Origin of the sequence: Lysinibacillus sphaericus, from assembly GCF_001629735.1 — a bacterium.
In the GTDB taxonomy this organism is placed as follows: Bacteria; Bacillota; Bacilli; order Bacillales_A; family Planococcaceae; genus Lysinibacillus; species Lysinibacillus pinottii.
This window is the reverse complement of record NZ_CP015224.1, coordinates 2822624-2879755: the sequence shown is the minus strand read 5'-3', so window position 1 is coordinate 2879755 and position 57132 is coordinate 2822624. Positions and strand designations below refer to the sequence as shown.

The following is a 57132-nucleotide window of genomic DNA, read 5'->3' as shown; positions in this document are numbered from 1 at the left end:
TTCAAAAATCGGCAACTGGTTTTTTTGTTATGTGGAGGAAGTATCAAATTTTGTGTTGACAGAATATACTAAATTATTTATTATTCTTATTATATTACTAAGAATTAAATAAGTAGCTGACTAGCAAACTAGAGGCTTTTATTGTCCATAGGCATTTTTGTGCCTAGGGATAATATTGGCCTTTTTTCTTTATCTTGTTTATAGAAAATTTTTCCTCTAATAGGAAGAATCAAAAGCTTTGTTCAAATGTCCACCCAATGGGGACATCGCCTCTTGCAGATGTCAAGGGGTGTGGTGATAACTACTCGTTAACTAAAAAACTGGACCCTATGACGCGGGCACAACGAATAGAAGGAGCGAAATGGAATGGGGAAAGTATATATCGTTGGTGCTGGTCCTGGAGATGTTGATCTCATTACGGTCAAGGGATTACGTTGTATTGAATGTGCAGATGTCATTTTATACGACAGACTCATTAATAAAGAGCTATTAAACTATGCTAAACAAGATGCTCAATTGATATTTTGCGGAAAACTGCCACAACAACATGCCATGATTCAGGAACATATTAACCAAACACTTGTCAGTTATGCACAGCAAGGATTAATCGTTACCAGATTAAAGGGAGGTGACCCATTTGTCTTCGGAAGAGGGGCAGAGGAGGCTGAAGTGCTAGTCAAGCATCATATCCCATTTGAAATTGTACCAGGGATTACTTCAGGTATAGCAGCCCCTGCTTATGCAGGAATTCCTGTGACACATCGGGACCTAGGCTCAAGTTTTGCCATGGTTACTGGACATATGCAGGAAGGAAAAGATGATGCAATACGTTGGGAAAGTCTTGCGAAAGGGATCGATACGATTGCTATTTATATGGGGGTAGGTAATCTGCCGTACATCCGACAGCAACTTCTCCAATATGGGCGTGGAGAAGAAACGCCTGTAGCTGTTATTCATTGGGGAACTTTTACTGCTAAGCAAAAAACGGTTACGGGTACTTTAGCGACAATTGAAGAAATCGTTCAAACAGAAAATATTCAGAACCCGAGTATCATTTTAGTTGGGGAGGTTGTGAGATTAAGAGAAACTATTCAATGGTTCGAGCATAACGGTCCACAACCAATTCAAGTTACGGGATAAGGATGTGACTTTATGCAGGCTATTTTATATATTGCCCATGGTAGTCGTGTTAAGGCAGGCGTAGATCAAGCTGTAGCTTTTTTACAAGGGGTTCAACAAGAGGTTCAGGTTTCTATTCAGGAAATATGCTTTTTGGAGCTTGCAACACCCACCATTGGAGAGGGGATTGCAAACTGTGTTAGACAAGGGGCAACTAGGATTGCTATTGTACCCATTCTACTGCTAGCTGCACAGCATGCAAAGGAGGATATTCCAATAGAAATTGCAAAAGCTCAAAAGCTCTTTCCACATATCCTATTTTCCTATGGTGAGCCATTAGGCATTCATGAACGAATCATCGACTCGTTACAGGCTAGAATTCTTGAAAAGCAGCAGCCTAAGCATGAAGCCAGTGTTTTACTAATAGGACGTGGCAGTAGTGATCCGGCCGTAAAGAGAGATTTAGCTGAAATTGCAGCAAGGTTGCGAATGAAATACAACTATCAAACAGTAGATACTTGCTTCTTATATGGAATGGGTCCGAGTTTTGATGACTGGCTCCAGCAAGAAAAAGAGAGGCAGCATCAAGTTTTTATTGTGCCGTATCTCTTATTTACAGGTATTTTACGGCAAAGCATTGCAAAACGATTACAAGGGTTATCAAACAACAACATGGTGTTATGTGAAAGCTTGGGTTATGACGTCAATGTAAAAAAAGTGTTAGTGGAACGTATTAATGAATTACTACATTTCAAAGAGGAAGGTGTTTCGTAATGGTAGATAAAAGGCTTGAAAATGTAAATCTAGCATTAGATAATGTCCGCCAAATGCTAAATACTGTGAACCATGGTTCGATTACATTGATTGTTCAAAACTCTTATGTGGTTCAAATCGAAAAAAAAGAAAAAATAAGACTCCGATAATTTTTTTAGAGGATGAAATGATGACGATTCGCGAGGTGGCAAAGATTGAAACTGCAAGTTATAAACAGTCCATTTAATGAAGAGCAGGTAAAATTATTAAACGAACTTTTACCTCAATTAACACTGGAGCAAAAAATTTGGTTAAACGGTTATTTAAGTGCAGCACAAGCTACTCAGGAGCCCATAGTTGTAACTGCTCCAGCTACAACTCAATCGATTACGAAAACGATGACGATTTTATATGGGTCGCAAACTGGTAATAGTCAAGGGCTAGCTGAAAAATATGCATCTCTATTAGAGGCTCAAAACGTAGACGTTACTGTCTCATCATTAGGGAAATTTAAAGCAAGTAACTTAAAGAAAATCACAAATCTATTACTTATTGTGAGTACACATGGTGAGGGTGATCCGCCAGATCAGGCGATTCAATTCTATGAATTTTTGCATAGTAAACGAGCACCAAAATTAGAGCATCTTCAATATTCGGTACTGGCATTAGGGGATAGTTCCTATGAATTTTTCTGCAAAACAGGTAAAGACTTTGATGAGCAATTTGCTAAACTAGGTGCAACAAGAATGGTTCCTCGTACAGATTGTGATGTGGATTATGATGACGCGGCTGCACAATGGTTCTCAGCGGTTCAACAAGAATTTCTCAAACAAGCTACTGCAATATCGGTAACTTCAACAGAGAGCGATGAAATCCTAGGAGCTACTACATATTCAAGAAAAAATCCATTTTACGCTGAAGTGTTAGAAAATATTAATCTAAATGGTCGTGGATCCAACAAAGAAACACGACATTTAGAATTATCCATTGAAGGTGCTAATTTTCAATTTGAGCCGGGGGACAGCATTGGTATTCAACCAGAGAATAGTGAATTATTAGTCGATGCATTACTGGGAGCTCTGCAATTTGATCCAGCTACTGAGGTGACTGTTTTTGATGAAATCTTGTCCTTAAAAAATGCTTTACAAAAAAGATTGGAAATTACAGTGTTATCTAAGCCTGTTCTTGAAAAAATTAAGGCTTACACAGAACATAATGAGTTTTCAAGGTTATTGGAAGAACCTAATGCGTGGAAGGATTATGCCAAAGGAAGGGATTTACTTGATGTTGTAGAGGATTTTGCTCCTTTCACATGGAGTGCGCAGCAATTCGTGGACATTTTGCGAAAAATTCCATCACGACTGTATTCTATTGCAAGTAGCCAATTGGCGAATAATGATGAGGTACATTTAACGATTAGCAAGGTAAGCTATGAGACGAACGGTCGACAACGTCTGGGAGTTTGTTCAGGTAGTGTGGCGGACCTTCAAATTGGCGATACATTACCAATCTATGTTCATAAAAATCCAAATTTCAGATTACCAGAGCAGAAGGAAACACCGATAATTATGATTGGTGCTGGCACAGGTATAGCCCCATATCGAGCTTTTCTAGAGGAACGAGAAGAGTTAGGGGTTGTGGGTAAAGCTTGGCTCATTTTTGGGGATCAGCATTTTGTTACAGACTTCCTCTATCAAACAGATTGGCAACGCTGGCTAGCTTCTGGTACTTTAAGCCAAATGCATATAGCCTTCTCACGTGATACCGATAAAAAAATCTATGTTCAACACAAAATAGAAGAGAATGCGGCAAATTTTTATGAATGGCTTGAACAAGGTGCTGTCATTTATGTATGTGGCGATGAGAAATCAATGGCAGCTGATGTGGATGCAACTATTCACCGTATTATAGAACAGCAGGGGCAAAAATCGTCTGAGCAAGCAAAAGCCTTTGTACAAGAACTAAAGCAACAAAAACGATACCAGCGGGATGTTTATTAACTGTATTCGGGAAAAAAACTTCCTTGTAGGAAGATGACTATTTGCTAGCAAGCGGAGCCTCTGGAGAGGTTAAAGGAGCGATAAAGAATGACAGAGAAAATTGTTTTGCCTCCACAATCAGGGAAACCAAGTGATGTAGAGCGCATTAAGACTGAAAGTAACTATCTTCGTGGGACACTTGAACGGACTATGAATGATCCATTAAGTTCTGGTATTCCTGAGGATGACAATCGTTTAATGAAATTCCATGGTAGTTACCTACAGGATGACCGAGACCTTCGCAATGAACGACAACGACAAAAACTAGAGCCTGCCTATCAATTCATGGTACGTGTACGAACACCTGGAGGAGCGGCTACTCCAGCTCAATGGCTGGTCATGGATGAAATGGCTAGAAAGTATGGCAATGGCTCCTTAAAACTAACGACACGTCAAGCGTTTCAGGTACACGGCATTTTAAAATGGAATGTCAAAAAATATATGCAAGAAATTAATGAAGTGTTATTGGATTCTCTTGCTGCCTGCGGGGATGTAAACCGTAATGTCATGTGTAATGTAAATCCAAATCAGTCAGCATTACATGAAGAAGTTTATAACTGGTCTGCTAAACTAAGTGAGCATTTACTACCTCGTACACGTGCATACCATGAATTATGGTTAGACGGAGAAAAGGTCATAGACAGTCAGGATGATGAAATTGAACCGATTTATGGAGCACAATATTTGCCACGTAAATTTAAAATTGCCATTGCGATTCCGCCAAGTAATGATGTCGATGTGTTTTCACAAGATATCGGGCTTATCGCGATCGTAGAAGATGAAAAGCTTATTGGCTTTAATGTAGCTGTTGGTGGAGGAATGGGGATGACGCATGGAGATCATGCTACCTATCCACAGCTTGCGCGAGAAATTGGCTTTATTACACCTGATAAACTATTGGAAACAGCAGAAAAGATTATAACAATTCAGCGGGATTATGGGAATCGCTCTGTCCGTAAAAATGCACGTTTCAAATATACGATTGATGCGAGAGGACTAGAATGGTTTAACGAAGAACTAACTAGACGTTTGGGTTGGAGCATTCAAGAGGCACGTCCTTATACGTTTGAGCGTACAGGAGATGAGTTCGGTTGGATTAAAGGGGCTGAGGGTAAATGGCATTATACGCTATTTATTCAAAATGGTCGCATTAAAGATTTCCAAGATTATAAGCTGTTAACAGGGTTACGTGAAATAGCTAAGGTGCATACAGGTGATTTTCGTTTAACACCTAACCAGAATTTAATGATTAGTAATGTAACACCACAGAAAAAGAAAAAGATTGCTGCTATTATCGAGCAATATAAGCTGACAGATGGTGCACATTATTCCGCACTGCGTCGTAATTCTATTGCCTGTGTCTCCTTACCAACCTGTGGTTTAGCCATGGCAGAGGCGGAGCGTTATTTGCCATCTCTTATTACTAAAATAGAAACAATCATTGATGAAACAGGGTTAAATGATACAGAAATTGTTATCCGGATGTCAGGCTGTCCAAATGGTTGCTCCCGCGCAGCGATGGCTGAAATAGGCTTTATCGGTAAAGGTCCTGGAAAATATAATTTGTATCTTGGGGCAAGTTTTACTGGTAATCGATTGAATAAAATCTATCGTGAAAATATAGGGGAGGAAGAGATACTAGCGGAGCTCCGACCAATTCTTGTACATTATGCGAAGGAACGTTTAGTCGGTGAGCATTTTGGTGATTTTGTCATTCGTGCTGGATATGTGACGGCTGTTTATGATGGTAGAGAATTTCACGTCTAATATAAATGCCATGTAGCAAAGAAATTTGCTACATGGTTTTTTAAATGGAGTAATCTTCGGGGATAAAGACCTTTAATTGCTTCGGCCTAACAAATATATGATCACCCACTTCAAGCTGAAGGTGAAGGAACTGTTCTTTTGATAATTCTGCCTCTAAAAATTCATCTAAATCCTCACGGCGTAGCTCAATTTGGACAATAGGTCCCAACAGATGGATATGATTGATTTTGACGGGTACCGTACCTGGAATATTTACCTTTTCTATTTGTATATCATGGGGGCGAACATAGCCAATCACATTATCCTTGCTATGTGATTGTACATCAGGCACATCCAGTGCGACTTCTCCGTGCATCAGCTTACCGTTATGTAAGCGTCCTTTAAAAAGATTGACGTTCCCTAAAAAATCATAGACAAATGGACTTTTAGGATGCGTATATACTTCATCTGGACTTCCGATTTGCTCAATTTTGCCATTGTTCATGACAACTATGCGATCTGCTACATCCAATGCTTCCTCTTGATCATGCGTAACAAAAATACTTGTAATATGAAATTCATCGTGTAACTTTCGTAGCCAGCGACGCAACTCCTTGCGAACCTTTGCATCGAGTGCTCCAAATGGCTCATCGAGTAGAAGAACTTTTGGCTCTACTGCAAGTGCTCTCGCTAGTGCCACACGCTGTCTCTGACCACCTGAAAGCTGTGTGGGATAGCGGTCAGAGAAATTTTCAAGTTTAACTAATTGTAGCAATTCCATCACTTTGTCTCGTATTTCTTGCTTAGTAGGTCTAGTTTTTCGAGGGCGAACCTTTAGGCCATAAGCGACATTTTCAAAGACGGTCATATGACGAAATAGAGCATAATGCTGAAACACAAAGCCTACATTACGTTCCTTTGGATGTCGATCCGTCATGGAATGTCCATCAAAAAAAATATCACCCGTATCGGTGGTTTCCAACCCTGCAATAACACGTAATAGAGAGGTTTTTCCTGATCCAGAGGGGCCGAGCAATGCAACAAGCTCCCCTGACTGAATATGAATAGAAATATCCTCTAATGCTTGAAAAGATCCGTATATTTTCGAGACATTTTGAATTTGAATACTCATGTTAATTATCTCCTTTTAACTAGATTTGGACTTCCATGCAATGATATCTTTTAAAATTAATGTAAAGATAGCTATGACACTCATTAAGGATGCAACAGCAAAGGCGGCTGAAAATTGATATTCATTATAGAGAATTTCAATATGAAGGGGCATTGTATTCGTCATGCCTCGTATATGGCCAGATACAACTGAAACTGCACCAAATTCTCCTATAGCTCGTGCATTACACAATATGAGACCATAAAATAAACCCCATTTAATATTGGGTAAGGTGACGTACCAAAAGGTCTTAAAGCCACTCGCACCAAGAGAAATCGATGCCTCCTCCTCAGACGTTCCCTGTGCTTGCATTAGAGGTATTAGCTCACGGGCAACAAAGGGCAGTGTGACAAATATCGTCGCAAGGACAATGCCTGGTAGTGCAAAAACAATTTTAATATCTTTGGCGAATAACCAATCACCAAATAATCCCTGCGATCCAAATAGTAAAATAAATACCAAACCTGCGATAACAGGGGAGACCGCAAAAGGTAAATCAACAATGGTTAGTAAAAGATTTTTCCCCTTAAAATTAAATTTTGTAAGGGTCCATGCAGCCATTACGCCAAAGATTGCATTTAGGGGTACAGCAATCGCTACAACTGTTAAAGTGAGCTTAATAGCAGCTAATGCATCTGGATGTGTGATAGCTGCCAAGTAAACATCCACACCTTTTTGAAAGGCTGTAATAAAAATTGAAGCTAATGGCAGGACGATAAAAAAAGCTAAAAAGACTAGTGCAATACATGTAAGTGTATAGCGAATAACACGAGGCTCCTGTAGGGCGACAGACTTAGGTACCTTATTTTTTTCAGGACTAGCCTGTTGAATAAATGCTGATTGTTCCATAAAGCTCCTCCTAATGTACAAACCGACGATTGGCTAGCCATTGTATGACGTTAATGGTTAATAATAAAATAAATGAAGTAACAAGCATGACTACCGCAATTGCAGTGGCACCAGCATAATCGTATTGCTCAAGTTTAGTCATAATAATTAAAGGGGTAATTTCGGTTTTCATAGGCATATTTCCCGCAATGAAAACAACTGAGCCATACTCACCAAGAGCACGAGCAAAGGCTAATGAAAAGCCCGTTAATATGGCTGGTAATAACTCTGGCAAAATGACTTTACGAAAGGTTTGTAAACGATTTGCTCCAAGGCTGGCAGAAGCCTCCTCAACTTCAGCACTAATATTTTGCAATACTGGCTGTACTGTTCGTACAACGAAAGGAAGCCCAATAAAAGTTAAGGCAATAATAATACCAAGGGGCGTAAAGGCAATTTTAAAATCAAAAAACTGGCCAATCCAACCATTGGGGGCGTAGAGAGATGTTAAAGCAATCCCTGCTACAGCAGTAGGTAAAGCAAAAGGCAAATCTACTAATCCATCCATCATTCTTTTAAAAGGGAACTGGTAGCGAACCAGAACCCATGCGATAATTGTGCCGAAAAGTACATTTAATAGACCTGCAATGAGGGCTGTGCTAAAGCTAACTTTATAGGAAGCAACAGCACGAGGATCAGTGATAATATCAAGAAACACTGTCCAGCTTAAGGACATTGTATGGAAAAAGATCATAGAAAGTGGTAATAACACTAGTAAACTAACATATAACATCGTATATCCAAGAGATAGGTGAAATCCTGGAATAATGCGACGTGATTTCTTCGTCAGGGTTAAACTACTCATCAGAACACTCCTTATTGTGGCAAGTAAATTTCATCAAAGGTACCGCCGTCTTTAAAGTGAGTTGCTTGTGCTTTGGTCCAGCCACCAAAATCATCGATTGAAACAAGTTCAAGCTGTGGGAATTGGTCTTTATATTTAGCTAGAACAGCCTCGTTGCGAGGGCGGTAATAATTTTTGGCAGCAATTTCTTGACCCGTATCGCTATATAAATGCTGTAAGTAAGCCTCCGCTACTTCCCGTGTTCCTTTTTTATCGACGATTTTGTCAACAATCGCCACTGGTGGCTCCGCTAAAATACTTAATGATGGAGTAATTATTTCGAATTCGTCCTTCCCTAATTCATGAAGTGATAAGTAAGCTTCATTTTCCCATGCAATTAAGACATCCCCAATATTGCGTTCCACAAAAGTTGTGGTAGCACCTCGGGCACCAGAATCCAGTACTTCAACATTGCTGTATAGTGATTTCATAAATTCTTTGATTTTTGTTTCATCATTGTTATATAACTTTCCAGCATAGCCCCAAGCAGCTAGGTAGTTCCACCTTGCACCACCAGATGTTTTTGGGTTAGGGGTAATGACGGATACATCTTTTTTGATGAGATCATCCCAATCTTGTATATCTTTCGGGTTGCCCTTTCGTACTAAAAAGACAATAGTGGATGTATAGGGAGTAGAGTTATGGTCAAATTCGGTTTGCCAATCTTTATTCAGCAGCTCACGAGTTTGGGCAATTTCATCAATATCATAGGCGAGAGCAAGGGTGACAACGTCTGCTTCAAGACCATCAATCACTGCTCTACCTTGTTTTCCTGAGCCTCCATGAGATTGTTTAATCGTGACATCTTGCCCTGTTTCATCCTTCCACTTTTTTATAAAATCTTGGTTGAACTCATCGTAAAGCTCGCGTGTTGGGTCATAGGATACATTTAATAGCTCAACGGACTTATTACCTTCCTGGCCACTTGTATCTTCATTTGAGTTAGCACTACTACATCCTGTTACAGATAAAGTTAATACAGCAAGCAGTGCCAAAGATTGAAAGACATTCTTTCTTTTCTTCATTCTATGTCGCTCCCTTTCTGGCTGAAGAATGCAAAAAGCCATCCCCCATAACGATAATTCGTCATAGGTAGATGGCCTTCAGATCCTCTGATCAGCATTTTAGTAGTTGTGTCAAAGCTTTAGATAATACATTAAACACATATTTCCTATTAGTCAACAAGGAATTATAAAATGTTGAAAATCATGGTGATTACCTAGCTGTCATTTATCTTATGCAACTAAGAGTGTCAAAAATGGGTTTATTGCATAAGATATTTGAAAAAACCTAGTTGACTGCTTGGTGTACTTTAGTATATATTTGGTAATAAGAAAAACGATTAAAGAACGAGGTAGCAATTACTAGTGAAAAATCGTTGAATAATGAGCTGGCTAGTCAAACTAGAGGCGTTTTAACAAAGGCATGTTTTTTGGGTGTCTTTAGTTAGAACGCCTTTTTTTGCTATGAGGGGGATTCTATGTTAACACATGCAAATTGGCAAGAACCAAACATTAATTTTCAAGTTGATGAAATGTATAGGGGAGCATTAGAGGTTTTACGATGGAGCTATCAAGAGTATGGGAATGAAATAGTTTATGCCTGTAGCTTTGGGATTGAGGGCATAGTCTTAATTGATCTCATTTCGAAGGTAAAGCCAAATGCAACCATTGTCTTTTTAGATACAGATGTCCATTTTAAAGAGACCTATGAAACGATCCGGCGAGTAAAAGAAAAATATCCACAATTAAACATTGTGATGAAAAAGTCTGCACTCACACTTGAACAACAAGCAGCTCAATATGGTGAAGAACTTTGGAAGTCAGATCCAAATCAATGCTGTGCTATACGCAAGATTAAGCCGCTACATGAAGCCCTTTCAGGCACAAAGGCTTGGATATCTGGTTTACGACGTGAACAATCGCCAACACGTCAACAAACAAATTTTCTTAATCGTGATGATAAATTTAAGTCGATTAAAGTTTGCCCACTTATCCATTGGACTTGGAAGGATGTTTGGCGCTATGTCTCGAAAAACAATCTGCCATACAATCCGTTGCATGATCAAGGCTATCCAAGTATCGGTTGTGAGCATTGTACAAAGCCGGCATTTACGATGGATGATTTACGTTCAGGTAGATGGCAAGGCTCTGGGAAGACAGAATGTGGGTTACATGAATAAAGGAGTTATGCCATGCTTGAATATTTTGCCATAGCTATTAGTTTATTTTTTGCCATGAATATAGGTGCAAGTGGGGCAGCAGCTTCAATGGGAGTTGCTTATGGGGCAGGTGCTATTAAAAAGGCTTGGCAAGCATTATTATTATGCGCCATAGGCGTTTATAGCGGAGCGGTGTTGGGCGGAGGAGAAGTAGTCAAAACGATTAGCTCAGGTATTATGCCTCAGGAGTACATTACGGTTAAAATTGTTATCATTATTTTAATTTCTGCAACAAGCAGTTTATTTTTTGCCAACCTTTTAGGCATCCCATTATCTACCAGTGAGGTTACCGTCGGCGCAGTTGTTGGTGTGGGAATAGCTTATAAAGTGTTATTCGTCCAATCTTTGCTGGTCATTATGTCCTTTTGGGTTATTGTCCCACTTATAGCTTTTGTAATGGCCCTTATATTGGGGAAGTTGTTATATAAATTACAACTTAGGGGGCTATTAAAAGATCATCCGATTTTAACGATTCTACTTGTATTAGCAGGATTTTTTGAAGCCTTTTCGGCAGGTATGAATAACGTGGCGAATGCAGTTGGGCCGCTGGTAGGTGCTGGCATGATGGATGTTACTATCGGCATTATGCTTGGGGGTGGATTTGTAGCTGCAGGAGCTATCCTACTTGGTAAACGAGTTCTTGAAACAAACGGTAAAAAAATTATGCGTTTTCAAAAGGCAGAGGGTATTTTAATTTCAAGTACTGGGGCGCTACTCGTAGGCATAAGCTCTATTTTTGGACTTCCAGTACCACTAACGCAAGTAACATCTTCCTCTATTATCGGCATGGGAATGGCGAAAAACGGAAAACAAATTTTTCATAAGCATATTGTGAAAAAGATTATTCGTATATGGGTTGTATCCCCCATCTTTTCATTAGCCATTTCTTATTTTTTAGTACAGTTGTTTTTAGAAAAAGATCTATATGCGGTTATTATAAATGGCAGCATTATCGTTGGAACGCTTGGAGTTATTAGTTTAATGCGTACCATTCGAGAAGAAGAGCAATCCATATATGATGCAGGTGAGGGAATTTAATTTTACTAGTGTTACTACATCATTGATGTTGATCTTACTATTAAACTTAGTATTTAACTAGAATTAGGAGGAGATAATATGAGTTTACAACCACATGGAGGGTTTCTTGTGCAAGCTTTTCATCCCGATAAGGAAATAACATCTATTCATAAGGAGATTGAGCTGGATGCCATTTCTTTGAGCGATTTAGAGTTAATTGCCATAGGAGGCTACAGTCCCATCCAAGGGTTTTTAACACAAGCAGATTATGAATCTGTGGTGGAAAAAAGTCGATTAGTATCAGGTATAGTATGGAGTATTCCAATTACCCTCCCAGTGACGGAAGAGAAAGCAGCAACCTTACAACCTGGTGAAGAGGTAAAACTAGTCTATCAAGGTGAAACTTTTGGTGTTATTCAGGTGGCTGATATTTTTGAGCCGAATAAGCGAAAAGAGGCTTTACTTGTTTATGGCACTGAGGATTTAGCACATCCTGGAGTTCACAAGCTACATGAACGTCCTGCCATATATGTTGGTGGAAAAATTACGTTAATTAAACGTCTAGCACAAAAGTTTCCTACGTATTCATTTGATCCAGTGGAAACCCGACAACTATTTGCTTCAAAGGGTTGGCAAACCATTGTGGGCTTTCAAACGCGTAACCCAGTGCATCGGGCCCATGAATATATCCAAAAGGCAGCACTTGAAACGATAGATGGTTTATTTTTAAACCCTCTTGTTGGTGAAACAAAATCGGATGATGTATCTGCGGCTATCCGTATGGAGAGCTATGAGATTTTATTGAAAAATTACTATCCTGAAAATCGTGTGCAATTAGGTGTATTTCCAGCTGCTATGCGTTACGCAGGACCAAGGGAGGCCATTTTCCATGCGCTTGTAAGGAAAAATTATGGCTGTACACATTTTATCGTGGGTAGAGATCATGCAGGTGTTGGGGATTACTATGGCACGTACGATGCCCAAAAAATCTTTGAACAGTTTAAGGAAGATGAATTAGGGATTATTCCATTGAAGTTTGAGCATAGTTTTTATTGTCAGCAGTGTGAAGGGATGGCTACTACAAAAACTTGTCCCCATGATAGCTCTGCCCATATTATTTTATCAGGTACAAAAGTACGAGAGATGCTTCGCAATGGAGAAGTACCACCAAGTACATTTAGCCGTAAAGAGGTAGTAGACGTACTAATAAAAGGCATGCAGAAGGAGGTAGTCAAATGAGTTCAAATATTGTTTGGCATGAAGCCTCTGTTACAAAAGATGAGCGTCGCTCTCAAAATAAACATCAAAGCTTTATTTTATGGTTTACGGGTTTGTCTGCTTCAGGAAAATCATCTATAGCCAATGCATTTGCCCGTCAATTATATGAAAGGGGTAATCAAGCTTTTGTGTTGGATGGCGATAATGTCCGTCATGGCTTAAATAAGGATTTAGGTTTTGATGAGTCAGGGCGTAAAGAAAACATCCGTCGTATAGGGGAAGTTTCGAAGCTTTTTATAGAAAGCGGTCAAATTGTGCTAACGGCATTTATTTCACCTTATCGAGAAGATCGTCAAGTAGTTCGTGAGCTTGTTGAAGATGGTGAATTTATAGAAGTCTTTGTAAAGTGTTCAGTAGAAACATGTGAAAAAAGGGATCCAAAGGGACTATATAAAAAAGCTAGAAAAGCAGAGATTGCAAATTTTACTGGTATTAGCGCTCCTTATGAGGAACCCGAAAACCCAGAAATTATTTTAGATTCAGAACATCATACTGTAGAAGAATGTGTGGAACAGTTGACTAGTATTTTAACTGCCAAAGGCTATATTTAACTAACCAATAAAAAAATCTGCTCGTTCATAATGATTGAGCAGATTTTTTATATGTTTTATCGAACATCTTGTTCTTTTTTCATTCTGTCAATTTCAGGGCCTAATTCATCACGTACTGTACCTTTCCAAGGCTTTACACCAGCAATATAAGAGGATCGAGTCATAATATGTCCTCCAACAGGGCCAGTGATGAAGAGGAATAGTATACCTAATAATATACGTGGATTAAAATGATCTTCAATTAGCCAAAAGTGAAAGAATACACCAATTAGTACGCACATAACACCAAGTGTAGCACTTTTTGAGGCAGCATGTGCTCGCGTATATAAATCAGGTAGGCGGATAAGCCCAATGGCTGTGACGACAATAAAAAGTACTCCAACAGAAATGAAAAAAATAACTAAACTATTAGCGAGAATTGTCACGTTTAATGATATCTCCTTTCTCTATGAATTTAGAGAAAGCAACTGTCCCAATAAATGATAAAATAGCTAGTAATAAAATAATCTCAAGGAAGAAGCTTGTTTCCACTAGTATTGAAAATAATCCAATCAAGGAAATAAGAGAGACACCCAGTGAATCCAAAGCGACAACACGGTCAGATGCAGAAGGTCCTTTAATCATTCGATAAATGACCGCAATCATCGATAAGCAAATCACTACAATGACTGCAATAATAAATGTTGTCATGATTTACTCACCTCCAAAATCGCTTTCTCAAATGAATCTCGAATGGAAGCAACAGCCTCATCCACATCGTTTATATCAATAGCATGTACATATAATGTTTTAGCATCATCGGATACATGTACGACTACAGTCCCGGGCGTTAAAGTAATAAGGCTGGATAGTAAAGTGATTTCCCAGTCTTCCGTTAATACAGTAGGGTAAGCAAAAAAGGCAGGCTGCATGTCCAATTTAGGCTTTAATACTACCTTCAGGACTTGCACATTCGCTAATACTAACTCTTTAAAGAACAGCGAAGTCAATTTTAAAATGGCCCATAGTCGGTAGACATAAAGACGAGACTTAAAAAATCTTCGCATTATTATGAGCAGAATGATACCCATTAAGAACCCAATTATAAAGCCGGTTGCTGTGTAATTAGAGGATAGGAACATCCATACGAAGGCAAGTACAAAGTTTAAAATCATTTGAAATGCCATAGCGTTAATCCCCCTTCATCACAGCATCTATATAGATAGATGGATCATTTAAAAGTTTTGCTGCATCGTCCATAAATGGCGTCATCCATTCGGAACCCACACCATATACGACAGAAATAAGTACTAATAGGGCTGAAGGCATAAACAGCATCTTGTAGATAGATTTGTCAACGGTACCCTTTGTTTCTTTCTCCTCGCCCCAAAAGGCATAGATGAAGATACGGATGACTGATAGTAGTACGAGCAGCGAGGACGCTAATATGAAAATACTACTCCACATATTTCCCGCTTCAAAACCACCTTGTACAATCAAAAGTTTGCCCACAAATCCGCTAAGTGGTGGAATTCCGGCTAAGCCAAATGCTGCAATTAAATAACACCAACCAAGCACCGGGTATTTCTTCATCAGGCCACCCATCTTACGCAAATCAGATGTACCTGTAATGTAGATGATAATACCGATTAACATAAAGAGTGCAGCCTTTATGAGCATATCGTGTACTAAATAAAACATCGCTCCCTTTAAAGAAGCTTCATTCATTTGTGAGACACCAAATAAAATAACTCCTACAGCAATGACAATATTGTAGATAATAATAAGTTTGACATCAAAGTAGGCGAGTGCCCCAATGCATCCAGCTACAATTGTAGCAATGGCAAGTACCATCAATAAATCATGAGTATATGATAAATCGTGTACAAAGAATAGTGTATAGGTACGTGTAATTGCATAGACACCTACCTTTGTGAGCAATGCACCGAATAGTGTTAATACAGGTATAGGCGCTGCTGCATACGAAGTAGGAAGCCAAAAATACAATGGGAAAATGGCTGCTTTTAATCCGAAAACCATTAAAAAGAGTACAGCTATAACCGTAATGATACCTGGCTGATTGATTTCAGCTATTTTAACGGCAATATCAGCCATGTTCAATGTTCCTACAACCGAGTATAAAAAGGCTACGGTAATGACAAATAAGGCCGACGAAATAACATTAATTAAAATATATTTGATCGATCCTTTCAGTTGCCCTTTCTCGCCACCTAGCACGATCAGTAAATATGAAGCCATTAATAATACTTCGAAGAAAACGAATAAGTTAAAAATATCACCTGTAGTAAAAGCCCCATTAACCCCAGTTAAAATAAACATGATACCAGGGTAATAAAAGAATCTTTCCCGTTCCTTCGTAATAGAACCAAAGCCATACCAAACAACAAAAAAAGCAATTAACAATGTTGTTGTAACGAGCAATGCGGATACCATATCAGAAACCATGGTAATGCCATAAGGGACAGGCCAATCTCCAAAGGTAACCTTTTGGATACCATCATGTTTCACTTTCAATAGAAGTGAAATGGCAGTAATCAAGGATATCCCGATTCCAAGTAATGAAAATGTTCGTTGATACATTAAATTTTTTTGCCCAAACATTAAAATCATACCGAAGAAAAACGGAATGATGATAGGCAGCAGTAGGAAGTTATTCATCCTCATCACTTCCTCTCATTAAGCTAATATCATCAGTTTGTAGCTCCTGATAGGAACGATATGCTAGCACAAGGAAAAACGCTGTGACGCCAAAGCTAATAACAATAGCGGTTAAAATAAGTGCCTGGGGTAATGGATCTGCAAAGGGTTTAGCTCCTTCGTTTAACACGGGTGGAGCCTCACCACCAAGACCACCCATCGTTAATATCAGTAGGTGAGCACCGTGACTTAAAAGTCCCGTACCAATAATAATTCGTAATAAACTTTTTGATAAAATTAAATAGACAGCTGCCATAAAGAGGAAGCCAATGACAAAGGCCATAATTATTTCCATTATTCATCCTCTCCAATCGTTTGAATAATGGTCATCGTAACACCCACAACAACCAGATAGACACCGCTATCAAAAAGCATAGCCGTGTGTAAAGACTGTTTGCCTAGAAGCGGTAAATCGAAATAATTAAAGAAATGCGTAAAAAAAGGTTCGCCAACAAACATAGGAAATGCCGCAGTGGCAAGGGCTAATAATAAACCAATAGCCGTTAAATACGTGTAATTAATAGGTAAAATATGTCGTACAGTACGAATATCAAAGGCTAACACTAATAGCACGATGGCACTGGAGGTTAAAAGTCCTCCAACAAAGCCACCACCAGGCGTGTAATGACCTGCTAAAAAAATATGAATGGAGAAGAAGAAAATAATGAAAAATACAATTTTAGCCGTAAATTGTATTATCACATCATTTGTTTTCATGTGTTTTCTCCTTTCTATTCATGCGCAATTTAATCATAGCCAAAATGGCCATTCCAGCAATACCGAGCACTGTAATTTCAAACAATGTATCAAAGCCACGATAGTCTACTAAAATTACATTAACAATATTTCCTCCGCCCGCTAAGGAGTAAACGGTTTCCTCATAGTATTTAGAAATAGAAGGAATAAGTTTTTGTGAATGAGCAGATAATGCGACAAGTGTTACCATGGCACCTATTGTAATAGATACAACAGCTCGATTTAATTGAAATCTCATACGTTCTTCTCGTTTACCAAGTTTTGGCAGATGGTAGAATGCCATTAAAAAGAGAGCAACAGATATAGTCTCTATAACAAGCTGTGTTAAGGCTAAATCTGGCGCATTAAAAATAACAAAAAATAATGCTACCGTATAACCAACAGAGCCAAGACCTATAATGGCTGTTAAACGCGATTTGGCTAGTATAGTGATAGCTGTTCCAATTAATAAAACCACGACTAAAATAATTTCATAGGGCCTAATTGGAGCTGTCTCTTGGAATGAAAAACTAAAGGCATTTTTCACAAAAAGCGAACCAATGACGATAATAGCAATACCACTAAACATATAAAGTAGATAATGACGCATTGACCCCGTCATGTAGAGTCGAGAAAGGCGATTCAAGCCAACATCTAACCCCTGCATAATTTTGTCATAAGCATTATTCAAGGTGAAAGCCTTTGGGAATCGTTGATACATCCCTTGCCATTTCGGTAGTGATACAAATAGCAGTACTCCTATGATAATAATTCCTATCGTCATTAGAAGCTCTGGATTGATTCCATGCCAGGCAGATACATGAATGTCAATATCTTGTGGTACCTCGTATAAAAATGGCTGAATCGCTAGTACAGCAGGTTTGACAAATGTATCACCAATAAAATTCGGGATAAAGAATATAAGCACAACTAATCCTGCTAAAAGCATTGGAGAAACTAGCATCCCAATAGGTGCTTCATGTGGTTTATGCGGTAATTGTTCTGGTTTGTAGTTGCCATTAAATGTTCGGAAAACAAAATAAAAGCTATAAATAAATGTGAAAATACTAGCAACCCAAGCCACGATTGGGAAGAGCACTCCCCATGTATCGAAGCCAAAAAACTCAAACTTTTGAAGCGCGAGCATGGCTGTTAAAAACATTTCTTTACTTAAGAAGCCATTAAACGGTGGAAGACCAGCCATCGATAAGCTTCCTATTGCCGCAACTGTAAAACTGATAGGCATAATACTCATTAACCCACCCAATTTACGAATATCACGTGTCCCTGTTTCATGATCGATAATCCCAGCAATCATGAATAGGCTACCTTTAAATGTAGCGTGATTGATCAGATGGAAGATGGCAGCAAATGCCGCAAATTTAATTGTATCTACGGATTCGTTGGCATGAAACGCCACTGCGCTTGCCCCAAGTAGTGACATAATAAGTCCAAGTTGACTGACGGTCGAGAAGGCAAGAATCCCTTTCAAGTCCGTTTGTTTGACTGCAAAGAATGAACCCCAGAATAAAGTTAAAATACCTATACCTGTTACAAGCCATACCCAGAGCTCAGAAGCCGCAAAAATTGGGGTAAAGCGTGCTACTAAATAAATACCTGCTTTGACCATTGTGGCAGAGTGAAGGTATGCACTTACTGGTGTAGGTGCTTCCATTGCATCTGGTAGCCAAATGTAAAATGGGAATTGAGCCGATTTTGTAAATGCTCCTAGAAGGAGTAACACAAGCGACCAAGTAAATAAAGGGTGATCAACTAGATTTGGAGCCATAACCATTAGCTCTCGAATGGAATAAGTTCCACCCATTAAGTAGAGAAGAACGAATCCACCTAACATCATTAAGCCACCGCCAACTGTTATCATCATTGACTTCAGTGCTCCAAGGCGTGACGCATCACGGTTATACCAATAACCAATGAGTAGGAATGAGGAAATGGACGTTAATTCCCAAAAGAAATAAAGTGTAATTAAATGATCTGACTGTACTACTCCAAGCATTGCAGACATAAATAACAGTAAGTAAACATAAAAATTATGTAATTTTTCTTTATGTTTATCTAAGTAAAAAATGGAGTAGAGGACAACTAATGATCCGATCCCAGTAATTAGTAGCGAGAATAATAAGCTAAGGCCATCCAAATAGGAGACGAAGGAAATATCAAGCGATGGAATCCAAGGAAGTTTAGCTGTAAACACTCCACCTTTAGCTACTTGTGCAATATAAGATGCATAAATCACCACGAGCGTAGCTGGAACAGCGAGAACAAACCAGCCAGTATGAATATTCTTTATGCTTTTATATAAAAATGGTACGAATATTGCAGCAAGCATGGGAATGAAAATATAAAGTACTTGTAACAAAAAAACCCTCCTTTATGCAGGTAAGTATATCAATTATAACGTACTTTAATCGGGAATGCATACGTACTATTGGGATTTAGCTTGCGGTAGTAGGAGAATTTTCGTTATATTATAAATAGGAAGTTATCAATAAAAATAGAGGAAAAAATTTTTTATGAAGAATCCGTATATCTATGGTTATTTACCATTAATTACAATTTTATTGTTTAGTTTGACATTTGGTATGTATGCAGTTGGAGAATCTTTACAAATTTTTCGAGCAATCGGTGTATATTCAGGTATGCGAGAATTTTTGTCTGATGTTGAATTACGTGTATTTTTACTCATTGTGTTTGCTATTGTTTTTTTTATGCTATTTTCAGCACTCAAACTAGTAGGAGAAACAATCCATGAGTTAGGAATGCTCTTTTTTTCAAAAGACAACGATGGAGCAACTGTTAGTCAAGCACGAGGCGGCTATATTATTTTGTTTATTGGTGCCATGTGTTCAGCATTTGCCATCCAATTTATTTATGTGTTAATAGGAATTTTTGTTCTAACTGTTTTTACATATTTCATTTATCTTATTTACAAAATGAGTCATTTTATGTCAATGGGAGGCACAATCGGTCTATTAATCTTTGAGCTTTTTATGTGGACTATTCTATTAACATTCATCGTTTATGTTGTATTGAAACTATATAATGGAATATTAGCAAGTCTGCCATTTGCTCAATAAATGCATACTGTAGGCAAAAGCCCTCGAGAATCTCAATCTCGAGGGCTTTTGCTATTTCTTAAATGACGGTTTGCATGGGGGTTCTGTTATTTTGCCTGGCACGTCCAAGTAACCCGTTCCTTTTTGTCATACAACCAAACTACTAATTTTACTCAAGTAAAACATTAAATAATTGATGATGAATTTTGTATTCTTCTAATTTTTGCATGGATTGAGGCTTATCATAGCCAATCCATACGGCCGCTGTATAGGTATCATTAAGTCCGGCAAGCCAATAGTCTCGATAGTCATTCGTTGTCCCTGTTTTGGCCCCAACGTAGCTGCTATTACTGTAGACTCCCTGTCCCGTACCGTTCGTCACAACATCGGCAAGTAGCTCACGCATGTATTTTACTGTTTTAGGAGACCAAATTTGATCACGCTGTGTATCCCAACTATAGAGTTCTGTTCCATCTAAAGCTGTCACTTTACGAATGCTATGTGCTAGAACATAAGATCCATCAATAAAGCTTGTATAGGCATCTGCTAGCTCTAAAGCTGTTACACCGTAAGTAAGCCCGCCCAAGGAAGCTGCATAATTATGGTCCTTTTCTACAATGGAGCGAAAATGAAAGCGATCTAAATATTGAAATGCTGTATCAATGCCAACTGTCTGGAAGAGTCGCAGTGCCGATGTATTGTAGCTATGTCGAAATGCAGTGCGCAGCGACACATCCCCATACTTGTAGCCCCCGTAGTTTTGAGGGCAAAATGATCCGACACAATAACTGCCACCATTTACAATCGAATCAGGTGTATGTGTTGTTGTTTCAAAGAAAGGAGCATAGACGGCCAGTGGCTTAAACGCGGAACCTGGTTGCCGTGTTCCTTGAAATGCACGATGATAATCAAACTTTTCATAGCTTTTTCCTGCATATAAGCTAACGATTTCTCTTGATTGGTTTTGAATAACAGCACCTGCTGCTTGCAATGAACCGGCACCTAAGGTAGCTGTCATTTGTTGTTCATCATGCCGCTGTTTTTGTGGATCCAACGCAGTGTTAATAATCAGTCCATTTTGAAATAATGAATCAAGTCGATTGTCTAATTGTGTCTTAATTTTTTTCTTCTCTTCCTCATTATCTGTATGGTTAAGTCGATCCGCATAGCCTTCTTTTTCTGCAACTAACCATTTTAATTCTTGAAGAACGTAAGTACTGTACATAGGATAGCTTTGAATTTTATCCTTAATATGCAATGTAATCGGTTTTGCCTTATAAGTTGTCGCTTCTTCCTTTGTAATGCTACCTTTCACGGCAAGTGTATCTAATAAGCGTTCTTGACGTGCTTTAGTTTGTTCAAAGTTTTTTAAAGGGTTATAAAGTGAAGGGTTATTGGGAATCGCTGCAATAAAAGCAATTTCAGCTATAGATAATTGCTGAAGTGGTCTTTGAAAATAATAGGTTGCTGCTCCACCAATACCGTAAACTTGATTGCTAAAATAGGACTCGTTAAGATACATGGTTAATATTGCTTCTTTATCGAATTCTTTTTCTAATTCATAAGCATAAAAAAGTTCGGTTAATTTTCGTTCATATGTTTTTTCATCAGATAAATAACGCATTCGAACAAGCTGCTGTGTAATCGTACTGCCACCCTGTGAGCTAGTACTTGTACTTGAATTGGCGACTACTGCACGCATAATAGCACTTAAATCAAAGCCAATGTGTTCATAAAAGTCGGCATCCTCACTTGCAATGAATATTTCCTGGGCAATTTGTGGAATTTCTTGCAATGTTAATGGCTGCCGCCATTCGACATATTCTTCACTAAATGTTTGCCCATTTTGATCCTTAAGTGTTATAGGGAGCTGGGGTTGTACTTCAGGTAAATGAATCGCCTGTGAAATTTGTTCTTCATGTGCTTGTGCTGTATTGATTTCTGTTCGTATGTTTGTGCTAATCCACCATAGAACAGGTAGGGAAAGAAGTATAATAAAAAACCCAAAAGCCTTTTTCATGTGTGCCTCCACTCTTTCTATGAATCCTTCAACAGAATAACATATTTTGGATTGATTCCAAATACTCGGTCAGACCTATTTCCATTGTTTTTAGAAAGGAAGTTAAAAGTGCATAAATCGTCAATACTTTGTTGAAGAAAACCAATTGGAATTATGTTAGACTAAAATGAGGTCAAGAAGGATGAATTGTCATCTTTTTCATTGAAACTGAAAATTATCATTAAAGGAGAGACTTCCATGTTTCCACAATTAACAACAGACGTACAAGCAGGCGAAGTGCTTGTAGAAATGAACACAACATTAGGTGCAGTTAAAATTAAGCTGTTCCCAGAGTTTGCACCAAAAACTGTTGAAAACTTTTTGGGTCATGCTAAATCAGGTTATTATAACGGCATCATTTTCCACCGAGTTATTCAAGACTTTATGATTCAAGGTGGTGACCCAACAGGAACAGGTATGGGCGGAGAGTCAATTTGGGGTGATTCTTTTGAAGATGAATTCTCAGATAAATTGTTTAACCTACGTGGTGCGCTATCAATGGCTAACGCTGGTCCAAACACAAATGGTTCTCAATTCTTTATCGTACAAATGAAACATCTTCCAAGCGATATGCTTCGTCAATTACAAGGAGCAGGCTTCCCAGAGGAAATTATCGAAGCTTATGCACAAAATGGTGGTACTCCTTGGTTAGACCATAAACATACTGTATTCGGTCATGTTGTAGAAGGAATGGATATTGTAGATAAAATTGCGGATGTAGAAAAAGATCCTCGTGATAAGCCATTAGAAGATGTGAAAATTGAGTCAATTACAGTCTTTGAATAATAATTATAAGGACGTGTAGAGCATGGAAAACTTAATGTATCAATTTTTATATTTCCCTGAAGATAAATCAGGATATATTCCAGCAGCATTTGAATTTTTAATCATGCTTATTTTATGTGTAATCGTGTTTACGCTTTTCCGAAAAATTTCTAAAAAGCAGGAAATGAAATCAAAGGAAATTGAAGCGCGTATATTAGCAGAAAAGAAAAGCACAAACAACCAACAAAATGTCTAATGAAAAAGAATCTGCCTCCAATGGAGACAGATTCTTTATTTTAAATTTTTCTTTTTGAACGACGAACCATGTTTTGTATTGTTTTGAAGGCATGGAAGCAAACGAGTACAATGGATAGGCCAATTCCACTTAAGGCGGTAATGAAGGCAACCCATTCGAACGGTGTATAGCTCCAAACACTATCTAAATCATTACTGTCCTTCCATTCTTCAATGACTAAATTCATTCCGTAAATACCGGAAATAACCGTAAATACGGTTAAAATAAATAGTAAATTATTGCTTCGATTATCGGATTGATCTTCTTGTGTTCGATATAGGCTGTTCAATGTCGCTTTTGTTCCTACATAATGTTCATTAATACGGAAATGCTTTCGTAGCATTTGAGCTATTTCTCTACCTTCAGTCCGAACAACGACCTCTTCAAAATAATAACGTGCAGAAAACTCTGTGATAAGTTCGATTAATTCATTAACAATTTGTTTATCTTTCCCCCATTTAATTTCACTGTATTCATAGGAAAGCTTTAGAAGCATCATTTTATAAAAATAATGAATGAATAAATTGTAATAGTGAGTCCCCATAAACTCCTGAATGCTATGTGAACAATGTTCAAAAGGCCTATTTGTAAGTGTCATTTGTGACTGTGCTGAAGAGATAATAAAACTATTAGGTGCCCACCGTGTATGGGCGTGTTCCTGCACATAGTTTGAAATATATTGAGAGTTAGTACTCGAAATAAAGGGCTTGCCATCAGGTGTTCTTCCATCTACTTGCCCTAATCGAAAAAGATGCTCAGGTAATAGTTCTGCTTTTTCATCACAAATTAAATAGGCTGAGGAAAACATTCGCTCATCTTCAAAAAAAGGTAACCCTTCATAGGTATGGTCTTGGTGATGCTGAAGGAACGGTTTTAAGAAGGGGATAAAATAGTTGAATAATAGCTCACTTGTTGAATCACAATGACCGAATGAGAAATGATGACTAGCGCCTTTTTCCTCTCGCAGTTTTGCCTCCAGCACCCTAAAGTAATGAATAAAATTTAAAATATCACTAATATCATATTGGCTGTCTATGCTTGTTCGAACGGTGACGATGCCATTGCCGAAAGGGCATAGTGTCACATCGATGCTCATAAGCTCGTAGTTAATACAATTTTCATGATGGTGTAAGGCTCCTTGTGTATAGAATGCTTTTGAGAAGCGAAGAAAGTCTGGGCTATCCATTTTATTTGGAAATAATTTATCCTCAAGAAAGGGATAGAAAAATTGGGCAAGCTCCTCATGTATAATTGTTATGTCTCCATAAAAGGCATGTTCAAGATTAGCGTTGTTCAATTCAAAAAAAGAAAATCCTTCTTCTAAAAGGGTATGACCAATCTTTTGCCGATCTTTTATTTGGTAGGCGAAGGGAAATAAGAATGTCATATATGCACGTTCAATTGTTAAAGGAACTAAGTCCATTTGAAAACACCCCTTTTTCCATCTGTTTGTTAAGAGACTTTTCCACATCGTAAGAATTTTAAACATATAAAAAGAAGGAATCCTAAATAATCAGAATTCCTTCTCTTATTTTTATTGTTCAAAGGCTTTTTTAAAGCGCTCTACGCCGTCTCGTACTGTTTCAAATGAACAAGCTACATTCATACGTAGGAAGCCTCGACCCTCTTCTCCGTATTTTGTACCTGGCTCTAATGCCAGTTGACCAATTTCTAATAGTCGTTTCATAATGTCTTTTTCTTCAAGCTTAAGCTCTCGATAATCAATCCATATTAAATAAGTGGATTGTGGTTTAATGATACGAATGCCTGGAATCTGCTCTAACTCGGCTTTGACATAATCCATATTTGCTGAAATATACGGCAGCAATTCATCTAGCCAAGGGGTGCCTTCCGTATACGCAGCTTGCAATGCTACAGAGGCAAAAGTATTTAAAGAGCCTTGTCCACTTGCCATATTCACGGCTTCTAGCTGTAGACGTTTTTTCTTATCTGGCACAATCATATAGGAAACTTGAATACCTGCTAAATTAAATGTTTTAGTAGGAGCCATACACGTTACGATCCGATTGATTTCATCGCCTGCTATTTTGGCAATAGGAATATGCTTTTCTCCATTGATCATTAAATCAGCATGAATTTCATCTGAAATAATAAGAACATCGTATTGAGCACAGAGTCTTACAATTTCCTTTAAAGTAGCTTCATCCCATACATAACCTCCAGGGTTGTGAGGGTTGCATAATATGTAGGCTTTCACATTTTGAGCTAGTGCCTGTTCAAAAGCTTCAAAATCTACGATAAATTTACCATCATTTTTTTCAACTAGCGGACAGCTTACCACTTCGCGTCCATTGCTTTTTGGAATGTTAAAAAATGGTGGGTAAACGGGTGTTGATATAAGGACTTTATCTCCTGGATTAGTAAAGGCTACAATGCTATTTGCTAAGGCGGCAACAACACCATTACAGAATACGATAGAATCCTTGTCAATTTGCCAATCATGACGAGTATTTTGCCAGTCCACTATTGACTGTATTGCTTCCTCGCTCATAAAGCTATAACCAAAAACAGTACGTTCAGCATGTTCCTGCAATGCTTTTGAAACGGCTGTCGGAGCAGCAAAATCCATATCAGCTACCCACATTGGCAATATCTCGGACGCATCGTTTAGTCCATAAACCATTTTCATTGCGTCCCATTTTACGGAGTTTGTAAAACGGCGTTTGATAGTTTGATCAAAAATAGACAAGCAAATCACTCTTTTCTTTTTTATTTACTATGGTATCATACGATTATGATCAAAGGATAAATAGGTGAGTATTTTGGAAAATGTAAAAATGAATCAAGCAGCTGTGCATCTGCTAGAGGAGTGGGATCCATTCCACTTAGGTCCAGACCATTATGATACGGAAACAGCAGATGTTGTAGCGGCATTGCAAGGAATCGATGATCCGTCGACACTTGCAAAAGTTATTCAAGAAACATATGAGCATTCGTTTGAGCAATGGATTCCTTTTGAGGAATGTGTAGCCATTTCTTACAAACTGATTGCTATTAAATTTGAAGCAAAATGTATTATTTAAAATATTTTGCATATTTCCTATAAAAAAGGGGTTGTCATGTGACAACCTCTTTTTTCATCCTAATGTTGGAGGTTCTTTATTCTTATTTAAATAATGGTAAGATGCCCTGAATGAAAATAATTAATATAGCAATAGGGGACACGTAGCGAATTAACATGTACCAAATTGTAAATATCCAACTAGATGCGGCTAGCTCTTTACGTGAAATATCTTTTGTATAATAATAACCTGCAAAAATTGATATGAGCAGAGCACCAATAGGCATTCCGATGCTGTTGGTCATAAAATCAACAAAATCAAAAATAGAACGGTCTAAAATCTTCACATCTGATAGTATACCAAATGACAATGCACTAGGAATACCAACAATAAAGATAATGATGCCACCAATCCATGCAATTTTTTTCCGTTTTTCTGGCTTATCTCCGATTGCTATTGCTACGACAATTTCTAACATGGAGATGGAAGATGTAACTGTGGCAAATAGTAATAAAATAAAGAAGATGGTTAAGAAAAGAGCACCGAGAGGCAGTTGCTCGAAAACAGCCGGCAAAATAATGAATACGAGGCCAGGTCCTTGATCGGGTGTATAGCCAAGTGCGAATACTGCTGGGAAAATAACAAGACCAGCAAGTAAAGAGATGATGATGTTCATAGATGCAACATTAATGGCTGAGTTACCAATTTTTTCTGTTTTCGATAGATAGGAAGCATAGGTAATCATAACCGCAATACCAACACTTAATGAGAAAAATGCTTGTCCTAATGCCATTAAAAATGTTTCGGCATTCAGGTAAGACCAATCTGGCACAAACATAAATTTAACGCCTTCCATTGCTCCATCCAATGTTAAAGAGCGTATGACTAATATAATGAAGAAAATAAACAAGAGCGGCATCATCCATGTGCTGGCTTTTTCAATGCCACCCTTAATACCAGCTGACACAATGACTACTGTCAATAACATAAATAGCCCTTGCACAAGAACTGCTTCAAATGGACTCGCAATTATATTGCCAAATAAATCTGCAAAATTGATGTCAGAACCTGCATTCGTTAGCTTAAAAGTAAAGGCACGACCCAAATAGCTTAAAATCCACCCACCTACAACACTATAGAAAGATAAGATAAGGCCCGCAATGACCATACCGCCCCATCCAATTAAATACCATGGCTTTCCTGGCGCCTGTTCTTTAAAGGATGTGACAGCATCCTTTTGTCCACGACGACCAATCATAAACTCTGCAATGAGTACTGGTAAGCCGATAAAGAATGTACATAAAACGAATAATAAAATAAAGACACTACCACCATTAGTACCAGCCATATATGGGAATTTCCAAATGGCTCCTAGTCCTATAGCACTTCCAGCAGCAGCTAAAATAAACCCAATTTTAGTTGTAAATTGATCTCTTGATGACACAAAAATAAAGCCTCCTTATACTAAAGTTTTATTTTACCGCATTATTTTCATAACACAAGCAAATATCTGAATATTGACTAGGGTGTTTCTACACTAGTAGCCATTGAGATGGAATTTTAGTTGGATACTTCCTTTATTGGTAAAAAATCTTATTGATATGTAACAATTAGGATATTTCTGTCGTTCCATAAACAAAAGGAGGGATCGCTTTGGTAGAGGCCGATTTAATAGCAAGAGCACAGCAAGGAGACAAAGATGCCTATATCGACCTAATTCGAATTCATCAACAGACAGTTGAAAGGTTTGCCTTTCAGTGTGGCGTACATAGCAATGATTTAGCTGATGTTTCACAGGAGGTATTTGTTAAACTGTATCGCTTTTTACATCAATTTAAACAGGATCGGTTTACGACATGGCTCTATAAAATTACATTGAATGCTACACGGGATTATTATCGGAAGGAACAGAGAGAACTGGCGAAAGGGGACAAGCTTAATGCGCATCGTCAAACTATTTTTCTCTCTGCTGAAGACGATGTTCTATTATTTGAAGAAGATAGAACTTTACATAATGCTATTCAATCCCTAGATGAAAAATATCGGTACCCTATCGTACTGTATTATTTTCACGAGTTAAAATACGAAGAAATCGCAGAGGTTTTAAATATTTCATTATCAACGGTCAAAGTACGGCTATTACGTGCGAAAGAAAAGTTGAAGGCAGCATTAATGCAAGAAGGGAGTGTTGAAAATGGATGATAAACAATTTAATCAACGTATAGCACTACTGAAAAAATCCTATGAGCGAATGGAGTCAAAACTAGATCCACAACATGTACTTCAGCAAATTGAAAATGAAGATGCCATTAGGGATTCTCAAGAAACCATAAATACGATTCTAAAGTCTTCAGCAAAATGGCAAAAGCCTGCTGTTTGGATTGCTAGCATCGCCAGCGTTTTATTAGTTGGACTATTAATATCATCGTTTATGCTCCACCCATCAACTCTCGTGCATTCAAATGAAGAAAAGATAGAAAGCAGCTATGAAGAATGGTTCTCTAGCTTACAAAAGAAGTATCAAGAGAAACGTGAAAAAACACGTGTTGAGCTTGACATACCTGAGGAAGACTTTAAGAAACTCTCGTTTGTTGAATCTGCTGATTATAAATACAATGATAAAGCTAAAAATAAAAAAATAGTACTAAATAAAATGGCTTATGATCCTAAATATTTAACACAGTTAGAGCAAGAGATACTAGACAGTTTGCAAACACCTCGAGAGCTGATAGAGCGGATTGAAACGTACGAAAATCCGATGTCATTTGCCGAGTCTAGATATTTCTTTAGCATATATTACCCAACAAAAGATGTTTTGCAATATTATACAAATGAACTTTCCCAATATAATAAAGTACTGTCACAAAAAAAGAAAGATTATCCTAAAGAACTAAATCAATTAATTGCAACGGCCAAAAAACAATATTTCGAGTTGTCTTATGATGGACAAAACTATAGTTTTAGAACGAATCCGATTTTTATGAAAGATGCACCAGTATCCATTGACCGTCTTCATCCTGATATATTAGGTTATTTTAAATATTTGGCTACAGGCTCTTTATTCAATGGTGAGGATTTACGTTTTTCTGCAGAAGAATCTGCTCGTATTTTAAAATTATACGAAAGAACATTAGTTAATGATTTATCAAATTCATACCTCGATTTCCAATTGCGAAATTTAAACAAAGAGTTTGAAAATACGTGGCTTGTACTTTTGAAAGGTGATGACAAAACTAGATACTCACCAGAACATATAGAGCTATTAAATGATACGGCTAATGGGAAGTATGGGGAATCGATGCGTTTGACCGCACAATTCATCCTCGAAGAATTTAAGAGAGAAGGAACATCCAAAACCATAGACAAACTAACAAGACAGGATATTAGGATGGAGCTTTCATATTTGAGTAATGAAGTCTATATAGAAATATATGATGGTTCAACAGGTTTACAAATTGATAACCGTTGGATTATCCAAACGGAAGGTTTATACAACGCGTATGTGTCAAGTAAAGATGATACCATCCTAGATTCATTAAACCCAATGAATGTTGTGAGCCTATTCTTATATGCACAAGGAAAAGGCGATCAAGAAACAGTAAAACAGTTAGTGTCTCAAGCTGTAGATGTGGATAAATTGGTTCAATTTGATGGTATGCAACATTTTACAGTTCTATATGCAACAGATACATCCCAAACAACCATTAAAGTAGGTGTTAAACCAGAATCCATTCAAATGATTGGCCAGCGCTTAACCTTCCAATTAGGTACAGTTCCTATAGAAAAAGGAGAAAAACGTTTCATCATTACAGCTATTCCCGAATAAGGAGATTTTTTGCCCCGTTTTTACACGTATGTTATAATTTAAGCGATATATACGTAGCAAACCAAAAGAAAGTGGGCAAAGGTTATGGTAAAAAAATATGAATTAGGAGACGTGTTGACCGGAAAAGTTACAGGTATTCAACCATACGGTGCATTTGTTGCATTAGATGACAATACGCAAGGCCTTGTGCATATTTCGGAAATAACATACGGCTTTGTGAAGGACGTTAGTGAATTTTTAGCTGTTGGGCAAGAAGTAGCGGTCAAGATACTTGAAATCGATGAAGAGGCCGAAAAAATTAGTTTATCGATGAGAGCGCTACAGGAACGCCCAGTAACCGTAAGAAAAAAAGAATCACCACCACGAAAATCATTGCAGGACCGTGTAGATGAATCGGATGCGAATGGTTTTAATTCCTTAAAAGATAAATTACAGGACTGGATTGAGCAATCTGGACAATAAAAAAGCGAGGATACTTTCAGCGTGAAGGTATTCCTCGTTTTTTATTATTGCTTTTTTATTTTTCGGATTCGATATTGAAGGTTTTGTCTACTCATCCCAAGTGCATTCGCTGCTTTTGTAATATTGCCCTCATATAAATTTAAGACATTTTGCACATAATATGATTCGGCTTCGCGCAAATAAGCATCTAATGGCATGACATCGTGATTTTGATGGAACATAAAGAATTCTGGTTCACGGTTATTGGTATCTTGCTGCTGTACCTTGAAGCGGAAATGAAGCGGCAATAGATCGGAGGTAACCGTAGATTCTATCGTCATAAATGAAACAATTTCATCCAATAATAACTCGAGTTCCTTTAAATTTCCAGGCCAATCATATTGTAAGAATAATTCCTGTACATCTGGTGCTAGCTCTGTAACTTGTGAAGCAAATCGTTCTCGATGTCGGCTAAAATAATCATCCACAAATGGGAGAATATCTTCTTTTCGATCAGTTAAATTGGGAATCGTAATAGCCATCGTTGCAAAGAAATAATAAAGTGATTTGGACAGTTTTTTTTCAGCAATTAATGTAATCGGATCGCTACCTACACTGCCAATTAACATATACTTGGACTGCGGTAGAGATTGGAGTATATCTAATAGCTGTTCTTGAATGTCTAAGCTCAAAAAATCAATGCGCTCAAAGAAAAAGGTATAGTCTTTATCTTCTTCTAAAAGCTGATTTAATTTATCAAGCACCGATTGAGCTGAACGACGACTAACGAGTGTCATAAAGGCTTCAGGATCTGGTGAAGCTGCGTGGTGGATGCCTTCAGCTACTAAATCCTTGCCTGTCCCGGATTCCCCAATTAATAATACCGGTAATTTTACAGCCGCTGCTTTTTTAGCATTTTCGATGACTTGCTTCATTGCTTCAGATTTAGCTTTTATCATGTCAAACGTCAAAGGCTCATCATAACGACGAAGGGGTTGATAAACAAGCTTTTCCAATGATGTAATATCACGTGCAAATTCTATTGCACCAATTAGTTTTCCTTCTACAATAAGTGGAAAAGTATCATTAATGGTTGTAATTTCATGGCCATTTTTATTCCAATAGGTTTGTTTAACATTAATTTCTTTCTTTCCGGTTTGCAATACACGCATTAATGTACTTTCGTGCTGACGGAAGGAAAACATTTCAATAATCGAACGATCCGCAAGTTCATCAAAATGGAATCCTTCAATTTCTTTCATTTTTGTATTATAAATAATCGTCTTGCCGGATAGGTCTACTGCATGAATACCAACGGATACATTTGTTGCAATAAACTCATAAAAAGGTAGTAAAGGTTCAGAATTTTTCATAAAAATGTGCACCTCAAAAATTTTTTACTTGAAATATGCAACGAAATTTTGCATTATAATAAGTGTAAGAATATTTTATACGCAAATATATTTTGCGTCAATGTTTTTTGCATACCCAAATACATCTCACAAGGGAGGATTAAGTATGATTCCATACAAACACGAACCATTCACAGATTTTTCACAAGAGGCAAACTACAATGCTTATGTAGAGGCTTTAAATAAAGTTGAAGGTTACTTAGGGCAAGACTACCCACTTATTATCGGTGGTGAGCGTATTACAACGGAAGATAAAATTGTTTCGTACAATCCTGCAAAGAAAACAGAAGTTATCGGCCGTGTGTCAAAAGCAAGCAAAGATTTAGCTGAAAAAGCGATGCAAGCAGCAGATGAAACATTCAAAACTTGGAAAAAGGTAGATCCAGCTATTCGTGCAGACGTTCTTTTCAAAGCAGCAGCTATTATTCGTCGTCGTAAACATGAATTCTCAGCATTATTAACAAAAGAAGCTGGGAAACCATGGGCTGAGGCAGATGCAGATACAGCAGAAGCAATCGACTTCTTAGAATACTATGGTCGCCAAATGCTACGCATTAAAAACGGTCAACCAGTAGAAAGCCGTCCAGGTGAATACAACCGCTATGACTATATTCCACTAGGAATCGGTATCGTCATCTCACCTTGGAACTTCCCATTTGCGATTATGGCTGGTACAACAGTGGCTGCTTTAGTAACAGGTAACACAGTATTACTAAAACCAGCTTCTACAACACCAGTAGTGGCATATAAATTTATCGAAGTATTAGAAGAAGCAGGTCTTCCAGCAGGAGCTGTTAACTTTGTACCAGGTTCTGGTGCAGAAGTGGGCGACTACTTAGTGGATCACCCAAAAACTCGTTTCATCAGCTTCACAGGTTCACGTGATGTTGGTTTACGTATTAACCAACGAGCATCTGTCCTAAATGATGGTCAAATTTGGATCAAACGCGTTATCGCTGAAATGGGCGGTAAAGATACAATCGTTGTCGATAAAGAAGCAGATCTTGAATTAGCTGCACAATCGATCGTGAAATCAGCATTTGGTTTCTCAGGTCAAAAATGTTCAGCATGTTCTCGTGCTGTTATCGTAGAAGATGTGTATGACCAAGTAGTGAACCGTGTAGAAGAGTTAACAAACGCACTAACAGTTGGAGATCCAACAGATTTCAGCAACTTCATGGCAACGGTTATTGACCAAGCAGCATTCAATAAAATTACGGAATACATCGAAATCGGTAAAGGCGAAGGTCGTCTAGTAGCTGGTGGTACAGCAGATGATTCAGTAGGCTACTTCGTACAACCAACTGTATTTGCGGACGTAGAGCCTTCTGCACGCATTATGAAAGAAGAAATCTTCGGACCAGTAGTAGCGATTGCAAAAGCAAAGGATTTCGATCATGCGATTGAAATTGCGAACGATACAGAATACGGTTTAACAGGTGCTGTCATTACGACAAACCGCATGAACTTAGAAAAAGCACGTGAAGAATTCCATGTTGGAAACCTTTACTTCAACCGTGGCTGTACAGGTGCGATTGTTGGCTACCAACCATTTGGTGGCTTCAACATGTCAGGTACAGACTCAAAAGCTGGTGGCCCAGACTACCTACAACTTCACATGCAAGCAAAAACAACTTCTGAAATGCTTTAATTTTACATGGACGTTAGGGCTATTTAATAAGTAGTAATTGAAGCATTGTGACAGAATTTGTGAAACTTCTCCAGGTAATATTGCCTCTCGCTATACCATAGACACTTATGAGGTAGTTACTTGGGGGGAGTTTGCAAATTTAGCGTTTTAATTGTTACTAAATTAATTAGTTACTTACCGAAATACATAGTCCTTTCTTCCATAGATTTTTTATCATCATTTAGTAAGGAGAGAATAGAATATGACAAAAACTCAACAAGTTATTGAACAAACACAAAATTATGGTGCAGCAAACTATCATCCACTGCCGATCGTAATTTCAGAGGCTGAGGGTGCTTGGGTTAAAGATCCAGAAGGCAACAAATATTTAGATATGTTATCAGCTTATTCAGCTGTAAACCAAGGACACCGTCACCCAAAAATTATCGCTGCTTTAAAAGAGCAAGCTGATAAAGTAACATTAACTTCACGTGCATTCTACAGCGAAAACCTTGGTGAATGGTATGAGCTAGTAGGAAAGTTAACAAATAAAGAAATGGTATTACCAATGAATACAGGTGCTGAAGCAGTAGAGACTGCTTTTAAAGCAGCTCGTCGTTGGGCATATGATGTAAAAGGCGTAGAAGAAGGCAAGGCAGAAGTTATTGCATGTAATGGTAACTTCCATGGTCGTACAATGCTTGCTGTATCTCTTTCTTCTGATGAGGAATATCGTCGTGGATTCGGTCCAATGTTACCAAACGTTAAATTAGTAGACTACGGTAATCTTGAAGCATTAAAAGCGGCTATTACACCAAACACAGCAGCATTCTTAATTGAACCAATTCAAGGTGAAGCTGGTATTGTCATTCCAACAGAGGGCTTCCTAAAAGCAGCTCGCGAACTTTGCCGTGAAAACAACGTATTATTCATTGCTGACGAAATCCAAGCAGGTTTAGCACGTACTGGTAAAATGTTTGCTTGTGATTGGGAAGAAGTAGAACCAGATATGTACATCTTAGGTAAAGCACTAGGCGGCGGTGTATTCCCAATTTCTTGTGTAGCTGCAAACCGTAACATTTTAGGTGTATTTAATCCAGGTTCACACGGATCAACTTTCGGTGGAAATCCTTTAGCTTGTGCAGTTTCAATTGCATCTATTAAAGTATTATTAGATGAAAAATTAGCTGAACGTTCACATGATCTTGGTGAATACTTCAAAGGTAAGTTAAAAGAAATTAACAACCCAGTTATTAAAGAAGTACGTGGTCGTGGTTTATTCATTGGTATGGAATTAACAGAGGCAGCTCGTCCATACTGTGAAAAACTAAAAGAATTAGGTTTATTATGTAAAGAAACACATGATACAGTTATTCGTTTTGCTCCACCACTTGTTATTTCACAAGAGGATTTAGATTGGTCAATCGAACAAATTGAAAAAGTATTTAAACTTTAACAAAATGTTCACATTTTAATTCGGAAGTATGTTACAATGATGCCGATATACTATCATTAAATAAAACAAAGAGGCGATTTAATAATGTCTGAAAACTTAAATCTTTTCACATCAACACAAGATGTCATTCAAGATGCTCTAAACAAACTTGGCTATGATGAAGCAATGTATGAATTACTAAAAGAACCGCTTCGCATGCTCCAAGTACGTATCCCGGTGAAAATGGATGATGGTACAACAAAAGTATTCACAGGTTACCGTGCACAACATAACGATGCTGTAGGACCAACTAAAGGTGGAGTTCGTTTCCACCCACAAGTGTCTGAGGAGGAAGTTAAAGCGCTTTCAATGTGGATGACATTGAAGTGTGGTATTGTCGATCTACCATATGGCGGTGGTAAAGGCGGTGTCATCTGTGACCCTCGTCAAATGTCTATGGGCGAAATCGAGCGTTTAAGCCGCGGTTACGTTCGTGCTGTAAGTCAAATCGTAGGACCAACAAAAGACATTCCTGCACCAGACGTATTTACAAATGCACAAATTATGGCATGGATGATGGATGAGTATAGCCGTATGGATGAATTTAACTCACCAGGCTTTATCACAGGTAAGCCATTAGTTCTTGGTGGTTCACAAGGTCGTGACCGTGCGACTGCACAAGGTGTTACAATTGTAATCGAAGAAGCAGCGAAAAAACGTGGTATTGATATTAAAGGTGCGCGAGTTGTTATTCAAGGATTTGGTAACGCAGGTAGCTTCCTTGCGAAATTTATGCATGATTTAGGTGCAAAGGTAATCGGTATTTCAGATGCTTATGGTGCACTTCATGATCCAGAAGGTTTAGATATCGACTACTTATTAGATCGTCGTGATAGCTTTGGTACTGTAACAACTTTATTTGAAAACACGATTTCAAATAAAGAATTATTAGAACTTGATTGTGATATTTTAGTGCCTGCTGCGATTGAGAACCAAATTACTGCTGACAATGCACACAATATTAAAGCTGATATCGTAGTAGAAGCAGCAAATGGACCAACAACTGCTGAAGCAACTAAAATCCTGACAGAACGTGGCATTTTACTTGTGCCAGACGTATTAGCATCTGCTGGTGGTGTTACAGTTTCTTACTTCGAATGGGTACAAAATAACCAAGGTTATTATTGGACAGAAGAAGAGGTTGAAGAACGTCTATACAAAAAAATGGTAGAAGCATTTGATAATGTTTATACAACAGCTACAACACGTAACATTAACATGCGCTTAGCTGCTTATATGGTAGGTGTTCGCCGCACTGCAGAAGCTTCACGCTTCCGTGGATGGGTTTAAAATAAGTTCAATCTAAAACGAGTTTCTCCTATTGTAATGGGAGGACTCGTTTTTTTATATTTACATGAATGGGAAGCTAAGAGGCATTCAATTAAACAGATGTACTAAATTCTTTAATAAATTAAAGAGACCGTCCAAACCGAAACTAATTAACAGAGTTGTGCTATACTGCACCAAACGTTATCTTTGCTTTCTTTAATATAAATATGAGAAAATCCAACTAGAAAGGGGCGAATTAAATGGATTCATTTACATTTTTTAACCCAGTGAAACTGCATTTTGGTGAAGATGCGCTGGAAAAGTTACCAAAGGAATTAGAGCAGTATGGAAAAAAAGTATTGGTTGTATATGGTGGTGGTAGCATCAAGACAAATGGTGTTTACGACGCTGTTATCGACAAATTACAACAAGCAGATAAAACAATTTTTGAATTAAGTGGGGTAGAACCTAATCCTCGTGTGGAAACAGCTAGACGTGGTATTGAAATTTGTAAAACAGAAGGAATCGACTTAGTTCTTGCGGTTGGTGGTGGTTCTGTAATTGATTGTTCCAAATTAATTGTTGCTGGTGCAAAATATGATGGAGACGCATGGGATATCGTTAAACGTAAGGTTTTGGTGGAACAAGCTCTACCATTAGGAACCGTGTTAACATTGGCTGCTACAGGCTCTGAAATGAACTCTGGATCGGTTATTACTAACGCTGCTACTGAAGAAAAATTAGGCTGGGGTAGCCCTGCGGCATTCCCGAAATTTTCAATATTAAATCCTGCGTATACGGTGAGTGTACCTAAAAATCATACGGTTTATGGAATCGTTGATATGATGTCACATATATTCGAACAGTACTTCCATAATACAACGAATACACCAATCACTGATGAAATGTGTGAGGGGGTATTACGGACGGTTATTAAGACAGCACCTAAATTATTAGAGGATCTAGAGAATACACAGTTACGTGAAACGATTCTATTAGCAGGAACAATTGGATTAAATGGATTCTTATCAATCGGTTCTCGTGGAGACTGGGCATCTCATAATATCGAGCATGCTGTATCGGCGGTTTATGATATTCCGCATGCGGGTGGTTTAGCTATTCTTCAGCCGCATTGGATGCGTTTAAGTGTACCAGTGAATCCTGAACGCTTTGCGGGTATAGCAACACGAGTATTCGGAGTGGATGCAACAGATAAAACGGTAGAAGAGGTTGCTTATGAAGGGATTGATCGCTTGTCAGCATTTTGGTCATCGTTAGGGGCACCGAATCGTTTAGCTGATTATAATATCGATGATTCGAAATTCCAACAGATTGTAGAGCATGCTATGCATAATGGTCCTTTTGGAAACTTCCATCAGTTACAAGAAAAAGATGTACGAACAATTTTACAAAATTCTCTTTAAGATAATGATTGAGTGTGAGGCTGTGTAGTTAGCCTCACACTTTTTTGTTAAAAGTTAAGAAAAATTAGTCAGCTGAATAGTTTGTATAGGACTTTAAGAAAGTCTCTACACCATTTTTTTGATAACGGCGAACCCATTCAGTCACACCGATATCTTTCGCAATTTCAAGCATGGTTTCATATCCATTTAAATATCGTTGAACTGCTTGAATACGTTGTTCAACACTTACTTTTCCCATAAAAAAACCCGTAAAAGTTAGATTGATGTCTAACTTTTACGGGGCTGTTTAAAACAAGGCAATTGGCTTGTTAGCTTTTAGTTTTAATGGTCAGGTCTTTCACCAAGATGTATCCAGCTAGCTTTTCCGTCATCTTCATCAAATAAAATGGCGACCTTTGATACACCCTTCTGACTTAATATAACTTCTGTTAAATGATCTCGAACATCGTCTAAAAATGCTAAGGATAGTTTAGGGTCAGCTTCTGCCACTAATTCAACATGTAAAAACTCCCCTTCTTTAATAACTTCAAGGCGTACAATATCTTTAATATTTGGATCATCCATTACAAGGTGGGCGATATGATTTAACATTTCTTCATCTGTCTCACCGATTACACCACGAGCATTGTCCAAGAATACTTTACCAACAACATAAAACATCATGGCCCCAATAATCATCGAAACAAGACCTTCTATTCTAGTCCAACCTGTAAAATGAGCGATTACAATAGCAATGAAGGCCAAAATATTTCCGCTTGTAGCGACTAAATCTTCCATAAAAACTAATTTAGTCGCAGGTTTTGCACGATTTAAATAATTGAAAGCTTTTGGAATAGTTGTAATACCTGCTTTTTCCTGCCCAGCTTCATGTAATACTTCTACAGCGGCTTTTGCAAGTACTGTTCCTTCTAAAACAATACCTATGAATAATACTCCAAGAGCAATGAGTACCCCGCTCGATTCTCCAGTAGGATGGATAAAATGATGCCATCCTTCCTTGATTGTTTCATAGGAAAGAATTGCTACGATAATAACTGCAAATAAGCATACTAAATTGACAATACGACCGAAGCCACTAGGGAATTTTTTTGTAGGTGCTTTTTTAGATAGAGCGGAACCAATATACACGAACAATTGGTTTGCTGCATCTCCAAGTGAATGCATCATTTCTGCGAACATAGCTACATTACCTGTTAAGAAAAAGGCAATGCCTTTAATAATACCTAAAAAGGCATTGACACAAGCCGCCATCAGGGAAGGTTTGTTGCCATCCTTTAGTAGTTTAAATAATTCTCCCATAAAAAATCCTCCAACTAGTTTAAAATTTCCATTTCGATTTTTTCAATATATGATAATGTTCGTAATGAACGGTAAAACGACAGTAAATTATCAGAGACAATTAAGGACAAACGTAAATCCAACTCATGTAAAACAGTATCATTTTTTAAAGGTACATCTTTAATACGGATATTTTCGATGATGATATTGTTGTTTTTAAGGAATAGCAGAAAGGATTCCGTATGTTTATCATCATCTATTTGAACTTTTAATAAAATCTCTCTCATGCGAATACGTTTTGGTCCAATTTTCATTAGGAAAGGGGAGAGAATTTCAATTCCGAATACAATAATAATCACAGCTAACGTGGCATCCATATAAAAACCAGCGCCTACAGCGATTCCAATGCCGGCAGCTCCCCATATCATGGCTGCAGTTGTTAAACCAGAAATGCTATCATTACCACGTCTTAAAATTACGCCTGCTCCTAGAAATCCAATACCACTGACAATTTGAGCAGCTAAGCGAAGGGGATCCATTGTAATATTAATATCTTCTCTAGAAGGGGTGGAGTAAGCTGTTTCAATGGAAATAATGGTTAGCAAACAGCTGAATGTTGCTATGACTAAACTGGTCTTTAATCCAACTGGTTTCTTCTTTAATTCCCTTTCAATTCCGATTACTAAACTTAATGTGGCTGCTAAAACTAATTTTATGCCAACTTCATATGTAATCATATTTTCCAATAATGTTCCCATACACAACCCTCCATAGATATTTCGCATTGCTAAGAGATATGCAAGCAGTCATTATTATATGTGCATTACTTTTTTGTATTGTACAACATGGAAGGGAGGAAATATATGTGTTTTATTTTATAGAAATCTAAAATTCATCTATACATCCATATCGTAATTGGTATCACAATGATTAAAGGTCGATTATTTATGTAAAACATGCATCTGAGGAAGTTGAGAGCGTTGCATTTTCTCATATGCTCTTTTCTAATTTAATTATGGCACCATTGTTTTTAGAGGAATGAACAATGGAGTTATTGATATGAAGCGAGCGAAATAGGTGTTTCTTTAGGTTGTAGGAATTATTTTAGGCTGTTTTTTTACATATTGTCAAAAAACAATCGGAATAGAGCGTACTAATGGTACTAGTCCTAGACATGGTGCATAAAATCAAGACGTGCCAGCCAAGATTAAAATAGATTCATGACAATTAGCTATGGGAATATTTAAATAGAAATGATAATGGAAGATGAAACAAGTAGCGTGCTTGCTACAAGAATTGATGATGGATATGCCGAGGTTCCTATATAAATTACATTTCCAAAAACTATATTTTATTCACATAAAATGGTATAATGAATGGGTAACTAGATAGAGGTTTCATGGGCGGTAAGCATACATTCTTCACCCGTTTTTCAGGTATCTGGAGGGGAAGGAGGTGTTGCTAATGACAACTTACGAGGCAATGTCCTTAATGATCAGTTTTAGCGGATTGATCGTTTCGGTAATCGTTCTGTCATTTACTTTTTCTCAGAAAAAAAAGTAAACCGCCCCTGCCCTCCAAGCATGTGAGTGGTTTACTCCTTCATTATGCAAATCGCCTTTGAAGCGATTCGTCGGTTACATGACCATTTGGTGGTGACACACCAAGTGGTCCTTTTTTTATATCCATCTTCATGAAAAATTATAACATGCATTCTTAAATTACTCAAATTAATTGGAAATGAGTACAATTCTAAATTTCAAAGGACACAAGGAATAAGAGAAAAACTTTAAGTGATATAAAAAGTATGTTTTGTTTTCCCTATTTAGATATGTCGAAACTCAGATTAAAGATAACCATTGATTTTTTAGTTGTAATCTGGGGATGCGCTCGTCACGTGTGCACTTGTTACATCTTATTGTATAATAGGATGGGATATACGTAGAGATGATCGTTTGTTACTAATATAATAGTTGTCTATGTTGGAAGTATGATCAATTTATTTATCTATAAAATCTAAAAGACGCACAGAAGGACCGTATAATGGATGGGTTATGTTTTTTATTAATAGCGTTAATACCTAACTTATTTGGTCAACCTTTTGTTTAGTTGGCTATGGTTCTAAACCTGTTGGTACTGTTATTTAAATGGTTGGATATTCTTTTAGTAGGAAGCATTCTATTTCCTTGCTATCAATATAAAAAAGTTTTTTAACTTTTTTTAAGAAAATGCTTGATTTTTAAAATGCTATATTATATATTATTACTTGTCCTTAACAAGAAGAAACGCTTTGAAATTTTAAAAACAAAAAAGTTGTTGACTTCCTGTTATAAATAAGTTATCATAATGAAGTCGCTAAAAACGACTAAGATAATTATGAACCTTGAAAACTGAACAAGCAAAACGTAATCAATAAAGTTTTAAGTAGCTAGCCTAGCTAGTGAACGAAACAAAATTTTGGACATCAAAATGATGCCAGCAAAACAATTTGAGCTAATCAAATTTCTTTTATGGAGAGTTTGATCCTGGCTCAGGACGAACGCTGGCGGCGTGCCTAATACATGCAAGTCGAGCGAACATCAAAGGAGCTTGCTCCTTTGATGTTAGCGGCGGACGGGTGAGTAACACGTGGGCAACCTACCTTATAGTTTGGGATAACTCCGGGAAACCGGGGCTAATACCGAATAATCTATTTCACCTCATGGTGAAATATTGAAAGACGGTTTCGGCTGTCGCTATAGGATGGGCCCGCGGCGCATTAGCTAGTTGGTGAGGTAACGGCTCACCAAGGCGACGATGCGTAGCCGACCTGAGAGGGTGATCGGCCACACTGGGACTGAGACACGGCCCAGACTCCTACGGGAGGCAGCAGTAGGGAATCTTCCACAATGGGCGAAAGCCTGATGGAGCAACGCCGCGTGAGTGAAGAAGGATTTCGGTTCGTAAAACTCTGTTGTAAGGGAAGAACAAGTACAGTAGTAACTGGCTGTACCTTGACGGTACCTTATTAGAAAGCCACGGCTAACTACGTGCCAGCAGCCGCGGTAATACGTAGGTGGCAAGCGTTGTCCGGAATTATTGGGCGTAAAGCGCGCGCAGGTGGTTTCTTAAGTCTGATGTGAAAGCCCACGGCTCAACCGTGGAGGGTCATTGGAAACTGGGAGACTTGAGTGCAGAAGAGGATAGTGGAATTCCAAGTGTAGCGGTGAAATGCGTAGAGATTTGGAGGAACACCAGTGGCGAAGGCGACTATCTGGTCTGTAACTGACACTGAGGCGCGAAAGCGTGGGGAGCAAACAGGATTAGATACCCTGGTAGTCCACGCCGTAAACGATGAGTGCTAAGTGTTAGGGGGTTTCCGCCCCTTAGTGCTGCAGCTAACGCATTAAGCACTCCGCCTGGGGAGTACGGTCGCAAGACTGAAACTCAAAGGAATTGACGGGGGCCCGCACAAGCGGTGGAGCATGTGGTTTAATTCGAAGCAACGCGAAGAACCTTACCAGGTCTTGACATCCCGTTGACCACTATAGAGATATGGTTTCCCCTTCGGGGGCAACGGTGACAGGTGGTGCATGGTTGTCGTCAGCTCGTGTCGTGAGATGTTGGGTTAAGTCCCGCAACGAGCGCAACCCTTGATCCTAGTTGCCATCATTTAGTTGGGCACTCTAAGGTGACTGCCGGTGACAAACCGGAGGAAGGTGGGGATGACGTCAAATCATCATGCCCCTTATGACCTGGGCTACACACGTGCTACAATGGACGATACAAACGGTTGCCAACTCGCGAGAGGGAGCTAATCCGATAAAGTCGTTCTCAGTTCGGATTGTAGGCTGCAACTCGCCTACATGAAGCCGGAATCGCTAGTAATCGCGGATCAGCATGCCGCGGTGAATACGTTCCCGGGCCTTGTACACACCGCCCGTCACACCACGAGAGTTTGTAACACCCGAAGTCGGTGAGGTAACCTTTTAGAGCCAGCCGCCGAAGGTGGGATAGATGATTGGGGTGAAGTCGTAACAAGGTAGCCGTATCGGAAGGTGCGGCTGGATCACCTCCTTTCTAAGGATATTTTCGGAATACAAACCTAGGGTTTGTAAGATTACGTTTTGCGTTCAGTTTTGAAGGTTCATTCTTTCTGAATGAAATACTTCAAAACTTGTTCTTTGAAAACTGGATAAAACGACATTGAAATTGTAACAAACACATTTATTTTTTTAAGTTTTTTTATAGGCTTAATAACATGATAAGGTTTTCAGACACGAGCAGTTCTAGGAAGCAATCGAGTAAATGAAGGAGCGTACTTCAGTACGTGACTGATTGAACGAGTGAGGCTGACAACGAAATGTGAAGTGTATGGAAAGCTGATAGGTTAAGTTATTAAGGGCGCACGGCGAATGCCTTGGCACTAGGAGCCGAAGAAGGACGGCACTAACACCGATATGCTTCGGGGAGCTGTAAGTGAGCTTTGATCCGGAGATTTCCGAATGGGGGAACCCACTACGTTTAATCGCGTAGTATCTTGACGTGAATACATAGCGTCTTGAAGGCAGACCCAGGGAACTGAAACATCTAAGTACCTGGAGGAAGAGAAAGAAAAATCGATTCCCTGAGTAGCGGCGAGCGAAACGGGAAGAGCCCAAACCAAGAGGCTTGCCTCTTGGGGTTGTAGGACACTCAATACGGAGTTACAAAAGAACGAGTTAGATGAAGCGACTTGGAAAGGTCCGCCAGAGCAGGTAAAAGCCCTGTAGTCGAAAGTTCGTTCTCTCCTGAGTGGATCCTGAGTACGGCGGAACACGTGAAATTCCGTCGGAATCCGGGAGGACCATCTCCCAAGGCTAAATACTACCTAGTGACCGATAGTGAACCAGTACCGTGAGGGAAAGGTGAAAAGCACCCCGGAAGGGGAGTGAAAGAGATCCTGAAACCGTGTGCCTACAAGTAGTTAGAGCCCGTTAATGGGTGATAGCGTGCCTTTTGTAGAATGAACCGGCGAGTTACGATTACGTGCGAGGTTAAGCTTTAGAAGGCGGAGCCGCAGCGAAAGCGAGTCTGAATAGGGCGAAATAGTACGTGGTCGTAGACCCGAAACCAGGTGATCTACCCATGTCCAGGGTGAAGGTAAGGTAACACTTACTGGAGGCCCGAACCCACGCACGTTGAAAAGTGCGGGGATGAGGTGTGGGTAGCGGAGAAATTCCAATCGAACTTGGAGATAGCTGGTTCTCTCCGAAATAGCTTTAGGGCTAGCCTCGTGATGAGAATACTGGAGGTAGAGCACTGTTTGGACTAGGGGGCCATCCCGGTTTACCGAATTCAGACAAACTCCGAATGCCAGATATTTATACACGGGAGTCAGACTGCGAGTGATAAGATCCGTAGTCAAAAGGGAAACAGCCCAGACCACCAGCTAAGGTCCCAAAGTAATCGTTAAGTGGAAAAGGATGTGGCGTTGCACAGACAACCAGGATGTTGGCTTAGAAGCAGCCATCATTTAAAGAGTGCGTAATAGCTCACTGGTCGAGTGACGCTGCGCCGAAAATGTATCGGGGCTAAACGATTCACCGAAGCTGTGGATTGACATCTACGATGTCAGTGGTAGGAGAGCGTTCTAAGTGCGTTGAAGTCAGACCGGAAGGACTGGTGGAGCGCTTAGAAGTGAGAATGCCGGTATGAGTAGCGAAAGACGGGTGAGAATCCCGTCCACCGTATGACTAAGGTTTCCTGAGGAAGGCTCGTCCGCTCAGGGTTAGTCGGGACCTAAGCCGAGGCCGATAGGCGTAGGCGATGGACAACAGGTTGATATTCCTGTACCACCTCCTCACCGTTTGAGAAATGGGGGGACGCAGTAGGATAGGGTAAGCGCGCTGTTGGTTATGCGCGTCCAAGCAGTAAGGCGTGTGTGTAGGCAAATCCGCACACTGTAACGTTGAGCTGTGATGGCGAGTCCGTATGGACGAAGTTCCTGATTTCACACTGCCAAGAAAAGCCTCTATCGAGGTGAGAGGTGCCCGTACCGCAAACCGACACAGGTAGTCGAGGAGAGAATCCTAAGGTGTGCGAGAGAACTCTCGTTAAGGAACTCGGCAAAATGACCCCGTAACTTCGGGAGAAGGGGTGCTCTTGAGCGTGCAAGCGCATGAGAGCCGCAGTGAATAGGCCCAGGCGACTGTTTAGCAAAAACACAGGTCTCTGCAAAACCGTAAGGTGACGTATAGGGGCTGACGCCTGCCCGGTGCTGGAAGGTTAAGAGGAGTGGTTAGCGCAAGCGAAGCTGCGAATTGAAGCCCCAGTAAACGGCGGCCGTAACTATAACGGTCCTAAGGTAGCGAAATTCCTTGTCGGGTAAGTTCCGACCCGCACGAAAGGCGTAACGATCTGGGCACTGTCTCAACGAGAGACTCGGTGAAATTATAGTACCTGTGAAGATGCAGGTTACCCGCGACAGGACGGAAAGACCCCGTGGAGCTTTACTGTAGCCTGATATTGAATTTTGGTACAACTTGTACAGGATAGGTAGGAGCCAGAGATCTCGGAGCGCCAGCTTCGAAGGAGGCGTCGGTGGGATACTACCCTGGTTGTATTGAAATTCTAACCCATGCCCCTTAGCGGGGCAGGAGACAGTGTCAGGCGGACAGTTTGACTGGGGCGGTCGCCTCCTAAAAGGTAACGGAGGCGCCCAAAGGTTCCCTCAGAATGGTTGGAAATCATTCGTAGAGTGTAAAGGCACAAGGGAGCTTGACTGCGAGACCTACAAGTCGAGCAGGGTCGAAAGACGGGCTTAGTGATCCGGTGGTTCCGCATGGAAGGGCCATCGCTCAACGGATAAAAGCTACCCCGGGGATAACAGGCTTATCTCCCCCAAGAGTCCACATCGACGGGGAGGTTTGGCACCTCGATGTCGGCTCATCGCATCCTGGGGCTGTAGTCGGTCCCAAGGGTTGGGCTGTTCGCCCATTAAAGCGGTACGCGAGCTGGGTTCAGAACGTCGTGAGACAGTTCGGTCCCTATCCGTCGTGGGCGTAGGAAATTTGAGAGGAGCTGTCCTTAGTACGAGAGGACCGGGATGGACACACCGCTGGTGTACCAGTTGTCTTGCCAAAGGCATCGCTGGGTAGCTATGTGTGGACGGGATAAGTGCTGAAAGCATCTAAGCATGAAGCCCCCCTCAAGATGAGATTTCCCATTACGCAAGTAAGTAAGATCCCTCAAAGACGATGAGGTAGATAGGTTCGAGGTGGAAGTGTGGTGACACATGGAGCTGACGAATACTAATCGATCGAGGACTTAACCAAAAAGTTTGAAGCATTCAATGAACCGTTTATCCAGTTTTGAAAGAATAATTTCTTTTATAAAGGGTTTCAAGATACGAGTAGTTCGAGGAAGCAATGGAGAGAGGGAAGGAGCGTACTCAAGTACGTGACTGACTGAACGACAGGAGCTGACGAAGAAATGCGATGTATATTGAAAGCCGAGCATAGTCTAGTGATGATGGCAAAGAGGTCACACCCGTTCCCATACCGAACACGGAAGTTAAGCTCTTTAGCGCCGATGGTAGTTGGGGGCTTCCCCCTGTGAGAGTAGGACGTCGCTAGGCATAATACCCAGGAGGATTAGCTCAGCTGGGAGAGCATCTGCCTTACAAGCAGAGGGTCGGCGGTTCGAGCCCGTCATCCTCCACCATTCGCCGGTTTAGCTCAGCAGGTAGAGCAACTGACTTGTAATCAGTAGGTCGTGGGTTCGATTCCTATAGCCGGCACCATTTTTTGAGCCATTAGCTCAGTTGGTAGAGCATCTGACTTTTAATCAGAGGGTCGAAGGTTCGAGTCCTTCATGGCTCACCATTTAAGTACCAACCATATTAAGCGGGTGTGGCGGAATTGGCAGACGCACTAGACTTAGGATCTAGCGCCGCAAGGCGTGGGGGTTCGACTCCCTTCACCCGCACCATTTTTCAATATGCCAGATAAAAAAACTTATGCACATGCGGAAGTAGTTCAGTGGTAGAACACCACCTTGCCAAGGTGGGGGTCGCGAGTTCGAACCTCGTCTTCCGCTCCAAATGTGCCGGGGTGGCGGAACTGGCAGACGCACAGGACTTAAAATCCTGCGGTAGGTGACTACCGTACCGGTTCGATTCCGGTCCTCGGCACCATTTTATATGCGCCCGTAGCTCAATTGGATAGAGCGTCTGACTACGGATCAGAAGGTTATGGGTTCGACTCCTGTCGGGCGCGCCATAAGAACAACGGGAAGTAGCTCAGCTTGGTAGAGCACTTGGTTTGGGACCAAGGGGTCGCAGGTTCGAATCCTGTCTTCCCGACCATTTCCAAAAAATATTATGGGGCCTTAGCTCAGCTGGGAGAGCGCCTGCCTTGCACGCAGGAGGTCAGCGGTTCGATCCCGCTAGGCTCCACCATAGTAAAATAACCAGTATAAAGATCCTGGCGGCGTAGCTCAGCTGGCTAGAGCGTACGGTTCATACCCGTAAGGTCGGGGGTTCGATCCCCTCTGCCGCCATCTTAAAGGACCTTTAGCTCAGTTGGTTAGAGCAGACGGCTCATAACCGTCCGGTCGCAGGTTCGAGTCCTGCAAGGTCCACCATTTATATATTGTTACGGAGGTATACCCAAGTCTGGCTGAAGGGATCGGTCTTGAAAACCGACAGGCGGGTAACACCGCGCGGGGGTTCGAATCCCTCTACCTCCTCCAGTTTCTATGAATGAATGGTGCTTTAAAAACTCGAAAAGACAATATGATTATCGCGGGGTGGAGCAGTGGTAGCTCGTCGGGCTCATAACCCGAAGGTCGTTGGTTCAAATCCGGCCCCCGCAACCAAATGGTCCCGTGGTGTAGCGGTTAACATGCCTGCCTGTCACGCAGGAGATCGCCGGTTCGATCCCGGTCGGGACCGCCATTATTTATTGATAGACGTGATAAGCAAAGAGTGAGCAAGCTTAGCATGGACGAAATGGGTCAGTAGCTCAGTTGGTAGAGCATTAGATTGAAGCTCTAAGTGTCGGCGGTTCGATTCCGTCCTGACCCACCATTTATGCGGGTGTAGTTTAATGGTAAAACCTCAGCCTTCCAAGCTGATGTCGTGAGTTCGATTCTCATCACCCGCTCCAAGGGCCTATAGCTCAGCTGGTTAGAGCGCACGCCTGATAAGCGTGAGGTCGATGGTTCGAGTCCATTTAGGCCCATTATTATTCCGAAGTAGCTCAGTTGGTAGTAGCACCTGACTGTTAATCAGGTTGTCGCAGGTTCGAGTCCTGCCTTCGGAGCCATTTTTTTATGGGGAAGTACTCAAGAGGCTGAAGAGGCGCCCCTGCTAAGGGTGTAGGTCGGGTAACCGGCGCGAGGGTTCAAATCCCTCCTTCTCCGCCATCGGCCCGTTGGTCAAGTGGTTAAGACACCGCCCTTTCACGGCGGTAACACGGGTTCGAATCCCGTACGGGTCATATAAAAAACAGTAGATGCACTAGCGTCTACTGTTTTTTTATAGAAAAATAATGTTAGATAATCGATTTACTCTTGATTCATTGCATGTTCATCCATATAAACTACTTCCCAAATATGTCCATCTAAATCTTGAAAACCCCAGCCATACATAAATCCATGATCTTGTGGATCACTATAAGGTTTTCCCCCGGAGGCAAGTGCCTTATTTACTAGCTGATCTACTTGCTCGCGATTATCTGCAGATAGACATAAAATTGCTTCTGCAGAAACAGTAGTATCCGTAATTTTCTTGTTAGTAAATCCTTTGAAACGATCTTCGACCATTAGTAAAGCAAAAATATTCTCACTAATAATCATTGAGGCAGTCGTTTCGTCACTGAATTGTTGATTGAACTCAAAACCTAACTTCTGAAAAAACGACGTGGATTTGTTTAAATTTTTTACTGGTAAATTAATGAAAATATTTTTTGATTGAAAAGACATTTCTTATCACCTCCAAATCGACATTATCATAAAGAATAAATTGCTGTCAATTTCAGGAGGTAACCTGGATACTTAATTCTATACAAGTAAAAAGCAGAAATATTGTTATTTTACAACATCAACATCTCTGCTTTAATATCCTGATTTATCTTCTTGCTAACATTCTTTCCAGCGAACTAAGAGCTTCCTTGCTAGTATGATCATCAACTTGTATACGGTTATGCGGTTGACCGTGATCAATACTTTCAAGGCACCACAGCAAATGGGGAAGATCAATGCGATTCATCGTTAAGCAAGGACAAAAGTTTTCATTTAAAGAGATAATTTGCTTATCTGGATGCTGCTTTATAATACGATTGACCAGATTCATTTCTGTCCCTATTGCCCATGCAGACCCACTAGGTGCTTGATTAATTGTATCAATAATGTACTTAGTTGAGCCAGCATCATCAGCCGCGTCTACAACCTCTCGACTACATTCAGGATGAACAATAATTCTCATGGATGGATATTCCTTACGAACAGTCTCCGTATGTTGAACTGTAAACCCTTCATGCACAGAGCAATGCCCCTTCCATAGAATAACTTGGATGTTTTCAATAGGTTGTTTAGTCTCAAGTATATTCTTATGTGGATTCCAAACCGCCATATTTTCGAGCGGAACACCTAAGTCATAAGCAGTATTTCTTCCTAAATGTTGGTCAGGTAAAAAGAAGATACGCTGTTTTTGTGTAAATGCCCACTGAACAAGCTCCTTAGCATTAGATGATGTTACACAAGCACCACCATGTCTTCCTGTAAAGGCTTTAATAGCTGCTGTTGAATTAACATAGGTAAGTGGGGTGATCGTATCGCCAAAGAGCTGCTGCAAAATTGGCCATGCTTGTTCAGTTTGATAGATATCTGCCATATCAGCCATCGAACAACCTGCACGCATATCTGGTAAATATACATGTTGCCGTTTTGATGTTAGCATATCAGCAGTTTCAGCCATAAAATGCACGCCACAAAATACAATGTGCTCTGCCTCTTTGTTTGCGGCAGATAACTGAGCCAGCTGTAGGGAATCTCCTGTTGCATCAGCAAATTGTATAACTTCATCTTTTTGATAGTGATGTCCCGGAATAAAAAGCTTGGATCCTAATTTTTTTTTGATTGATAAAATACGTGATTCCATTTCCGTTATCGATAATGCACGATAATGCTCAGGAAGTAACGTCGTCTGTTGTAATAAGCTAGTGATGGACAATGGAATGGCCTCCTTTCATTTGGACGAGGGCGCTAATGTCAAAGGCTTTGACTGAATGGGTTAGAGTACCAAGTGAAATCCATTGTACACCGGCTTGAGCATAGGCCCTTATATTTTCAAGTGTAATGCCTCCTGATGCTTCAGTCGTTATAGAAGAAGGAACAGCAGGCAGCCATGCACGTATTTCCTCAGGACTTCGATTATCAAACATTATAATATCTGCTCCAGCTAAAATGGCTTCATCTAGCTGTTTTTTCGTTTCAATTTCTACTTCAATTTTAACGGTATGACCAACTTTCTCTCTAGCAGCCTGAATGGCTTTTGTGATGCTACCAGCAAAAGCAATATGATTATCCTTTAGCATGATTGCATCATATAGACCATTGCGATGGTTAAAAGCACCACCAGTTCTAACAGCATATTTATCAAGCATACGCAAACCCGGTATTGTTTTACGCGTATCACATATTTTTGTGTTCGTTCCTGCAATTTCCTGGACGGCTAGGTGAGCAGCCGTAGCTATCGCAGACATACGTTGTATAAGATTTAAAATCACACGTTCTCCCATTAGTAATTTTTGTAAGGGACCATCTATAATGGCAATGACATCACCAACCTCTATGGATTCTCCATCTTTTTTAGGAAGGTTGACTTCTATAGACCGATCTAATAAGAGGAAGCCGTGCTCAATAATAGATGCCCCACAAAAAATGCCACTTTCTTTGGCATAAAATGAAAAGGTTCCTTGCTGTTTAGGAGAAAAAATATATTCACTCGATAAATCCCCATCACCTATATCCTCATTAAAAAATTGCTTGAGCATTTCCTCGAGTTTGATGATATTCATACAATGAATTCCTCACTTTCATTTGTCCTTGCGAAAAAATTATCCATCGATTTGCCCATTGTGCTTCCATTTTGGGGTTATCGCTACGAATGTGTGCTCCACGTGTTTCAGTTCTTGTAATGGCTGCATGGGTTATTAGTGTGGCGACAACATGCATCATATATAGTTCCAGCTCAATCTGTTGCAAACCCTTTAAATTTGCATGGAGAAGTGCGTGTATAGAGGGTAATTGCTGGAGGGAATATTGCAAGTCGTCACCGTTTCTAACGATGCCTAAGTACTGCATCATGTGTTGTTGTAATTGTTGTTTGCTAAATAATAACGGCATTGAATCGACATTTTTATCGTTAGCAAGTAAGAAATCTTTTTGGCTACAGCCTTGTTGAATAATGAAATATGCCATTCTTTGACCAAAAGTAATTCCTTCCAATAGGGAGTTACTGGCTAAACGATTAGCGCCATGGACCCCCGTACAGGCCACTTCGCCGATAGCATACAAGTTGGCTATAGTGGTCCTTCCTTTGTCATCAGCAATAATACCGCCCATTAAAAAATGACTTCCTGGTGAAACGGGAATCAGGCCTTCTTGTAAGTCAACATGGTTATTACGGCAAAGCTGTGTGATTGATGGAAATTTAACATCAAAATTTTGGATAGAGGAAATATCAAGGAATGTTTCCTCACCAGCAGCCCGTTTCTTAAATAATGCGAGCGCTGTAATATGTCTTGGTGCTAAGTCTAGTTGTGCATGTATGCCCTTCATAATTGGACGACGTTGTGCATCGACAAAGATACCGCCAGCACCACGTACTGCTTCAGAAATCAATCCTTTTGCCTCATTTTCACACCAAAGTAGGCTTGGATGAAACTGTATAAATTCCATATCACTAATTGCAGCGCCTGCTCGAAAGGCTAAAGCAATACCATCACCAGTATTTGTTGGATCATTAGATGTACTTGAATAAAGTGCTCCAGCACCACCTGTCGCTAAAATAACATGATGAGCAAAGTAGCGTTTAGTGCCTTCTCTTCCTTTTGTGAGTACACCTATACAGTCACCATTTTTATTCAGTAAAAGCTCATAGGCCATTTCATAGCAATTTATCTTCGTGTTAGGTGAAAGTTTATGAAGCAAGTAATCTATGAAAATTTGACCAGTACGATCACCACCTGCATGTAGAATACGATGATGACTATGTGCACCCTCTAGACCTAGAGCAGGAGCTCCATTGTTATGCCGATCAATAGGAAAACCAGCTTTAAGGTAATTGCGCATTATTTTTGTGCCTTCTTCTATGAGTGTTTGAACATGTCTACTTTCATGATGAAACTCTCCAGCCTTCAATGTATCCGCAACATGGCAATCAATATGGTCCTCCTCACTTATCACAGCAGCAATGCCACCCTGGGCACGATAAGAACTACTTGTATGGACGGATGATTTTGTAACTATTTGTATTTTAAAATGTTCTTCAAGCAATAGAGCAGCCTGAAGTGCTGCAATACCACTGCCAATTATCAGGACGTCTGTCTTTACATCCATAGTTATACCTTCTTTACAGTTGTCTTGACAATTATCTTTACATAAAATAAAAAAGAAAACAAGACCTGTTGAACGAGAGAGGAAGAATACGATGATCTACATGGATTACGCAGCAACATCACCAATGACGAAAAAAGCGCTTGAAGCATATGTAGAGGTGGCACAGCGTTATTATGGAAATAGCTCAAGCCTCCATGATTTAGGAGGGCAAGCTCATTATTTTATCCAGCAGTCAAGAGAGATTATAGCCCATGAGCTCGGTGTCAATAGTGATGGTGTTATCTTTACTGGAAGTGGAACAGAAGGAAATATTATGGCCATTTTGTCATTAGCATTAGCCTCTAAAAAAGGGAGGCATATTATTTCATCACAAGCTGAACATACGTCTGTACATGCGGCCATGAATACATTGGAGAAAATGGGCTTTGAAGTGACAAAATTACCGTTGCAAAAGGATGGCTGTATTGACTCAGAGCAACTTCTACATGCTATTCGCAAAGATACAGCATTAATTTCTATTCAACATGTAAATTCAGAAATTGGCTCTATTCAACCTGTGGAAAAAATAATTGAGGCAGCCAAAGAATCCGCTGTTTACTGTCATATAGATTGTGTGCAATCCTTTGGAAAATTAACTATACCAAGAGGGGGAGACGCCATGACAATCTCTGCACATAAAATAGGAGGACCTAAAGGATGTGGTGCAGTTTATATAAACCCTGCAATCCGTGTTCCAGCACTAACGCCAGGCGTAACTCATGAGAGAGGACTAAGAGGGGGGACTTTAGATACACCTTCAATTGTTTCCTTTGCAGCAGCGGTTGAAAATAATAATTATGAAAGACAGCATTACGAGGAATTAAGAAGATATTTTAAAAGTCGCCTACCTAAAACAGGCCAACTAATAGAGTGTAAGCAGCAATTGCCGAATATTTGTGGTGTTATGATGAGTAAAGTGGAGGGGCAGTATGTATTATTAAAATTAAACGAGGCAGGGATTAGTATATCAACAGGAAGTGCGTGTGATATTCATAGCGAATCCGGAACAAAAGCCATTTTATCGATGAATTATTCAATCGAAGCGGCTCGCCGATTCTTTAGAATATCTTTCGGAGATTCAACAACATTTAAAGAAATTGATAGATTGACTAGGGAACTTGCTACTATTTAGTAGCAAGTTTTAAGTTAGATAATAAGCTGAAAATATATAGATGAAAAATAATTGTTTTCTTTTGAAACAACTATTGCTATAATATTTTGCAGGGCAATATTTTCTCTTACTTAACAAAAATATCTTTTAAAAGTAATAATTTCTTTTTTTTATAAAAAAGTATTGCACAATATGAGAAAACGTTATACAATAATTCTTGTCTTGAAGGACAGGTAAACAACTTCAAAACAAGATACATAATAAAACAGTCTAGTGATGATGGCAAAGAGGTCACACCCGTTCCCATACCGAACACGGAAGTTAAGCTCTTTAGCGCCGATGGTAGTTGGGGGCTTCCCCCTGTGAGAGTAGGACGTCGCTAGGCATAATACCCAGGAGGATTAGCTCAGCTGGGAGAGCATCTGCCTTACAAGCAGAGGGTCGGCGGTTCGAGCCCGTCATCCTCCACCATTCGCCGGTTTAGCTCAGCAGGTAGAGCAACTGACTTGTAATCAGTAGGTCGTGGGTTCGATTCCTATAGCCGGCACCATTTTTTGAGCCATTAGCTCAGTTGGTAGAGCATCTGACTTTTAATCAGAGGGTCGAAGGTTCGAGTCCTTCATGGCTCACCATTTAAGTACCAACCATATTAAGCGGGTGTGGCGGAATTGGCAGACGCACTAGACTTAGGATCTAGCGCCGCAAGGCGTGGGGGTTCGACTCCCTTCACCCGCACCATTTTTCTATATGCCAGATAAAAAAACTTATGCACATGCGGAAGTAGTTCAGTGGTAGAACACCACCTTGCCAAGGTGGGGGTCGCGAGTTCGAACCTCGTCTTCCGCTCCAAATGTGCCGGGGTGGCGGAACTGGCAGACGCACAGGACTTAAAATCCTGCGGTAGGTGACTACCGTACCGGTTCGATTCCGGTCCTCGGCACCATTTTATATGCGCCCGTAGCTCAATTGGATAGAGCGTCTGACTACGGATCAGAAGGTTATGGGTTCGACTCCTGTCGGGCGCGCCATAAGAACAACGGGAAGTAGCTCAGCTTGGTAGAGCACTTGGTTTGGGACCAAGGGGTCGCAGGTTCGAATCCTGTCTTCCCGACCATTTCCAAAAAATATTATGGGGCCTTAGCTCAGCTGGGAGAGCGCCTGCCTTGCACGCAGGAGGTCAGCGGTTCGATCCCGCTAGGCTCCACCATAGTAAAATAACCAGTATAAAGATCCTGGCGGCGTAGCTCAGCTGGCTAGAGCGTACGGTTCATACCCGTAAGGTCGGGGGTTCGATCCCCTCTGCCGCCATCTTAAAGGACCTTTAGCTCAGTTGGTTAGAGCAGACGGCTCATAACCGTCCGGTCGCAGGTTCGAGTCCTGCAAGGTCCACCATTTATATATTGTTACGGAGGTATACCCAAGTCTGGCTGAAGGGATCGGTCTTGAAAACCGACAGGCGGGTAACACCGCGCGGGGGTTCGAATCCCTCTACCTCCTCCAGTTTCTATGAATGAATGGTGCTTTAAAAACTCGAAAAGACAATATGATTATCGCGGGGTGGAGCAGTGGTAGCTCGTCGGGCTCATAACCCGAAGGTCGTTGGTTCAAATCCGGCCCCCGCAACCAAATGGTCCCGTGGTGTAGCGGTTAACATGCCTGCCTGTCACGCAGGAGATCGCCGGTTCGATCCCGGTCGGGACCGCCATTATTTATTGATAGACGTGATAAGCAAAGAGTGAGCAAGCTTAGCATGGACGAAATGGGTCAGTAGCTCAGTTGGTAGAGCATTAGATTGAAGCTCTAAGTGTCGGCGGTTCGATTCCGTCCTGACCCACCATTTATGCGGGTGTAGTTTAATGGTAAAACCTCAGCCTTCCAAGCTGATGTCGTGGGTTCGATTCCCATCACCCGCTCCAAGGGCCTATAGCTCAGCTGGTTAGAGCGCACGCCTGATAAGCGTGAGGTCGATGGTTCGAGTCCATTTAGGCCCACCAATATTCCGAAGTAGCTCAGTTGGTAGTAGCACCTGACTGTTAATCAGGTTGTCGCAGGTTCGAGTCCTGCCTTCGGAGCCATTTTTTATGGGGAAGTACTCAAGAGGCTGAAGAGGCGCCCCTGCTAAGGGTGTAGGTCGGGTAACCGGCGCGAGGGTTCAAATCCCTCCTTCTCCGCCATCGGCCCGTTGGTCAAGTGGTTAAGACACCGCCCTTTCACGGCGGTAACACGGGTTCGAATCCCGTACGGGTCATACTAAGTGCAGTAGATGAATTTACATCTACTGCACTTTTTTTATGAACTGAAAAGCTAGAAAACTTAGCAGTAGAGGTAGGGAAAGAAGTAATCCCCCAAATGGATGGGAATGTTATTTTCTTCTTCACATACATGCCAATAGGTGATGATTCAGCATTAGCAACTGAACAAGAGTGGACAGAGATCCTCTTTGGAAAAACCTTTCTGCTGTACAAAAAGGCAATGCACATAAAGTAGATGATGTCATTTGGAGTACAGCTGGAGGAATTTTAGCTGCTGCTATTATGCTAGATCAAGTAGAAGAAATCTTTGCGAAATAATTAATGGATAAGCTATACATTCATGGAAATAAGGTGAGTGTATAGTTTTTTTATTTCCTACGTTAGATAGTAAGAGCATTTTGTATTTTTTAGAGAGATAGACTAAGATGTGGAGAGAGGGGGAGAGATATGAGAGAAAAATTAAAATGGATTCCTAATCAACATGATGTAGGCCAAGATAATGACGGACAAATAACAGCCTTACTTTCGAATTTTACACTTGAACAAGTAAAGAAAGTTAGTCAATTCCAACGTACATATGAGAAGTTTGAAAAGACACCACTCCATCATTTAGCATCATTAGCTTCTTATTTAGATGTAGAAAAAATCTGGATAAAAGATGAATCGTTTCGATTTGGTTTGAATGCCTTTAAAGTACTAGGAGGCGTTTATGCTATCGCACAATATGTTGCCAATCTGCTCAATAAAGATATTGAAGATCTTTCATTTGAACAATTAAAGTCATCCAAAATAAAAGATCAGTTGGGAGAGTTAACCTTTATTTCAACAACAGATGGGAACCATGGTCGTGGGGTAGCTTGGGCAGCTCGAGAGCTAGGTTTTCAAGCACGAATCTATATGCCTGCTGGTAGCGCCAAGGAACGATTACAAAACATTATAAATGAGGGAGCCCATGCTGAAATTACGGCAATGAATTATGATGATACGGTTCGTTATACTTCACACCTTGCTAAAGAACATGGTTGGGTTTTAATTCAGGATACAATGTGGGATGGCTATGAGGAAATCCCATTATGGATTATGCAGGGCTATA

The 57132-nt window shown here is 39.9% G+C and carries 46 protein-coding genes, 40 tRNA genes, 4 rRNA genes and 1 pseudogene (1 of these 91 running past the window's edge); 68 read left to right on the top strand and 23 right to left on the bottom strand.

The window, feature by feature from the left end; genetic code table 11:
- Positions 1 to 366: 366 nt before the first annotated feature.
- The 5 genes from cobA (at position 367) to cysI (ending at position 5678) form a co-directional block, all read left to right on the top strand.
- Positions 367 to 1140 carry a uroporphyrinogen-III C-methyltransferase gene (gene cobA / locus A2J09_RS14150; RefSeq protein WP_012292363.1) on the top strand — a complete coding sequence of 258 codons (774 nt, stop codon included), beginning with the start codon at positions 367 to 369 and terminating at the stop codon, positions 1138 to 1140.
- Between the two features lie 12 nt (positions 1141 to 1152).
- Positions 1153 to 1893 (top strand): sirohydrochlorin chelatase, encoded by a 741-nt coding sequence (locus A2J09_RS14145; protein WP_012292364.1) that lies wholly within the window; start codon positions 1153 to 1155, stop codon positions 1891 to 1893.
- Positions 1893 to 2042 carry a YezD family protein gene (locus tag A2J09_RS24550; RefSeq protein ID WP_012292365.1) on the top strand — a complete coding sequence of 50 codons (150 nt, stop codon included), beginning with the start codon at positions 1893 to 1895 and terminating at the stop codon, positions 2040 to 2042. The genes A2J09_RS14145 and A2J09_RS24550 overlap by 1 nt, the downstream gene beginning before the upstream one ends.
- A 45-nt stretch (positions 2043 to 2087) precedes the next feature.
- Positions 2088 to 3872, top strand: coding sequence for an assimilatory sulfite reductase (NADPH) flavoprotein subunit (locus tag A2J09_RS14140; protein WP_012292366.1), 1785 nt, complete (start codon positions 2088 to 2090; stop codon positions 3870 to 3872).
- An 87-nt stretch (positions 3873 to 3959) separates the two neighbouring features.
- Entirely contained in the window at positions 3960 to 5678 is a 1719-nt protein-coding gene (gene cysI / locus A2J09_RS14135; protein WP_012292367.1) for an assimilatory sulfite reductase (NADPH) hemoprotein subunit, read from the top strand.
- A 40-nt stretch (positions 5679 to 5718) separates the two neighbouring features.
- Here the strand turns inward: cysI and A2J09_RS14130 are convergent, their stop codons facing one another.
- The 4 genes from A2J09_RS14130 to A2J09_RS14115 are packed head-to-tail and all read right to left on the bottom strand — an operon-like array spanning position 5719 to position 9585.
- Positions 5719 to 6789, bottom strand: a complete 1071-nt coding sequence (locus A2J09_RS14130; RefSeq protein WP_036160565.1) for a sulfate/molybdate ABC transporter ATP-binding protein — start codon at positions 6787 to 6789, stop codon at positions 5719 to 5721.
- Positions 6790 to 6804: 15 nt separating this feature from the next.
- Complete coding sequence (gene cysW, locus A2J09_RS14125) at positions 6805 to 7677, bottom strand: sulfate ABC transporter permease subunit CysW (RefSeq protein ID WP_012292369.1); 873 nt, start codon at positions 7675 to 7677, stop codon at positions 6805 to 6807.
- Between the two features lie 10 nt (positions 7678 to 7687).
- A complete protein-coding gene (gene cysT, locus A2J09_RS14120; protein ID WP_012292370.1) occupies positions 7688 to 8521 on the bottom strand; it encodes a sulfate ABC transporter permease subunit CysT in 834 nt (277 codons plus the stop codon).
- 11 nt (positions 8522 to 8532) lie between these two features.
- Positions 8533 to 9585, bottom strand: a complete 1053-nt coding sequence (locus A2J09_RS14115; protein WP_036160567.1) for a sulfate ABC transporter substrate-binding protein — start codon at positions 9583 to 9585, stop codon at positions 8533 to 8535.
- A 455-nt stretch (positions 9586 to 10040) separates the two neighbouring features.
- On the opposite strand from A2J09_RS14115, the gene A2J09_RS14110 reads away from it, so the two are divergent.
- From A2J09_RS14110 to cysC, 4 genes are all read left to right on the top strand, one after another.
- On the top strand, positions 10041 to 10742 hold the full coding sequence (locus A2J09_RS14110) for a phosphoadenylyl-sulfate reductase (protein ID WP_012292372.1): 702 nt from the start codon (positions 10041 to 10043) through the stop codon (positions 10740 to 10742).
- 12 nt (positions 10743 to 10754) lie between these two features.
- Positions 10755 to 11819 carry a sulfate permease gene (locus A2J09_RS14105; protein ID WP_012292373.1) on the top strand — a complete coding sequence of 355 codons (1065 nt, stop codon included), beginning with the start codon at positions 10755 to 10757 and terminating at the stop codon, positions 11817 to 11819.
- A 78-nt stretch (positions 11820 to 11897) separates the two neighbouring features.
- Entirely contained in the window at positions 11898 to 13037 is a 1140-nt protein-coding gene (gene sat, locus A2J09_RS14100; RefSeq protein ID WP_012292374.1) for a sulfate adenylyltransferase, read from the top strand.
- Entirely contained in the window at positions 13034 to 13627 is a 594-nt protein-coding gene (gene cysC / locus A2J09_RS14095; protein ID WP_012292375.1) for an adenylyl-sulfate kinase, read from the top strand. The genes sat and cysC overlap by 4 nt, the downstream gene beginning before the upstream one ends.
- A gap of 56 nt (positions 13628 to 13683) precedes the next feature.
- On the opposite strand, the gene mnhG is transcribed toward cysC, so the two are convergent.
- The 7 genes from mnhG to A2J09_RS14060 are packed head-to-tail and all read right to left on the bottom strand — an operon-like array spanning position 13684 to position 19439.
- Complete coding sequence (mnhG, locus tag A2J09_RS14090; protein ID WP_012292376.1) at positions 13684 to 14052, bottom strand: monovalent cation/H(+) antiporter subunit G; 369 nt, start codon at positions 14050 to 14052, stop codon at positions 13684 to 13686.
- Entirely contained in the window at positions 14036 to 14317 is a 282-nt protein-coding gene (locus A2J09_RS14085) for a Na(+)/H(+) antiporter subunit F1 (RefSeq protein ID WP_012292377.1), read from the bottom strand. The genes mnhG and A2J09_RS14085 overlap by 17 nt, the downstream gene beginning before the upstream one ends.
- The gene (locus tag A2J09_RS14080) at positions 14314 to 14793 is read right to left on the bottom strand and encodes a Na+/H+ antiporter subunit E (protein ID WP_012292378.1); all 480 of its coding nucleotides are present in this window, start codon (positions 14791 to 14793) and stop codon (positions 14314 to 14316) included. The genes A2J09_RS14085 and A2J09_RS14080 overlap by 4 nt, the downstream gene beginning before the upstream one ends.
- Before the next feature lie 4 nt (positions 14794 to 14797).
- Complete coding sequence (locus A2J09_RS14075; RefSeq protein ID WP_012292379.1) at positions 14798 to 16285, bottom strand: Na+/H+ antiporter subunit D; 1488 nt, start codon at positions 16283 to 16285, stop codon at positions 14798 to 14800.
- Positions 16278 to 16619 carry a Na(+)/H(+) antiporter subunit C gene (locus tag A2J09_RS14070; protein ID WP_012292380.1) on the bottom strand — a complete coding sequence of 114 codons (342 nt, stop codon included), beginning with the start codon at positions 16617 to 16619 and terminating at the stop codon, positions 16278 to 16280. The genes A2J09_RS14075 and A2J09_RS14070 overlap by 8 nt, the downstream gene beginning before the upstream one ends.
- A complete protein-coding gene (locus tag A2J09_RS14065) occupies positions 16619 to 17041 on the bottom strand; it encodes a Na(+)/H(+) antiporter subunit B (RefSeq protein ID WP_012292381.1) in 423 nt (140 codons plus the stop codon). Before A2J09_RS14065 ends, A2J09_RS14070 begins: the two co-directional genes overlap by 1 nt.
- The gene (locus tag A2J09_RS14060; RefSeq protein WP_012292382.1) at positions 17028 to 19439 is read right to left on the bottom strand and encodes a Na+/H+ antiporter subunit A; all 2412 of its coding nucleotides are present in this window, start codon (positions 19437 to 19439) and stop codon (positions 17028 to 17030) included. Before A2J09_RS14060 ends, A2J09_RS14065 begins: the two co-directional genes overlap by 14 nt.
- A gap of 154 nt (positions 19440 to 19593) precedes the next feature.
- Between A2J09_RS14060 and A2J09_RS14055 the strand changes: the two genes are divergently transcribed.
- The gene (locus tag A2J09_RS14055) at positions 19594 to 20157 is read left to right on the top strand and encodes a DUF5366 family protein (RefSeq protein ID WP_012292383.1); all 564 of its coding nucleotides are present in this window, start codon (positions 19594 to 19596) and stop codon (positions 20155 to 20157) included.
- Between the two features lie 148 nt (positions 20158 to 20305).
- Here A2J09_RS14055 and A2J09_RS14050 read toward each other — a convergent pair whose 3' ends face one another.
- Positions 20306 to 22156, bottom strand: coding sequence for a transglycosylase domain-containing protein (locus tag A2J09_RS14050; RefSeq protein WP_031418539.1), 1851 nt, complete (start codon positions 22154 to 22156; stop codon positions 20306 to 20308).
- Between the two features lie 237 nt (positions 22157 to 22393).
- Between A2J09_RS14050 and A2J09_RS14045 the strand changes: the two genes are divergently transcribed.
- Positions 22394 to 22981 carry a peptidylprolyl isomerase gene (locus A2J09_RS14045; RefSeq protein WP_012292385.1) on the top strand — a complete coding sequence of 196 codons (588 nt, stop codon included), beginning with the start codon at positions 22394 to 22396 and terminating at the stop codon, positions 22979 to 22981.
- Between the two features lie 22 nt (positions 22982 to 23003).
- A complete protein-coding gene (locus A2J09_RS14040) occupies positions 23004 to 23216 on the top strand; it encodes a hypothetical protein (RefSeq protein ID WP_012292386.1) in 213 nt (70 codons plus the stop codon).
- 40 nt (positions 23217 to 23256) lie between these two features.
- On the opposite strand, the gene A2J09_RS14035 is transcribed toward A2J09_RS14040, so the two are convergent.
- Together A2J09_RS14035 and A2J09_RS14030 are read right to left on the bottom strand one after the other, a co-directional pair.
- Complete coding sequence (locus A2J09_RS14035; protein WP_012292387.1) at positions 23257 to 24678, bottom strand: magnesium transporter CorA family protein; 1422 nt, start codon at positions 24676 to 24678, stop codon at positions 23257 to 23259.
- Between the two features lie 111 nt (positions 24679 to 24789).
- Positions 24790 to 25965 (bottom strand): MalY/PatB family protein, encoded by a 1176-nt coding sequence (locus tag A2J09_RS14030; RefSeq protein WP_031418536.1) that lies wholly within the window; start codon positions 25963 to 25965, stop codon positions 24790 to 24792.
- A gap of 73 nt (positions 25966 to 26038) precedes the next feature.
- On the opposite strand from A2J09_RS14030, the gene A2J09_RS14025 reads away from it, so the two are divergent.
- A complete protein-coding gene (locus A2J09_RS14025) occupies positions 26039 to 26299 on the top strand; it encodes a DUF1871 family protein (RefSeq protein ID WP_031418535.1) in 261 nt (86 codons plus the stop codon).
- An 82-nt stretch (positions 26300 to 26381) separates the two neighbouring features.
- On the opposite strand, the gene A2J09_RS14020 is transcribed toward A2J09_RS14025, so the two are convergent.
- Positions 26382 to 27722 (bottom strand): sodium-dependent transporter, encoded by a 1341-nt coding sequence (locus A2J09_RS14020; RefSeq protein WP_012292391.1) that lies wholly within the window; start codon positions 27720 to 27722, stop codon positions 26382 to 26384.
- A gap of 209 nt (positions 27723 to 27931) precedes the next feature.
- Between A2J09_RS14020 and A2J09_RS14015 the strand changes: the two genes are divergently transcribed.
- From A2J09_RS14015 to yugI, 3 genes are all read left to right on the top strand, one after another.
- A complete protein-coding gene (locus A2J09_RS14015; protein WP_012292392.1) occupies positions 27932 to 28480 on the top strand; it encodes an RNA polymerase sigma factor in 549 nt (182 codons plus the stop codon).
- Positions 28473 to 30104 (top strand): hypothetical protein, encoded by a 1632-nt coding sequence (locus A2J09_RS14010; protein ID WP_012292393.1) that lies wholly within the window; start codon positions 28473 to 28475, stop codon positions 30102 to 30104. Before A2J09_RS14015 ends, A2J09_RS14010 begins: the two co-directional genes overlap by 8 nt.
- An 84-nt stretch (positions 30105 to 30188) precedes the next feature.
- Positions 30189 to 30566, top strand: a complete 378-nt coding sequence (gene yugI, locus A2J09_RS14005) for a S1 domain-containing post-transcriptional regulator GSP13 (RefSeq protein ID WP_012292394.1) — start codon at positions 30189 to 30191, stop codon at positions 30564 to 30566.
- 44 nt (positions 30567 to 30610) lie between these two features.
- Here yugI and A2J09_RS14000 read toward each other — a convergent pair whose 3' ends face one another.
- A complete protein-coding gene (locus tag A2J09_RS14000) occupies positions 30611 to 31918 on the bottom strand; it encodes a sigma-54-dependent Fis family transcriptional regulator (RefSeq protein ID WP_012292395.1) in 1308 nt (435 codons plus the stop codon).
- Between the two features lie 145 nt (positions 31919 to 32063).
- Between A2J09_RS14000 and pruA the strand changes: the two genes are divergently transcribed.
- The 4 genes from pruA (at position 32064) to A2J09_RS13980 (ending at position 37775) form a co-directional block, all read left to right on the top strand.
- Positions 32064 to 33608 (top strand): L-glutamate gamma-semialdehyde dehydrogenase, encoded by a 1545-nt coding sequence (gene pruA, locus A2J09_RS13995; protein ID WP_012292396.1) that lies wholly within the window; start codon positions 32064 to 32066, stop codon positions 33606 to 33608.
- 241 nt (positions 33609 to 33849) lie between these two features.
- Entirely contained in the window at positions 33850 to 35043 is a 1194-nt protein-coding gene (locus tag A2J09_RS13990; protein ID WP_012292397.1) for an ornithine--oxo-acid transaminase, read from the top strand.
- A gap of 84 nt (positions 35044 to 35127) precedes the next feature.
- Complete coding sequence (locus tag A2J09_RS13985; RefSeq protein WP_012292398.1) at positions 35128 to 36372, top strand: Glu/Leu/Phe/Val family dehydrogenase; 1245 nt, start codon at positions 35128 to 35130, stop codon at positions 36370 to 36372.
- Between the two features lie 239 nt (positions 36373 to 36611).
- A complete protein-coding gene (locus A2J09_RS13980; protein ID WP_012292399.1) occupies positions 36612 to 37775 on the top strand; it encodes an iron-containing alcohol dehydrogenase in 1164 nt (387 codons plus the stop codon).
- A gap of 64 nt (positions 37776 to 37839) precedes the next feature.
- On the opposite strand, the gene A2J09_RS23500 is transcribed toward A2J09_RS13980, so the two are convergent.
- From A2J09_RS23500 to A2J09_RS13965, 3 genes are all read right to left on the bottom strand, one after another.
- A complete protein-coding gene (locus tag A2J09_RS23500; RefSeq protein ID WP_012292400.1) occupies positions 37840 to 38013 on the bottom strand; it encodes a helix-turn-helix domain-containing protein in 174 nt (57 codons plus the stop codon).
- A gap of 83 nt (positions 38014 to 38096) precedes the next feature.
- Positions 38097 to 39074: a cation diffusion facilitator family transporter gene (locus A2J09_RS13970; RefSeq protein WP_012292401.1), complete on the bottom strand. Its 978-nt coding sequence runs from the start codon at positions 39072 to 39074 to the stop codon at positions 38097 to 38099.
- A 14-nt stretch (positions 39075 to 39088) separates the two neighbouring features.
- On the bottom strand, positions 39089 to 39811 hold the full coding sequence (locus tag A2J09_RS13965) for an MgtC/SapB family protein (protein ID WP_012292402.1): 723 nt from the start codon (positions 39809 to 39811) through the stop codon (positions 39089 to 39091).
- Positions 39812 to 40517: 706 nt separating this feature from the next.
- On the opposite strand from A2J09_RS13965, the gene A2J09_RS24260 reads away from it, so the two are divergent.
- From A2J09_RS24260 to A2J09_RS13850, 24 genes are all read left to right on the top strand, one after another.
- The gene (locus tag A2J09_RS24260; RefSeq protein ID WP_220273102.1) at positions 40518 to 40616 is read left to right on the top strand and encodes a putative holin-like toxin; all 99 of its coding nucleotides are present in this window, start codon (positions 40518 to 40520) and stop codon (positions 40614 to 40616) included.
- 944 nt (positions 40617 to 41560) lie between these two features.
- Positions 41561 to 43112 (top strand): 16S ribosomal RNA (locus A2J09_RS13960).
- A gap of 308 nt (positions 43113 to 43420) precedes the next feature.
- Positions 43421 to 46348, top strand: a 23S ribosomal RNA gene (locus A2J09_RS13955).
- Between the two features lie 186 nt (positions 46349 to 46534).
- Positions 46535 to 46650 (top strand): 5S ribosomal RNA (gene rrf, locus A2J09_RS13950).
- The 16S, 23S and 5S rRNA genes sit together here with 20 tRNA genes alongside, the layout of an rRNA operon.
- Positions 46651 to 46660: 10 nt before the next feature.
- Positions 46661 to 46736 (top strand) — tRNA-Val (locus tag A2J09_RS13945).
- Between the two features lie 3 nt (positions 46737 to 46739).
- Positions 46740 to 46815, top strand: a tRNA-Thr gene (locus A2J09_RS13940).
- 6 nt (positions 46816 to 46821) lie between these two features.
- Positions 46822 to 46897: transfer RNA gene (locus A2J09_RS13935), tRNA-Lys, on the top strand.
- Between the two features lie 21 nt (positions 46898 to 46918).
- A tRNA-Leu gene (locus tag A2J09_RS13930) sits at positions 46919 to 47003 on the top strand.
- A gap of 36 nt (positions 47004 to 47039) precedes the next feature.
- Positions 47040 to 47114 (top strand) — tRNA-Gly (locus A2J09_RS13925).
- Positions 47115 to 47119: 5 nt separating this feature from the next.
- Positions 47120 to 47208, top strand: a tRNA-Leu gene (locus tag A2J09_RS13920).
- Positions 47209 to 47216: 8 nt separating this feature from the next.
- Positions 47217 to 47293: transfer RNA gene (locus A2J09_RS13915), tRNA-Arg, on the top strand.
- A gap of 9 nt (positions 47294 to 47302) precedes the next feature.
- Positions 47303 to 47379, top strand: a tRNA-Pro gene (locus A2J09_RS13910).
- Positions 47380 to 47396: 17 nt separating this feature from the next.
- Positions 47397 to 47472 (top strand) — tRNA-Ala (locus tag A2J09_RS13905).
- Between the two features lie 27 nt (positions 47473 to 47499).
- A tRNA-Met gene (locus A2J09_RS13900) sits at positions 47500 to 47573 on the top strand.
- A 7-nt stretch (positions 47574 to 47580) separates the two neighbouring features.
- Positions 47581 to 47657 (top strand) — tRNA-Ile (locus tag A2J09_RS13895).
- Between the two features lie 15 nt (positions 47658 to 47672).
- Positions 47673 to 47765, top strand: a tRNA-Ser gene (locus A2J09_RS13890).
- Positions 47766 to 47816: 51 nt separating this feature from the next.
- Positions 47817 to 47891, top strand: a tRNA-Met gene (locus tag A2J09_RS13885).
- Positions 47892 to 47894: 3 nt separating this feature from the next.
- A tRNA-Asp gene (locus A2J09_RS13880) sits at positions 47895 to 47970 on the top strand.
- Between the two features lie 56 nt (positions 47971 to 48026).
- A tRNA-Phe gene (locus A2J09_RS13875) sits at positions 48027 to 48102 on the top strand.
- A 5-nt stretch (positions 48103 to 48107) separates the two neighbouring features.
- A tRNA-Gly gene (locus tag A2J09_RS13870) sits at positions 48108 to 48181 on the top strand.
- Position 48182: 1 nt separating this feature from the next.
- Positions 48183 to 48256 (top strand) — tRNA-Ile (locus A2J09_RS13865).
- A 7-nt stretch (positions 48257 to 48263) separates the two neighbouring features.
- Positions 48264 to 48340, top strand: a tRNA-Asn gene (locus A2J09_RS13860).
- A gap of 9 nt (positions 48341 to 48349) precedes the next feature.
- A tRNA-Ser gene (locus A2J09_RS13855) sits at positions 48350 to 48440 on the top strand.
- A gap of 2 nt (positions 48441 to 48442) precedes the next feature.
- A tRNA-Glu gene (locus tag A2J09_RS13850) sits at positions 48443 to 48514 on the top strand.
- Between the two features lie 67 nt (positions 48515 to 48581).
- On the opposite strand, the gene A2J09_RS13845 is transcribed toward A2J09_RS13850, so the two are convergent.
- The 4 genes from A2J09_RS13845 to nadB all read right to left on the bottom strand — a co-directional run bounded on the left by A2J09_RS13845 (position 48582) and on the right by nadB (position 52637).
- The gene (locus A2J09_RS13845) at positions 48582 to 48998 is read right to left on the bottom strand and encodes a VOC family protein (RefSeq protein ID WP_031416472.1); all 417 of its coding nucleotides are present in this window, start codon (positions 48996 to 48998) and stop codon (positions 48582 to 48584) included.
- 145 nt (positions 48999 to 49143) lie between these two features.
- Positions 49144 to 50247 carry a quinolinate synthase NadA gene (gene nadA, locus A2J09_RS13840; RefSeq protein WP_012295778.1) on the bottom strand — a complete coding sequence of 368 codons (1104 nt, stop codon included), beginning with the start codon at positions 50245 to 50247 and terminating at the stop codon, positions 49144 to 49146.
- Entirely contained in the window at positions 50234 to 51094 is an 861-nt protein-coding gene (nadC, locus tag A2J09_RS13835; RefSeq protein ID WP_012295777.1) for a carboxylating nicotinate-nucleotide diphosphorylase, read from the bottom strand. Before nadC ends, nadA begins: the two co-directional genes overlap by 14 nt.
- Positions 51051 to 52637 carry an L-aspartate oxidase gene (nadB, locus tag A2J09_RS13830; RefSeq protein WP_012295776.1) on the bottom strand — a complete coding sequence of 529 codons (1587 nt, stop codon included), beginning with the start codon at positions 52635 to 52637 and terminating at the stop codon, positions 51051 to 51053. The genes nadC and nadB overlap by 44 nt, the downstream gene beginning before the upstream one ends.
- Before the next feature lie 100 nt (positions 52638 to 52737).
- Between nadB and A2J09_RS13825 the strand changes: the two genes are divergently transcribed.
- The 24 genes and pseudogenes from A2J09_RS13825 to A2J09_RS13710 all read left to right on the top strand — a co-directional run.
- Positions 52738 to 53808, top strand: a complete 1071-nt coding sequence (locus tag A2J09_RS13825) for a cysteine desulfurase family protein (RefSeq protein ID WP_012295775.1) — start codon at positions 52738 to 52740, stop codon at positions 53806 to 53808.
- Between the two features lie 248 nt (positions 53809 to 54056).
- Positions 54057 to 54172: ribosomal RNA gene (gene rrf / locus A2J09_RS13820) — 5S ribosomal RNA — on the top strand.
- 10 nt (positions 54173 to 54182) lie between these two features.
- Positions 54183 to 54258: transfer RNA gene (locus A2J09_RS13815), tRNA-Val, on the top strand.
- Positions 54259 to 54261: 3 nt separating this feature from the next.
- A tRNA-Thr gene (locus A2J09_RS13810) sits at positions 54262 to 54337 on the top strand.
- 6 nt (positions 54338 to 54343) lie between these two features.
- Positions 54344 to 54419: transfer RNA gene (locus tag A2J09_RS13805), tRNA-Lys, on the top strand.
- 21 nt (positions 54420 to 54440) lie between these two features.
- Positions 54441 to 54525, top strand: a tRNA-Leu gene (locus A2J09_RS13800).
- A 36-nt stretch (positions 54526 to 54561) separates the two neighbouring features.
- Positions 54562 to 54636 (top strand) — tRNA-Gly (locus A2J09_RS13795).
- 5 nt (positions 54637 to 54641) lie between these two features.
- Positions 54642 to 54730, top strand: a tRNA-Leu gene (locus A2J09_RS13790).
- Between the two features lie 8 nt (positions 54731 to 54738).
- Positions 54739 to 54815: transfer RNA gene (locus A2J09_RS13785), tRNA-Arg, on the top strand.
- Between the two features lie 9 nt (positions 54816 to 54824).
- Positions 54825 to 54901: transfer RNA gene (locus A2J09_RS13780), tRNA-Pro, on the top strand.
- 17 nt (positions 54902 to 54918) lie between these two features.
- Positions 54919 to 54994, top strand: a tRNA-Ala gene (locus A2J09_RS13775).
- A gap of 27 nt (positions 54995 to 55021) precedes the next feature.
- Positions 55022 to 55095 (top strand) — tRNA-Met (locus A2J09_RS13770).
- A gap of 7 nt (positions 55096 to 55102) precedes the next feature.
- Positions 55103 to 55179, top strand: a tRNA-Ile gene (locus tag A2J09_RS13765).
- A 15-nt stretch (positions 55180 to 55194) separates the two neighbouring features.
- A tRNA-Ser gene (locus A2J09_RS13760) sits at positions 55195 to 55287 on the top strand.
- Positions 55288 to 55338: 51 nt separating this feature from the next.
- Positions 55339 to 55413, top strand: a tRNA-Met gene (locus tag A2J09_RS13755).
- A gap of 3 nt (positions 55414 to 55416) precedes the next feature.
- Positions 55417 to 55492: transfer RNA gene (locus A2J09_RS13750), tRNA-Asp, on the top strand.
- 56 nt (positions 55493 to 55548) lie between these two features.
- A tRNA-Phe gene (locus A2J09_RS13745) sits at positions 55549 to 55624 on the top strand.
- A 5-nt stretch (positions 55625 to 55629) separates the two neighbouring features.
- Positions 55630 to 55703, top strand: a tRNA-Gly gene (locus tag A2J09_RS13740).
- Between the two features lies 1 nt (position 55704).
- Positions 55705 to 55781, top strand: a tRNA-Ile gene (locus A2J09_RS13735).
- Between the two features lie 4 nt (positions 55782 to 55785).
- Positions 55786 to 55862, top strand: a tRNA-Asn gene (locus A2J09_RS13730).
- 8 nt (positions 55863 to 55870) lie between these two features.
- Positions 55871 to 55961, top strand: a tRNA-Ser gene (locus tag A2J09_RS13725).
- Positions 55962 to 55963: 2 nt separating this feature from the next.
- Positions 55964 to 56035 (top strand) — tRNA-Glu (locus A2J09_RS13720).
- Positions 56036 to 56088: 53 nt separating this feature from the next.
- A pseudogene (locus tag A2J09_RS13715) lies at positions 56089 to 56357 on the top strand (iron siderophore-binding protein); the annotation flags it as partial.
- 129 nt (positions 56358 to 56486) lie between these two features.
- On the top strand, positions 56487 to 57132 hold the 5' portion of the coding sequence (locus A2J09_RS13710) for a diaminopropionate ammonia-lyase (protein WP_012295773.1). It continues 563 nt past the right edge of the window; 646 of the gene's 1209 nt are visible here — the first part of the coding sequence; it begins with the start codon at positions 56487 to 56489; its stop codon lies beyond the right edge, outside the window.

Bases quoted from the DNA above. Each gene is read 5' to 3' on its own strand.
- A2J09_RS14035 (WP_012292387.1), bottom strand. From the start codon at position 24,678: ATGGACTTAGTTCCTTTAACAATTGAACGTGCATATATGACATTCTTA.
- A2J09_RS14000 (WP_012292395.1), bottom strand. From the start codon at position 31,918: ATGAAAAATTCTGAACCTTTACTACCTTTTTATGAGTTTATTGCAACA.
- A2J09_RS14070 (WP_012292380.1), bottom strand. From the start codon at position 16,619: ATGGAAATAATTATGGCCTTTGTCATTGGCTTCCTCTTTATGGCAGCT.
- cysI (WP_012292367.1), top strand. From the start codon at position 3,960: ATGACAGAGAAAATTGTTTTGCCTCCACAATCAGGGAAACCAAGTGAT.
- nadC (WP_012295777.1), bottom strand. From the start codon at position 51,094: ATGAATATCATCAAACTCGAGGAAATGCTCAAGCAATTTTTTAATGAG.
- A2J09_RS24260 (WP_220273102.1), top strand. From the start codon at position 40,518: ATGACAACTTACGAGGCAATGTCCTTAATGATCAGTTTTAGCGGATTG.
- A2J09_RS14050 (WP_031418539.1), bottom strand. From the start codon at position 22,156: ATGAAAAAGGCTTTTGGGTTTTTTATTATACTTCTTTCCCTACCTGTT.
- A2J09_RS13990 (WP_012292397.1), top strand. From the start codon at position 33,850: ATGACAAAAACTCAACAAGTTATTGAACAAACACAAAATTATGGTGCA.
- A2J09_RS14105 (WP_012292373.1), top strand. From the start codon at position 10,755: ATGCTTGAATATTTTGCCATAGCTATTAGTTTATTTTTTGCCATGAAT.
- A2J09_RS14075 (WP_012292379.1), bottom strand. From the start codon at position 16,285: ATGAATAACTTCCTACTGCTGCCTATCATCATTCCGTTTTTCTTCGGT.
- yugI (WP_012292394.1), top strand. From the start codon at position 30,189: ATGGTAAAAAAATATGAATTAGGAGACGTGTTGACCGGAAAAGTTACA.
- A2J09_RS14045 (WP_012292385.1), top strand. From the start codon at position 22,394: ATGTTTCCACAATTAACAACAGACGTACAAGCAGGCGAAGTGCTTGTA.
- A2J09_RS14130 (WP_036160565.1), bottom strand. From the start codon at position 6,789: ATGAGTATTCAAATTCAAAATGTCTCGAAAATATACGGATCTTTTCAA.
- A2J09_RS14010 (WP_012292393.1), top strand. From the start codon at position 28,473: ATGGATGATAAACAATTTAATCAACGTATAGCACTACTGAAAAAATCC.
- A2J09_RS14065 (WP_012292381.1), bottom strand. From the start codon at position 17,041: ATGAAAACAAATGATGTGATAATACAATTTACGGCTAAAATTGTATTT.
- A2J09_RS14085 (WP_012292377.1), bottom strand. From the start codon at position 14,317: ATGACAACATTTATTATTGCAGTCATTGTAGTGATTTGCTTATCGATG.
- cysW (WP_012292369.1), bottom strand. From the start codon at position 7,677: ATGGAACAATCAGCATTTATTCAACAGGCTAGTCCTGAAAAAAATAAG.
- A2J09_RS13845 (WP_031416472.1), bottom strand. From the start codon at position 48,998: ATGTCTTTTCAATCAAAAAATATTTTCATTAATTTACCAGTAAAAAAT.
- A2J09_RS24550 (WP_012292365.1), top strand. From the start codon at position 1,893: ATGGTAGATAAAAGGCTTGAAAATGTAAATCTAGCATTAGATAATGTC.
- A2J09_RS14110 (WP_012292372.1), top strand. From the start codon at position 10,041: ATGTTAACACATGCAAATTGGCAAGAACCAAACATTAATTTTCAAGTT.
- A2J09_RS13985 (WP_012292398.1), top strand. From the start codon at position 35,128: ATGTCTGAAAACTTAAATCTTTTCACATCAACACAAGATGTCATTCAA.
- A2J09_RS14040 (WP_012292386.1), top strand. From the start codon at position 23,004: ATGGAAAACTTAATGTATCAATTTTTATATTTCCCTGAAGATAAATCA.
- A2J09_RS13970 (WP_012292401.1), bottom strand. From the start codon at position 39,074: ATGGGAGAATTATTTAAACTACTAAAGGATGGCAACAAACCTTCCCTG.
- A2J09_RS13965 (WP_012292402.1), bottom strand. From the start codon at position 39,811: ATGGGAACATTATTGGAAAATATGATTACATATGAAGTTGGCATAAAA.
- pruA (WP_012292396.1), top strand. From the start codon at position 32,064: ATGATTCCATACAAACACGAACCATTCACAGATTTTTCACAAGAGGCA.
- A2J09_RS23500 (WP_012292400.1), bottom strand. From the start codon at position 38,013: ATGGGAAAAGTAAGTGTTGAACAACGTATTCAAGCAGTTCAACGATAT.
- A2J09_RS13825 (WP_012295775.1), top strand. From the start codon at position 52,738: ATGGATTACGCAGCAACATCACCAATGACGAAAAAAGCGCTTGAAGCA.
- cobA (WP_012292363.1), top strand. From the start codon at position 367: ATGGGGAAAGTATATATCGTTGGTGCTGGTCCTGGAGATGTTGATCTC.
- A2J09_RS14080 (WP_012292378.1), bottom strand. From the start codon at position 14,793: ATGGCATTTCAAATGATTTTAAACTTTGTACTTGCCTTCGTATGGATG.
- cysT (WP_012292370.1), bottom strand. From the start codon at position 8,521: ATGAGTAGTTTAACCCTGACGAAGAAATCACGTCGCATTATTCCAGGA.
- A2J09_RS14055 (WP_012292383.1), top strand. From the start codon at position 19,594: ATGAAGAATCCGTATATCTATGGTTATTTACCATTAATTACAATTTTA.
- cysC (WP_012292375.1), top strand. From the start codon at position 13,034: ATGAGTTCAAATATTGTTTGGCATGAAGCCTCTGTTACAAAAGATGAG.
- A2J09_RS14145 (WP_012292364.1), top strand. From the start codon at position 1,153: ATGCAGGCTATTTTATATATTGCCCATGGTAGTCGTGTTAAGGCAGGC.
- sat (WP_012292374.1), top strand. From the start codon at position 11,898: ATGAGTTTACAACCACATGGAGGGTTTCTTGTGCAAGCTTTTCATCCC.
- A2J09_RS14115 (WP_036160567.1), bottom strand. From the start codon at position 9,585: ATGAAGAAAAGAAAGAATGTCTTTCAATCTTTGGCACTGCTTGCTGTA.
- A2J09_RS13980 (WP_012292399.1), top strand. From the start codon at position 36,612: ATGGATTCATTTACATTTTTTAACCCAGTGAAACTGCATTTTGGTGAA.
- nadB (WP_012295776.1), bottom strand. From the start codon at position 52,637: ATGGATGTAAAGACAGACGTCCTGATAATTGGCAGTGGTATTGCAGCA.